Raw genomic sequence first — 55796 nt, 5'->3', positions numbered from 1 at the left:
GAGCAACGTCCCCCAGGCGCTGTGCAGGATCGAAGGCGCGGCGAGTATGCCGGAGGCATGGCTTCCGACATCCTGCTCATCCTCGCCTCCGACCACCGCGACTCGCTCGAGACCGACCTGTACGAGTTGACGGCGCCGCCGACCCCGGCCGAGGCGGCGCGCATCAGCGAAGACAAGCTGACCGTCTATCAGGCGCTGGTCGACGTGGCACCCGAGCTGCCTGAGGGCGTCCAAGCCGGCATCCTGGTCGACGAGCAGTACGGTGCGGCGGTCGCCGAGCTGGCCGGCCGGTCGGATGGCCTGATCAACCTCTCGATGCCGCTCGAGGCCAGCGGCAAGGACTGGTTCGAGTTCGCCTACGCCGACTGGCAGAAGCACGGCACCTTCTTCGACAACGACCACGCCAAGGTGCTGATCCGCGACAACCCCGAGTTCGACGTCGACGATCGCTCGAAGCAGGCCGACCACCTGCGCGACCTCTCGACCTGGTGCCGCGAGAACGGCCGCCCGCTGATCATCGAACTGCTCGTGCCGGCCACCGACGCCGACCTCGCCACGGTGGGCGGCGACAAGCACCGCTACGACGACGAGCTTCGCCCGGGGCTGACCCTCGACGCGATCCGCTACCTGCAGGATCACGGTGCCGACCCGGCCATCTGGAAGGTCGAGGGCATGGACAAGCAGGAGGATGCGCAGGCGGTGGCCGATCTCGCGAAGCGCGACGGTCGCGAGGCGACCTGCATCGTGCTCGGCCGTCACTCCAGCCGTGAGGATCTCGACAAGTGGCTCGACGCCGCAGCCCCCGTCGCCGGGTTCACGGGTTTCGCGATCGGCCGCAGCATCTGGTGGGACGCCCTCGTCGACCTCAAGGCCGACAAGATCGACCGGGCCGAGGCACAGCGCCGGATCGGCGCCACCTACCTCGACTACGCGAAGACGTTCATCGCCGCCCGCCCCTAGGCCGTGTCTCTCAATTCACCGCGGCCTGCGGCCGACTGAGAGACACGACCTGGCGACGAGGCATGGTCACGGGGGGCCGGCCAGCCACAGCGTCACGACGCAGGTGACCTGGAGGGCCATCCCCGAGAACAGGGCGAGGCGCCGGATCATGGGGCGGTGCGTGAAACTGTCGACCGCGACGAGAGGCGCGAGCGGCATGATCAGGCGCGGGATGCTCTCCTGCGGCAGGAACACCGCGAACAGATAGAGCGCGTACGCGATGACGAAGGCGCGGGTCTCGATGCCGAGCCTTCGCAGCGACGGCTTGCGCATTCCCCAGACGAACAGCACGACGATGGCGAGCACCACCAGGATCCCCGCGTAGCCGAGATACCGCACCGCCATCAAGAACCACGGCTCGAGCGGGATGAACTTGGGCGTGTAGCCCAGCACGTCGTGCCACCACACCATCTCGGTCTGGAGGTAGGCGCCCGGGTGGCCGGTGGCCGCCGCGGCGATCAGCGGCCAGGCGAAGCCGGCGGCGGCGACGACGAGGCCGGCGACGACCGCCTGGACCCGCTCGGCCTTGGGGAAGTCGTCGCGGTCCTTCCAGTAGCGCTGCACGACGACGATCCCGAGTGCGAGCGCCAGGGCCAGCGCGCCCGGCTTCGTGAACGACGCGGCGACGCCGCAGACCGTCAGCAGGACGTAGCGGCGCTCCATGATCGCCAGCAGCCCTGCGAAGAGCAGGAAGAGGACCATGCTCTCGGCATAGCCGACCTCCAGCAGGAAGGCCATCGCGCCGAAGCAGAAGAACGTGGTGCCCCACAGGGCGCTGAGCTCGCCGACCCGCAGTCGGAGGAAGCGGTAGAGCATGAGGGCGGCGAGGGCCCCGAAGACCGTGGCCACGCCGACGGCGACGAACCCCGTCTCCCATCCGGTCAGCTGAGCGAGGATCCGGACGGTCCACGGGAAGGCGGGCAGGAAGGCCCACGCGTTCTTCTCGACGACGCCCGACGACGTCATCGCGAGGGTGGTCGGGTAGCCGTGCTCGGCGACCTGCGTGTAGAAGCGGGCGTCCCACACGTTGAGGAACCCGACGAAGCCCTTGGTCGAGCCCTCGTCGATGTAGCCGTTGGCCCACCGGCCCGGGTTCATCGCGGCGATGCGGTACATGCCGAACAGCAGGATCGTCGAGAACACCCGCGACAGGCCGTAGATGACGAGCACCGAACCCCACCACGGCAGCCGCTGTGCAGCCGTCAGGAGGCGGGACGTCGATCGCGCGGGGTCGACGACGGCAGTCGTCACGACCCCCGGGCTGCTGTCCAACACGCCTAGAAGTATTCATCATTTCCTGGGCGTTCCGCTGGGGCGTGCATTCTGCGACGATTGCACGGCACCGTTCCGTGCGCTCAGCTCGCCCCGGCAAGGAGGTTCTGATGGTCGGATTCACCGGTTTCGCCAGCCGTCGCCGCGCCGATCCTGCGCTGCCGCCGGGGCAGTACCTCGAGAAGGGCTTCCCCGTGCTCTCGGCCGGCCCCGACCCGAACATCAAGGTCTGGGAGTTGCAGCTGGCGACCGAGCACGGCCAGCGATCCTGGTCGTGGGGTGACTTCATGGCGCTGCCGCAGAGCGACATCGAGACCGACATCCACTGCGTCACGAGTTGGTCGAAGCTCGGCACGCACTGGCGGGGCGTCTCGGTCGACACGCTCTTCGAAGGGCTGGTCACCGAGCATCGGTACGCCATGGCCCGCAGCTACGGCGGCTACACCACCAACCTGCCGCTCGACGACCTGCTCGGCGGCAAGGCCTGGGTCGTGCACACCTTCGAGGGGGCGCCGCTGGCGAGCGAGCACGGTGGCCCGGCCCGTCTGTTCGTGCCGCACCTCTACTTCTGGAAGAGCGCCAAGTGGCTGCAGGGCATCCAGACGATGGCCACCGACCGGCCCGGCTTCTGGGAGAACTACGGCTATCACAACCACGGCGACCCGTGGAAGGAGGAGCGCTACGCGTGACGAGCGAGTGGCGCTCGGGCGTGTGCGTCGCCGTGCGGCGCGAGACGGCGACGGCGCGCAGCGTGCGGCTGCGGGTCGACGGGCTCGGCGCACCGGCTTCCGGTCTCGGTGCGCCGGCCGCCGCGGGTGAGGCAGTCGTCGCGGGTCAGCACGTCGACGTGCGTCTGACCGCGGACGACGGCTACCAGGCGGTGCGCTCGTACTCGCTGTCGGCCACCCCGCAGGCGGGCCCCTTCGGTCGACCTCTCGGCGCGGGCGAGATCGAGATCACGGTCGAGGAGATGCCCGAGGGCGAGGTCTCGCCCTATCTGGTCGAGGGCATCGAGCCGGGCGACCCCGTCGAGATCCGGGGCCCAGTCGGCGGCTGGTTCGTGTGGCGCGACGGCGACGGCGGGTCGGTGCAGCTCATCGGCGGCGGCTCTGGGGTCGCGCCTCTCGTCGCCATGCTGCGGGCGCGCGTCGCCGGCGGCAGCACCGCCGACTTCAGGCTGCTCTACTCGGTGCGCTCGCCTGAGGCGCTCTACTTCGGCGCCGAGCTGACCGCGCTCGCCGAGCTGCCCGGCATCGCGGTCGACACGGTCTACACGCGCACGACCCCACCGGGCTGGTCCCGTTCGCCAGGCCGCATCGCCGCCGCCGACCTCGAGAGCCTGGTGCAGGATCCGGGGCTGTCGCCCACCGTCTTCGTCTGCGGCCCCAATGCCTTCGTCGCCTCGGTCACCGGGCTGCTGCTCGCGCGGGGTCACGCCCCGGCTGCGATCCGCACCGAGCGCTTCGGCGGCCCCTAGCCGCCCTTCCCGCGGCTGCACCCCGTCTTTCGGCCGACGTCCCAGCGCCGCGGCGCTGGGACCACGGCCGAAACCCTGGGTCTCGCGCTAGCGACGGCGACGGAAGAGGCGGCGCAGCCGCGCCTCGAAGGCGTCGGTCATGCCATTCGAGACGTCGGCGATGCCGGCGACGCCCTGGGCCGTGGTGAGCGTGGCGAGGTTCTGCTGCACGTAGTGCGCGCGGGCCGCCTGCGCGGTCGCGAACGTGAGGTCGAGTTCGACGGCGGCGGCCCGGAGGAGGCGCAGCGCCTCGTCGGGCGTCGGGTCGGGGGCGGCCGCGAGCAGTTCGAGGCTCGGCGATCGCACGCCCCGCTCGAGCCAGCCGGCCGCCTGCGTGCCGAGGTCGTCGGCCGAGCCGAGCCCCAGCATCCTGCGCGCTTCGGCGAGGCGGATCTCGTCGAGTGCGGTCATGCGTCGAGCCTAGGCGCGCGACGGCACCCGGAGCGCGAAGGCTTCGGGTGCCCAGGGCGCAGCAGCCGTCTCGGCGACGAGCGCTGCTGCGCTGCTGCGCTGCTGCGCTGCTGCGCTACGGCGTCACAGCGTCACGGCGTCAGCTCGGCGATCCGCGAGTAGTTGCCGTTCTGCGTCTGCGACGCCGACACGACCACGCGCACCCCCGTCGCCGTCACCGGGGCGTCGAACGGGATCCAGCGGGCGAGCGCCGTGTTGCCGGTCACCGTCGCCTGGGTCGACCACGTGCTGCCGTCGGTCGTGGTCTGCACCACGAAGTCGGTCGGCACTCCGTCGACGATCGAGGCGAAGCCGACGCCCTCGAGCGTCGTGGGGGCCGCCGGCGTCACAGTGAGCGTGTCGGGGAAGTCGCCGGGGGTGGCGTCGTTCCAGAACGTGGCGAGGTCGCCGTCGACCGCGTTGCCGGCGTCGTAGGTGCGCGGCTGGCCTTCGTACTCGTTGGCGCCCGCCGTGCTCGACGCCGTCGCGGTGACACCGGGTGCCCACGCGCCGAAGGTGAGGAGCGACGCCTTCGTCTTCACCGATGCGGCGCCCGACCCGGTGCTCGACGAGACCGTGATCGGGATGCTCAGCGAGCCGCCGGATCCTGTCTTCGGGGCCGTCACCGCGACCTTCACGACCGTCTGGGCCGCGCCGCCACGAGTGTCGATGCTGAAGGGCACGGCAGGAGCCGACCACCCGGCGGGGACCTTCGCGGTCACCGACCCCGTGACGACCTTGGCGCCGGTCGCCCCGACGGTCACCGGGATCGTCACCGTCGAGCCCGGCAGCACCGGGTCGGTGACGGTCGAGGTGAGCCGCGCCGTGAGTGCGGTCGGCACGGCCGACAGAGCCTGCGACGAGAGGTTCGCGTGAGCGGGCACCCCGGTGAGCACGACGTAGCCGCCCTCGACGTGGGCGCCGTACGCGAAGCCGGTGGTGCCGTTCCAGACCCGCTTGCCGTTCACCGTGACCACGGTGGAGGCGCCGTAGGTCGGGACCTTCACCTGGCCGACCGCCGCCACGGGGGCGTCGAGCTGCTCGGTGAAGGTCTTCGCGGCCTGGTCGTGCTTCCATGCCACCTCGATGTCGCCGAGCGGCGTCTTGAGCGACCCGGAGGCGTTCTTGAGGTCGCCGGTCTGGGGCACGATGTCGTACGCGCCCGTGAGCGTGGTCGGGTGGATGCCGAGCACGTCGAAAGTCAGCGCCGAGGTCGGCCCTGTCGCCCAGCCGTGCGAGTTGCTCATGTAGGCGCCGCCGTAGCCGAACTGGCCGTTGGCGAGGTATCCCTCCCAGAAAGTCGAGCCCGTGCCGAGAGGCGAGTCGAGCATGTAGCCCCACTCGGTGCGGATCAGGTCGAGCGCCTGCGTGGTGTCGCCGGCGGCCAGGTGCGCCTGCACCTCCATCGAGCCCGGGAAGGTCGAGATCTGGCCGCCGTTCTCGGGTGTGGTGGCGCCGTACTGGTTCCAGTTCTGTGTCAGAGCCGCACTGACCTGCGAGGCGCGGGCCGCCGAGGCGAGCCCGTACCAGACGGCCAGCGAGTTGCCGTCCTGCGGGTGCAGGTCGCTCGTGGGGTTGTCGCGGTACTGCCCGGCCGACGCGTCCCAGAGCTGCGTGTTGACCGCGCTCTTGATCGAGGCGGCCGAGGCGCGCCACGACTTGGCGAGAGCCGGATCCTTCTCGACCGTGGCCATCTGCGCGCCGGTCATCAGCGTCTCGTACAGCAGTGCGTTCGCCTCGACGTTGTCGCCGCCCTGACCTGCCCGGGCCCAGTCGTTCGTGCCGGTGACGTTCATCAGGCCGGTCGAGTCGACCTTCGCGAGCGAGAACGCGACGGCCTTCTTGTACTTCGACCATTCGCTCTGCAACCACACCCCGTCGTGGCTGTACTGGTAGTAGTTGGCCGTGCCCAGCAGCGTCCACAGGTGATATGTGTCCGAACCGAACGCGTTCACCTCGGGGCCGGCGAACGGCAGCTCGCCCGAGGCCTGCTGGTTGTTGAAGAGCGTCGTCAGGGCATTGCGTGTCGGGGTCAGGTCGCCGAGCGAGGCGTACTCCGTCGGCACCGAGACGCCGAGGTCGCCGGGCCAGACCGTGCGGTCGCGCTTGGCGCCGTCGACGAGCACGCTGGTGCCGACGCCGACCGTGCCGCTGTTGTCCCAGCCGCTCGCGGGTGGCCCCCACACGCGGCCGGTGGTCGGGGCGATGACGTTCGTCTGCACCGTGTAGGCGCCGGCGTACCAGATGCGGTTGAGCAGCTTGTCGTTCGATGTGAAGTAGTTGTCGTAGCTCCGCAGGTCGGTCGCCGTCGGGTCGAAGCTGATCGAGACGCTGACGTTCTGCAGGCCGATCGGGCCGCCGGTCTTCGAGAAGAGCGTCAGGTAGCGGAACCCGCCGCGCAGCGACGCCTGCGGCACGGTCCACGACCCGCCAGGCGCGACGGCCGCGGTCAGCGACCCGTCCGAGCCCGATCCGCCGTTGCTCGAGTCGCTGTTCTCGCCGATGTACTGGTTCGACTCGCTGAACGCGACCCCGAGCTGCTGATCCGCAGCGCTTCCCTTCGCGAAGTGGATCGTCGCGAGGCCGCCCACCTCCTTGCCGAAGTCGAGTGTGATCGATGATCCTGCGCCCTGAAGCGTCGCGGCGCCGCCGTGCAGGATCGCCGTGCCGCCGGCGACCTGGCCCGTCGTCCGGGTGATTGCAGTCGGCCGCACCGTGCGGCTGGCCGGCGAGTAGTTGTACTTCTGCGCGGCCGCGCGATCCGCTGCGAACGGGCTGGTCGCCGCGGTCGCCGCGGCCGACGGCGTGGCGGCATTCGGCGCGGCCTGAGCCGCCCCGGCGCCGCATATCGAGACTCCGAGAGCGACCGAGGCGATGACGGCCGTGCCCACGACTCGCCTCCTGCGCCGGCTCATCGTGCGGCCACCGTGATCGTGTGCGTGCCCGAGACGCGCGGGATGCTGACGTAGCCGCCTGCCGCGGTCGCACCGTGTGCAGGATGCCCGAGCCCGTAGACTACCGCCCCGTCCAGACGCACCACCGGGTGCGCGCCTGTCGCCGGGACGGAGACCGTCCCGCTGGTGCCCTTCGGCGCGGTCATGTCGAGCGAGAAGCCGTTGCCCTTGGCACCGGACTTCTTCCACGACACGGTCAGCGAGCCCTGAGGGGTCGGCAGCGTGCCCTTGGCCCACGTGACGGTGCCCGGGTGGGGTTCGACCGTCCACGAGCTGAAGCCGACTCCGGTCGGGGTCGCGCCCAGCAGGTCGTTGGTCAGTGCGGGCAGCACTCCTGTCGACCAGCCGTGCGCGGCTGAGGTGTATCCCTGTTCGTACATCGATCCTCCTTGACCGATTCCCTCCCAGAACGTCGTCCCAGGATCACTGTTCGCCATGGCCCCGTAGAGCCGCTTGATTTCGTCGATGGCCGAGTCTGCCTGGCCGGTCAAGAACCGGGCCTGGATCTCGGGATACGACGTGAACGCGTAGACACGGCTCGTCCCGTCCGAGACGAGCGTGTCGTTGTCCATGAAGGAGTTGCCGTACGGCGTCTCCGTGTTGTTGGTCAGGTAGCCGAGAGCGCGTGACGCCTGCTCGGGGCTGGCGACCCCGGCGAGCACTGCCCAGCCGTTGCCGTCCTGTGCGTGCCGCACGTCGCCGGTGGCCGAGTCGATGTAGGCGCCCGCGTCGGAATCCCAGAGGTGCGCGTTGATCGCCTTCGACACGAGGCCGGCGCGCTTCGTCCAGGCGGTCGCCTGGGCCGCATGGCCGGTCGCCGTGGCCATCGACCTTCAGCGCCTCGACGTAGAGGGCGTTGTAGTACGTCACTTCGCCAGTGCGGCCGAGGAAGGCGTAGTCGCCATAGCCCGACGTGCCGTTCAGGCCCTTCGAGAGCAGCCCGTTCGAATCGGTCACCGAGGGGTACCAGTCGTTCATCAGCTTGACGAGGTTGGGGTAGTACTTGGTGCCGTAGGCCGAGTCGCCGCTGTAGAGCTCGTAGTCCCAGCTCGCCGTGACCCAGTACATCGGGTAGTCGAACAGTGGCAGCGTGTAGTCGTTGATGGATGCCGGCGGGATCCAGCCGTCCGAGCGCTGGTGATCGGCGAGGTCGGCGAGAACGTTCGAGGCCGCAGCGTCGTCGGCGTGCGTGAGGTAGTCGGTGCGGCCCGAGACGGCGATGTCGCCGACGTACGGGTCCCGGTCGCGCTTGGCGCCGTCGGTCAGCACGACTTTGCCGTCGAGCGTCGGCGAGTCGGCGCCGCGCGGGTCGACATCGTCGCTGCGGAAGGTGTCGGTGATGAGCTCGTTCGTGTACGAGGCGTCGTACCAGTACTGGTTCAGCGTCGCGTCCGACGACTCGAAGTTGCCCTTGTAGCTCGACACGGTGCCGAGGTAGGGCGTGAAGTCGAGCGAGACGCCGCTGATCTTGACCGTGCCGAACGCCTGAGTGTCGGGGGCGTCGGACGCGAGGGCGTCCAGGCTGATCTTGAGGTAGCGGAAGCCGTGCAGGCCGTCCGAGCACACCTTCGTGCCGTCGGTGCAGCCGTGCGTGTCCTTCCAGGTCGACTTGCCGGTCGGCACGGCGATCTGGTCGGTGCCGGGGGTGATCGTGTCGCCGTTGTCCGACCGGGTGAAGTCGGAGATCTCGGTGAGGTACTGCTTCGTCTCGCTCGTCGCGACTCTGATGCCGGGGTGCCCGGCCGAGGCGCCGGCGAACTGGATCTCGGGATAGCCCGCGACGACCTTGCCGAAGTCGAGTGTGATGCTCGGCACCTGGGCGGCCGGCACGATGCCGGGGTAGACCTCGGCGATGCGCGTGTACTCGCCCTTGCCCGTCGACTGGTCTTTCGTCACCGTGATCCTGATCGAGGTGGTCGTGACGGGTGAGGCGAACGTGACCGCGTGCTGCAGGTCGGTGTTGCCCGTGACGGTGGCGACGGTCGACCAGGATCCGGCCACCAGCGCGTCGACCGTGTAGTCCTGGGGCACACCGTCGCTGTTCGACAGCAGGGTGACGCCCGGCAGGTCGACTGCCGTCGGCGACGTCAGCGTCAGCGAGTCGGGGTAGGCGCCGATCGTTGCATCGTTCCAAAAGGTCGTCGTGTCGCCGTCGACGGCGTTCGCCGCGAAGTAGGTGCGGGGCACGCCGTTGTCGGTGTTGCTGCCGGCGGTGGATGATCCGACCGCGGTGGTGCCGCTCGGCCAGGTGGGCGGGGTCGCCGGCTTCGTGCGGGTGAGCGTGGTGACGCCGTGACCGCCGAGGGCGCCCTTCGGATTCGCCACGCCGGGCGTCGAGGTCAGGACCTTGACGGGCTTGACGTCGCGCGAGGTGGGCGCCACGACGTACTTGGCCCAGGAGGGCTGCGCTGACTTGGCTGCGGACGCCGCAGAGCCGGTCGTGGGGGCGCCCGTGGCGCTGTTGGCGATGCCGAGCGAGGCGACGGCCGCCGTGGCGATCGCGATCGCAGCGAGGGATCTTGTTCTGCGGGAGGGTCTCACGGTCTGCCGTTCTCCAGTTCACGGGAAGGCGAGGCCGCAGCAGTGCGACGGAAGGAACGGCAGCGGTCCTCGTCAGTGGATGCCCGTCCCATGCGTATGAATCGTTTCACTGTGAGCGGGCACTGCATACGTTATGGCTTGGCCGTGAATTTCGCAACGAAAGAGGACGCGTCCTCGAAAGGGCGCGTCCTCGTGATCCTGCTGTCGCGGGTGGTCTAGCGGGGTCTGTACTCGCCCGCCATCGGGCAGTCGAACGGCTGGCGCGCGGCTAGCCCGACCTTGTTGAGGTAGCTGATCACGTGGCCGAACGCGCCCCAGAGGCTGGTCTCGGTGTAGGGCACCTTCTGCTCGGCGCAGTGCTCGCGGACGAGCACGCGGGCCTTCCGCAGGTTGGGGCGGGCCATGTTGGGGAAGAGGTGGTGTTCGACCTGGTAGTCGAGGCCGCCCATCGCAAGGGTCATGACCCGGCCGCCGGTGACGTTGCGGCTGGTCAGCACCTGCTTCGACAGGAAGTCGACGCGGCTGTTCTCGGGGATGATCGGCATGCCGATGTGGTTCGGCGCGAACGCCGAGCCCATGTAGAGGCCGAAGATCGCGAACTGCACGCCGATGAAGGCGAACGCCATTCCGAGGGGGAGGAAGTAGAAGATCACGCCGAGGTAGATCGCGAAGCGGATCGAGATCATAGTGATCTCGTAGGCGCGTTTGTCGACCTTCTTCTTGCCGAAGATCGTCTTGTACGACGAGACGTGGAGGTTCACGCCTTCGAACAGAAGGATCGGGAAGAACGCGTAGCCCTGGCGCTGAGTGAACCAGCGCATCAGGCCGCGCTGCTTGACGGCGTCGGTCTCGAGGAAGGACACCGTGTCGAAGGCGATGTCGGTGTCGCGCCCGATGGTGTTGGGGTTGCCGTGGTGCTTGGTGTGCTTCGACATCCACCACGAGTAGCTCATGCCGACGGCGCCGACGGCGAGGAGGCGGCCGATGCGGTCGCTCAGGGCGCCGGAGGCGAACACCTGGCGGTGCGCGGTCTCGTGAGCCAGGAAGGCGTACTGCGTGAAGATCAGGCCGATGCCGGCGGCGATCAGCAGCTGGAACCAGCTGTCGCCGATGAGGAACGAGCCGGTCACGGCCGCGGCCAGGCAGGCGGTGACGATCACGAAGACGGTGATGTAGAAGCCGGTGCGGCGCTTCAGCAGCCCGGCCTCGCGGACGCGGGAGAGCAGCACGTTGTACGTGTTCGTCGGCTTCGACGTCTCGCCCGAGGTGGTGCCGCGGAAGCCCGCGGGCAGCTCGGCACTGTTGCGGACGCGTGGCGTCGAAGTGGAGGTGGTTCGTGAGGACCCGGGGACCAGGGGTGCGATGGAAAGGGGGACAGAGTCAATTGCAGACATGCGACTCTCCCTGGTGGGTTCGACTTCACAGCCGCCGGGATGAGCAGACGCTCTTGTTCAGATGACGTCAACGTAGAGCACGGCGCTGGGAAGCGGAAGAGAAAAACCCACCCCCGTTCGGGACTCTCAGCCTTCCGGCTCGCGCGCGCACGCGCGATCCTGCGAAGAGTCCCCTCGGGTTCGAGCGACCGCGGGCCAGGGCACAGGAAAGCCCGAGGTAAACTCGATCGTCCCTTACACCCCCGAGAGAAGAATCGTGACGGCAATTCAGCACGACGCGGCATCCGACGCGCGGTACTGGCCCGTCCCCGTCCTCCGGGCGATCCCCTTCCTGGTGCTCGGTATGGTCACGACGTTCGTGAACAACCACTCGGCCGCGGTCGGGCTGCCTGTCTTCGGCGCGACCACCGTCGCCGGTGGCATCCTCCTGGGCCTCGGCTCATACCGCTGGCTCGACGACCGGACGAGCCGCACGCTCTTCATCGTGCAGGGCGCAGTCGGTGTCGTCTTCGGCGCGCTCGCCCTGATCTTCCACGGCCTCGGTCTCACCACGCTCGTCGCACTCGTCACCGGCTGGGCCGTCATCGCCGGTGTCATCGAGCTCTTCGCAGGTCTGCGTCGCCGTCGACGCTCCGGGCTCGCGCGAGACTGGATGCTGCTCGGCGGCACCACGCTGGTGCTGGGCATCGTCTACCTCGTCGTGCCGACCGACTACGACAAGCCGTTCGGCGGCATCGAGCACGTTCCCGGCAGTCTCACCTCGTCCACGATCCTCGTGGGCATCGTCGGGGCCTACGGCGCCCTCGTCGGCGTGTTCCTCGTCATCCAGGGCCTCTCGCTCAAATGGCAGACGAACTCGCCTGAGGCCGCACTGGCCGCCTCGCCAGGCGACACCCCCATCGACGGAGCACACAGATCATGACCGACAACCCCACCAGGCACGAGCGGCTGAGGCCGATGGAGCTGCTCGGCATGGCCGGCGTGTTCGGCCTCTTCACGGGCCTGATCGTGCTGCTGTCGACACGTCAGCCGGTCCTGTCTGCGATCTTCCTCGGCATCGCGTTCATCGTCGGCCTCGTCGTTCTCGCCATGCTCTCGCTCGCCTCCAAGCCCAACTCCGTCGAGCGGGCCGAGGTCACCGACGCCAACGGCCGCGTCAAAGGACTGCTCGAAGACCCCGACGAGGGCGACCTACCGCCGCGCGACCTCCCCCGCGGCCACTAGACCCTCGCGTCGCTGAGCGGGGCGACCTGCGGCGTCGTCGTCGCCGGTGAGGGCTCCGCCATGAACCGGCTCCTCCGCCTTGCCTCTCACCGTGCTCAGCGACGCGTCGCCTGCCGGCGCAGCGAGCGCTACAGGTATTGGACGAGCGAGGCGGCAAGCCCCGTGTACGTGCCCGGCGTGAGCGCCACGAGCCGCGCCTTCGCCTCGTCGCCGATGTCGAGCCCCTCGACGAACGCGACAAGCTCGGCCTGGCCGACCCGGTGCCCGCGGGTCAACTCTTTGAGCATCGCGTAGGGGTCGCTGATGGACGAGCGCCCGGCGGTGATCTCGGCGCGGACGACGGTCTGGATCGCCTCGGCCAGCACCTCCCAGTTGCCGTCGAGATCAGCGGCCATGGCCGCGGAGTTGATCGAGATCTCGGCGAGGCCGCGCGCGATGTTGTCGAGAGCGAGCAGCGAGTGGCCGAAGGCGACGCCGATGTTGCGCTGCGCCGACGAGTCGGTGAGGTCGCGCTGCATTCGCGAGGTGACGAGCGTCTCGGCGAGCGACGCGAAGAGCGCCGACGAGATCTCGAGGTTGGCCTCGGCGTTCTCGAACCGGATCGGGTTGATCTTGTGGGGCATCGTCGACGACCCGGTGGCGCCTTTCACGGGGATCTGCGTGATGTAGCCCATCGAGATGTACGTCCAGATGTCGGTGGCGACGTTGTGGAGCACGCGGTTGGCGTGGGCGACGCGCGAGTACAGCTCGGCCTGCCAGTCGTGCGACTCGATCTGAGTGGTCAGCGGGTTCCAGGTGAGGCCGAGACCCTCGACGAAGGATCGCGAGACGGTGGGCCAGTCGAGATCGGGCGCCGCCGCGAGGTGGGCCGAGTACGTGCCGGTGGCCCCCGAGAACTTGCCGAGGAACTCCGATGTCGCGATCTGCGATCGGATGCGGCCGAGCCGATACGCGTAGACCGCGAACTCCTTGCCGACCGTGGTCGGCGTCGCCGGTTGCCCGTGCGTGTGCGACAGCATCGGCGTCGCCGCCTCGGAGGAGGCCAGGGAGGAGAAGAGCGCGACGACGCCGTCGAACCGCGGCAGCCACACCTCGAAGAGCGCCTGCTTGACGGTGAGCGCGTACGAGAGGTTGTTGATGTCTTCGCTCGTCGCCGCGAAGTGGGTCAGCTCGGCGACGCCGTCGAGGCCGAGCTCGGCGAGGCGGGCTCGCACGTAGTACTCGACGGCCTTCACGTCGTGGCGGGTGGTGGCCTCGAACACGGCGAGCTCGTCGATGTCCTTCTGTCCGAAGTCGGCGACCACGGCACGGAGCGCGGCCTTCTGCGCCTCGGTGAGCGGTGCGGATCCTGCGAAAGAGCGGTCGGTCTGATCGATGAGCCACTCGACCTCGACGTGTACGCGGGCCCGGTTGAGCCCGGCCTCGCTGAGGAAGGCAGTCAGCCCTTCGACCGCGGGGCGGTAGCGGCCGTCGAGGGGTGAGAGAGGCTGAGGGGGGAGAGGCGCAGAGGGGAGAGGCGCAGAGGGGAGAGGCGCAGTGGGGAGAGGTGCGTTGGGGAGAGGCGCAGCGGGGAGGCTCATTGGTGGGACCCTTGTCGTAGTGCTGGTTCGATCTGCCGGAAGAGCGCCGTCGAGGCGTGCTCGACCATGTCGAGGACGGCCTCGAACATGGCGGCATCGGAGTAATAGGGGTCGGGCACGTCGGTGCCGTCGCCGGCCCGTTTCGCCTGACCGTCGCGATCGAAGCTCAGCAGCAGCTGCACTTTCGACCGGTCGGTCTCGGTGGGCGCCACGCCTTGAGGATGCGCTCCTGGCCGCGATCGAAGGCCACCACGAGGTCGTGGTCACCGAAGTCCGCGGCCTCGAACTGCTTCGCCCGGTGCCTCGAACCATCGTACCCGCGGCGCGAGAGCGCCTCGATCGTGCGCGAGTCGGCATGCTCGCCCACGTGCCAGTCGCCGGTGCCGCGCGACCCCACGACGACCCGCCCCGCGAAGCCCGTCTCGGCGACCCGTGCGCGGAAGACCACTTCGGCCATCGGCGACCGGCAGATGTTGCCGGTGCAGACGAACACGATGCGGAAGAGCGGCGGAGCGGGTTGAGGCCCCAGCGCCGCGGTGTCGTCGAAGTCGTCGTCGGGGAACGCCATCTGCGGTCAGGCCCGAGCGCGCACGTTGCCGAAGAGCGGGCGCAGCACGATGCCGATGAGCCAGCCCAGGATCGCCAGTACCAGCGCCCCGACGATGCCCCAGCCGAGATTGTCGACGGTGAGCCCGAATCCGATCAGCCCCGAGATCCAGGCCACGACGATCAGCAGGATCCCGTTGATCACGAACGAGATCAGCCCGAGGGTCAGGATGTAAAGGGGGAAGGCGACGACTTTGATGACGGTGCCGACGATGCCGTTGACGATGCCGAAGATGAAGGCGACGAGAAGATAGGTCAGCACGGTCGGCACGATCGACCCGTCGCCGAACGATTTCACGTGGATACCGTGCACGATGTAGGTGGTGAACCAGAGGGCCACGGCGTTGATGACCAGCCTCACGAAGAAACGCATGCGCACCACTATGCCCACCGCGGGCGTCGCCCGGTAGCCCGTAGGCTTGAGATGTGTCCGCTCCTGTCCGCCTCCGCCCTGAGATCGCCGCACTTCCGCCCTACCGTCAGGGTCGTCAGGCCGATCCTTCCGCCTTCAAGCTGTCGTCGAACGAGAACCCCTTCGACCCGCTGCCCGCGGTGCTCGACGTGCTGCGGGACTCGCTGCAGGTCAACCGCTACCCCGACGCGGCGGCGGTCGAGCTGAGGCGCGTGCTGGCCGAGCGTTTCGGCGTGACCGCCGACGAGGTGCACGTGGGGGCCGGCTCCGTCGCGATCCTGTCGCAGCTGTTCCTGGCAGCCGCGAAGCCGGGCGACGAGGTCGTGTACTCGTGGCGGTCCTTCGAGGCGTACCCGGGTCTCGTCACCGTGACCGGTGCCGACAGCATCCAGGTGCCGAACCGGCCCGACGGCGGCCACGACCTCGACGCCATGGCTGCGTCGATCACCGAGCGCACGCGCATCGTGGTGGTCTGCTCGCCCAACAACCCGACCGGTGAGATCGTCACCACCCACGAGTTCGAGACCTTCATGGCGAAGGTCCCCGAGACCGTGCTCGTGCTGCTCGACGAGGCCTACGTCGAGTTCGTCACCGACCCCGACGCCGTCAACGGCGAGTCGCTGCTCGAGCGTCACCCCAACCTCGTCGTGCTGCGCACGTTCTCGAAGGCGTACGGCCTCGCGGGCCTCCGGGTCGGCTACGCGATCGGCCCGGCCTACGTGCTGGACGCCGCACGCTCGACGGCGATCCCGCTGTCGGTGACCGGCATCGGCCAGCAGGCCGCCATCGCGTCGCTCGAGCACGAAGACGAACTGCTCGAACGCGTCGGGCGCATCACCCGACTGCGCGACCGCGTCTGGCAGGCCCTGGCCGACCAGGGCTGGCAGCTGCCGCGCTCGCAGGCCAACTTCATCTGGCTGCCGACAGGCGACCAGACGGCTCACGCGGCCGAGGTCTTCGAGAAGGCGGGCATCATCGTGCGCGCATTCGCCCCGGAGGGTCTGCGCATCTCGATCGGCGAGACGGCTTCTGTCGACAAACTCCTAGGTGCCGCCCAGGAGGTTGTCCGCACCCTCTAGGGCACCGCGCGTACCCCGCCTATAGGCTCTTCCGCATGTCTTCGCATGAAAAGGTGCCCGACCAGCCGTTCAGCCCGGCCGCGCCGACCACCTGGTCCGCCCCGGGCCACGCTCCCCCTGCGGTCCGCATTCTCGACCCCGACGGTGTCGTCCAGCCGAGCGACGCCGCCGACGAGCTGATGCCCCTCATCGACGCCCTCGACGACGACGCCCTTCGTCGTCTCCACCGTGACATGGTCGTCACGAGACGTTTCGACGACGAGGCCGGCAACCTCCAGCGCCAGGGCCAGCTCGCCCTCTGGGTTCCGAGCCACGGGCAGGAGGCCGCTCAGGTCGGCTCCGCCCACGCCCTCCGCCCGAACGACCACATCTTCCCCTCCTACCGCGAGCACGCGGTCGGCATCGCCCGGGGCATCGACCCCGTCGACGTGATCCGCCTCCTGCGCGGCACGACGCACGGCGGCTGGGACCCGGCAGAGCACCAGAACTTCCACCTCTACACCCTGGTGATCGGCTCGCAGACCCTGCACGCGACCGGCTACGCCATGGGCATGGTGCTCGACGGCGAACAGGCCACGGGCGACTCCGAGCAGGATCGCGCGGTCATCACCTACTTCGGCGACGGCGCCACCAGCCAAGGCGACGTCAGTGAGGCGCTCGTCTTCGCAGCGAGCTTCCAGACCCCGCAGGTGTTCTTCCTCCAGAACAACCACTGGGCGATCTCTGTGCCCGTCACGACGCAGTCGCGTACCCCGCTCTATCTGCGCGGCGAGGGCTTCGGCATCCCGTCGACGCAGATCGACGGCAACGACGTGCTCGCGAGCTACGCGGTCTCGAAGCGCGACCTCGACGCGGCGCGATCCGGCGGCGGCCCGCGCTTCATCGAGGCTCTGACCTACCGGATCGGCGCGCACACGACGTCCGACGATCCCACCAAGTACCGCACCGACGACGAGCTGCAGTCGTGGATCGCACGCGACCCGATCGTCCGGTTCGAGAAGTATCTCCGCTCGCGCGGCGAGAGCGACGCCTTCTTCGCCGAGCTCGACGACGAGGCCTGCGACCTGGCCGAAGACGTCCGCAAGCGCACCCTGGCTCTCGAGAAGCCGTCGGCCGACCTCATGTTCGACCATGTCTACTCCGAGCCCCACCCGCGCATCGACGAGCAGAAGCAGTGGTTCGCCGACTACGAGGCCTCGTTCGGAGGGCACGCATGACCGACATCATCGAGACACCCCTGGTCGAGGCGGAAGCGCCCGGCACTGAGATCCTGCCGCTCGGTCGCGCGATCAACGCGGGCCTGCGCCAGGCGATGCTCGACGACCCGCGAGTGCTGCTCATGGGCGAGGACATCGGCACGCTCGGGGGCGTCTTCCGCGTCACCGAGGGGCTGCAGACCGAGTTCGGTCGCCGCCGCGTGATCGACACGCCCCTGGCCGAGTCGGGCATCGTCGGCACCGCGATCGGCCTGGCCATGCACGGCTTCCGGCCCGTCTGCGAGATCCAGTTCGACGGCTTCATCTTCCCCGGCTTCGACCAGATCACGTCGCAGCTGGCCAAGCTGCAGAACCGGCACGAGGGCCGGCAGGCGATGCCCGTCGTGATCCGGGTGCCCTACGGCGGTCACATCGGCGCCGTCGAGCACCACCAGGAGAGCCCCGAGGCCTACTTCGCGCACACCGCCGGTCTCCGGTCGGTGAGCCCGTCGACCCCGCACGACGCCTATTGGATGATCCAGGAGGCGATCCGGTCGGACGACCCGGTGATGTTCTTCGAGCCGAAGAGCCGGTACTGGCCGAAGGGCCCCGTCGACTTCCGCGCTGCCGGCGTGCCGCTGCACGCGAGCCGCGTGGTGCGTCTCGGCACCGAGGTCACCGTGCTCGGCCACGGGGCGATGGTCGGCGTGCTGCTGCAGGCTGCCGAGATCGCCGCCGACGAGGGCATCTCGATCGAGGTCGTCGACCTCCGCTCGCTCTCGCCGGTCGACTACGGCCCGATCCTCGAATCCGTCCGCAAGACCGGCCGTCTCGTGGTGGCGCAAGAGGCACCAGGATCCGTGTCGGTCGGCTCCGAGATCGCCGCCACCGTCGCCGAGAAGGCCTTCTACTCGCTCGAAGCCCCCGTGCTGCGAGTCTCGGCCTTCGACACCCCCTTCCCCCAGCCAAGCTGGAGTCCGACTACCTGCCCGACGCGGACCGCGTGCTCGAGGCCGTCGACCGCGCGCTCGCCTACTAGCCCCGGCCCGAGGAGCACCCATGACCACCGTCACACCCGTCGCCGACAGCGTCTTCCACCTCCCCGATGTCGGAGAGGGCCTCACCGAGGCCGAGATCGTCGAGTGGAAGGTCGCGCCCGGCGACACCATCGTGCTGAACCAGGTGATCGTCGAGATCGAGACCGCCAAGTCGCTCGTCGAGCTGCCGTCGCCGTTCGCCGGCGTGGTCGGCGAGATCCTGGTCGAGGTCGGCCAGACCGTCGACGTCGGCGCGGCCATCATCACCGTCTCGTGCGGCGAGGTGCCGCGCACCCCAGCCGACGACGTCCTCGAGGCCGAAGACCCGGCTTCGTCCACGGCCCTCCTCGAAGACGAAGAGTCCGGCGCCGTGCTCGTCGGCTACGGGATCACGGGCGCCCACCTCGCCACGCGTCGCCGTCGCGTCTCGAAGGGCGAAGCCGACGCCCGAGTGCAGCGCGTCGCCGAAGAGAAACGCCGCCGCCCGGCCAGCGTGCCGGCCGCCTCCGCGCAGCCCGTCGTCGTGAAGCCGCCGATCCGCAAGCTCGCCAAAGACCTCGGCGTCGACCTCGCCGTCGTCGAGCCGACCGGCCTCGCCGGCGAGACCACCCGGGACGACGTGATCCGGCACGCTCGCCAGGCGAGCGTCTTCCACAACATCGAGACACCCGAGTGGGGCGATGAGCGGATCGAGCGCATCCCGGTCAAGGGCGTGCGAAAGGCGATCGCCACGGCAATGGTGTCGAGCGCCTTCACGGCCCCGCACGTCAGCCTCTTCGTCGACGTCGACGCCACCCGCACGATGGAGTTCGTCGCGCGGCTGAAGAGCTCTGCGCAGTTCGCCGGGGTCAAGGTGTCGCCGCTCCTCATCATGGCGAAGGCCGTGATCTGGGCCGTGCGTCGCAACCCCACCGTCAATTCGGAGTGGACCGACGAGGAGATCCTGGTCAGGCACTTCGTCAACCTCGGCATCGCCGCTGCAACGCCCCGCGGGCTCATCGTGCCGAACCTCAAGGAGGCCCAGTCGATGAGCCTCCTCGAGCTGGCTCAGGCGCTCGAGCAGCTGACGCTCACCGCCCGCGACGGCAAGACCCAGCCCGCCGACACCGCCTCGGGCACGATCACGATCACCAACATCGGCGTCTTCGGCATGGACACCGGCACGCCGATCCTCAACGACGGCGAGGTCGCCATCGTGGCGCTCGGCACCATCAAGCAGAAGGCCTGGGTCGTCGACGGCGAGGTGCGCCCGCGCATGGTCACCACCATCGGTGCCTCGTTCGACCACCGGGTCGTCGACGGCGACGTCGCCTCGCGCTTCGTCGCCGACATCGCGAGTGTCATGGAAGAGCCGGCGCTGCTGCTCGACTAAGCCGTCTCTCTCACTTCACCACGGCCCGTGGCGACCTAAGAGGCACGGCCTGGCCCCCGCCGCCTGTCACGCGTCGCTGCGCGTGATCCGGAGCGTGGCGGCGATCGCACCGACGGCGAGCCAGACGACCAGGACGGCTGCGCCGCCCAGCCACATGGTCCCGTCGGTCGCCAAGGCGAGCCCACCGCCGGCCTCGGACATGGTGAAGTCGGTCGCCCACAGATCGGAGCCGATCTTCACGCCGCCGACGAGGCCGGGCAGCAGCACCGTGAGGCCGAGGATCCCCGCCACGCTGCCGGCCGCACTGCGCACGACCAGCGAGAAGAAAACAGCGAACGCCCCGCTGGCTGCACCGAAGACGGCGCAGCCGAGCAGCGCGACCGCCGCGGCGGCGGACACGCCAACGCCCGTGACGACGAGACCCAGCACGGCGCACACCACCGATAGGATCGCGCCCACAGCGGCCATCACGCCTGCCTTCGCGGCCACGAACACGAGCCGGTTGGGCACCGCCATCAGGCTCGGCTGGACGGTCCTGGTCGCGTATTCCGACGACCCGGCGATCGCCCCGATCACGGCGATGACCGCCGAGCTGAAGACGCCCGAGCCGAGCGCCGCGGAGGACAGGCCGGGGTGATCGCCTGCCTGCACGACGGCGCCCACGACACCGGTCACCACGGCGACGAGGAAGGCGAGGCGGACGCTGCGAAGACTCGTCAGCTTGAGCAGCTCGGACCGTACGATGCCCCTGTGGCTCGGTCGGGGCGCTGGCTGAAGCGGGGTGAGGCTGATGGTTCTCATTGGGAGGTCCATTCGGTCGGGGTGCGATATTCGACGGAGTCGTGGGTGAGGTCGAAGAAGGCCTCTTCGAGGGTTGTCTCGACGGCAGCGATCTCGAAGATCGCTGCCCGCGTCTCGAGGGCGATGGCCGCGATCTGCTGGGGCGTGGGGCCCCCGACGAGAGCCGTCTCGGGCTCGGGTCGAGTCACCGAGGCGCCAAGCGCCTGAAGCGCCGGCACCAGCCGGTCGAGGTCGGTGCTGCGTACGCGAGTGGTGGCCGCCTTCGAGCCGTGAACGATCTCGTCGAGGCTCGCGTCTTTTACGATCCTGCCCTTGCCGAGCACGATCACGCGGTCGGCCGTCTGCGCCATCTCTGCCATCAGGTGGCTCGACAGCAGCACCGTCCGGCCTTCGCCGGCGAGGTGCCGAAGGAGGTCGCGGATCCAGGTCACGCCCTCCGGATCGAGGCCGTTCACCGGCTCGTCGAGCACGAGCACCTTCGGGTCGGCGAGGAGTGCGGCTGCGATGCCCACGCGCTGGCCCATGCCGAGAGAGAAGCCGCCGACACGCTTCCTCGCGACGCGGGTCAGCCCGGCGAAGTCGAGCACCTCGTCGACCCGGCGGTCAGTGATGCCATGGGTGCGAGCCAGGATGCGGAGGTGATCGCGCGCCGACCGCTGCGGGTGCACGGCCTTTGCATCGAGAAGAGCCGAGACCTCGTGCAGTGGCGCCGCATGCTCGCGGTACTCACGGCCGTCCACCGTTATCCGGCCCGACGTCGGCTTGTCGAGCCCGACGAGCATCCGCATCGTCGTCGACTTGCCGGCGCCGTTCGGGCCGAGGAACCCGGTGACGATACCCGGCTCCGCGCGGAACGAGATCGAGTCGACGGCCACGGTCGACGCGTAGGACTTGGTCAGATTGGTGGCTTCGATCATGAATCGAACGTATGTCGCCACGATATGTCACACAGCATGCCATGGTTCTGACCGATTGGTACCTCAGTACGCCTATCCATCCAGACGGCTGCGCCGGACGCCACGACGAACCGCGGGTAGGTCGTAGGTCGTTGCCCACGACGCCGGCGGCCGTGGGCGTGAGGACGTGCACGAGCGGCTAGGCCGTGTCTCTCACTTCACCACGGCCCGTGGCCAATTGAGAGACACAGCTAGACGAGCCCCTCCTGGTACGCGTGGATGACGGCCTGAACCCGGTCGCGAAGCTCGAGCTTGGCCAGCACGCGGCCGACGTGCGTCTTGACCGTCGACTCGGACAGGAACAGCTCAGCGGCGATCTCGGTGTTGGAGAGGCCCCGCCCGATGGCGACGAGCACCTCGTGCTCGCGCTCGGACAGTGGTGACGCGGCGGGCTCGACGGCCACCCGATCGGGCATCTTGCCGCGATACATCTCGAGCATCCGCTGCGTGATGCGCGGCGACACGATCGCCTCTCCGCCGGCGACGGTGCGAATGGCCTGGATCAGGTCGGCGGCGGGCGCGTCCTTCAGCAGGAAGCCGCTGGCGCCCGCGTTGAGCCCGCCGAAGGCGTACTCGTCGAGGTCGAAGGTGGTCAGAATGATGACGCGCGTTTCGGGCCGAGCCGCCACGATGCGCCGGGTCGCCTCGATGCCGTCGAGCCCGGGCATCCGGACGTCCATGAGCACGACGTCGGGTCGGAGCTCTGCTGCTCGTGTCACGGCGGCCTCGCCGTTGGTCGCCTCGCCGACCACGCGGATCCCATCCGCTGAGCCCAGCACCATGGCCATCCCGGCCCGGAGCAGGTCTTGATCGTCGACCAGCAGCAGGGTGATGTCGGTCATCGGTGGTCCTCTCGCGCAGGGGGCAGGATGACGCGGACTCGCCACCCGCCACCATCCTGCCCGGTCGTCGGATCGATGCGCGGGCCGGCCTCGACCGTGCCGCCGAAGACGGCGGCACGTTCGCGCAGCCCGACGAGACCTCGCCCCGTGCCGACGGACGCCATTGGCCCGAGGTTGAGGCCGTCGTCGGTCACTTCGATCGCGACACCCCGGGTGTAGTCCAGCTGCACCAGCACGCGATTCGGTTCGCGCGAATAGCGCAGGGCGTTCGTCAGCGACTCCTGCACGGCTCGGTAGACAGCGACCTGGACACCCGCATCGGTCGGCGGTGTGCCGCTCTGCTGGACGGCGACGGGCAGACCCGTGGCGCGATACGTCTCGACGAGGTGGTCGAGCTCCGCCAAAGTGGGCTGCGGCCCGAGCTCGGGGCTGTCGTCGCCCTCGCCGTCACGAAGGACGCCGAGGAGGCGGCGCATGTCGCGGAGGGACTCGCGGCCGACCTCGCCGATCTGCCGGACTGCTTCGCGGGAGCGCGCAGGATCCGACTCGGCCACCGCTTCGGCCCCGTCCGAGAGCCGAACCACGACCGAGAGGCTGTGGGCGACGACGTCGTGCATCTCGCGAGCGATCCGGGCGCGTTCTGCCGCCGTGGCGAGCAGCCCCTGCTGGTCGCGTTCGCGAGCGAGCTGCGCTGCTCTGCCGATCAGGGCCTGGAGGTAGCGGCGACGGTTGCCGATGTTCGAGCCGAAGAGCAGCACGATGACGAGGCCGACCAGGAAGACGGAGTTCGCGTCGGGGAAGTGCCCGCTGATCCCGGCACCGAGCCACATGCCGCCGTAGGCGAGAGCAGAGCCGATCCAGGCGTAGAGAGGCCTGCTGTAGACCGCGACGGCGTAGACCCCCAGCAACGTCGTGGCGACGAGCGAGGTGCCGGCCACAGCCGCCAGCACGGCCCCGAGGACGATCTGGACACCGAGAGTGGCGAGTGGCCGCGTCCGCCGGAAGACGAGGACGGCGGCCGACAGCACGGCCAGGATCAGCCAGCCGTGATCGAGCCAGTCGGCCCCTTGCAGCCCGAGCCCCGTGTCGATGCTCTCGGGGTAGACGAGGATCAGACCGGCGATGGCGATCAGGACGTCGGCGAATCGTGCGTGCCGCATCCAGTAGCGGCGCACCACACCCGGAGGGCGGGGCAGCAGGAGGTCGTCTTCGCTCGGAGCGCGATTGGACGCCGTCGACGAGGACATGACCTCACTGTACGTGAGCCTCCACCGCGATCGCCCGAGGCCCCCGACCACGCGCAGCGCGGCGGTCGAGGGCCTCGGGTGAAGGGACACGGGTCAGGCGTCGCGCTTCGTGAGCAGCACGACTGAGGCGAGCGCAGGAATGACGATCCAGACGGCGGCGACGATCCAGCACGTCGCCAGGTCTTGGACGCCGTCCTGCCAGAAGCTGCCGGTGATGTTCTGCGCCGCCCCGCCGAGGATGAAGGTGCCGAGGGTGACGTCGCCGAATTTGACGAGCTGCGCAATGATCGGCAGGACGAAGAAGACCCCCGCCACAACTGCGATACCGGCCGCCGAGCTTCGGACGACACTCGCGATCGTCGTCGAGAACAGCGCGACGATCAGCACGTAGAGAGCCGAGCCGGCCATGGCGCCGATGACCTTCGGGTCGCTGAGAGGTGCGTGCAGCTCCTGGCTGTCGAACATGGCCGCAGCGACGACGTAGCTCAGCAGGGACGAGAGGGCTGACAGCACGAGACTCACGACACCGGCCGTGATCATCTTCGCTGCGAGCACGGGCAGACGTCTGGGCGTCGCGAGCAGTGTCGACTGGATCATGTTCGTGGCGTACTCGTTCGAGACGATCAGCACAGCGAAGACGCCGATGACGAGCTGAGCGAAGCTGACCGACGAGGCGATCACCGACGCGTAGACGACTCCGGCTGATGCCGTGGCCCCGATGTCGCCCCAGGTGCCGGCGATCAGAGCGGCGAACCCGACCGAGATCAGGACCATGATCGCTGCGATGACGAAGGTCGAGCGGAGCGTGAACAGCTTCGTGAATTCGGCGGCGACGACGTTGCCGAACGACCAGCGGGGCGTCTCGGCCGGGCCGGCCGAGCGGCGGCCCGAGGTGAGGGTGGCGGTGGTCATCGGTTCGTCTCCCGGGAGGCTTCGTGGTTCGAGGTGCGGTACTCGACCGCGTCGTGGGTGAGGGCGAAGAAGGCGTCTTCGAGCGAGGTCTGCACGGCCGCGATCTCGAAGAGGACCACGCCGTGGGCAGCGGCCGTCTGCGCGACCTGCTCGGTCGTCGATCCTGCGATCTCGGCGGTGTCGGCGGCGGTGCGGGTGAGGGAAGCGCCCAGCGGGGTGAGCACCTGGCCGAGCCGGTCGAGGTCGGTGCTTCGCACGCGGATGGTCTCGGTGCCGGAGCCCGCGATGATGTCGTCCATCGTGGCGTCGGCGATCACCCGGCCCCTGCCGAGCACGATGACGCGGTCGGCCGTCTTGGCCATCTCGTCCATGAGGTGGCTGGAGAGCAGCACGGCGCGGCCCTCGGCGGCGAGCGAGCGGCAGAGCGAACGCACCCACTGCACGCCCTCGGGGTCGAGGCCGTTGACGGGCTCGTCGAGGATGACGGTCTGCGGGTCGCCGAGAAGCACGCTGGCGATGCCGACGCGCTGGCCCATGCCGAGCGAGAATTTGCCGACGCGTTTGCCGGCGACGGCCTCGAGCCCGGTCATGCCGATGACCTCGTCGACGCGACGGTTCGAGATGCCGTGCGTGCGGGCGATGCAGCGGAGGTGGTTGCGGGCTGTGCGGGCCGGGTGAGCCGCTTTCGCGTCGAGCAGGATGCCGACCTCGTGCAGCGGCGCCGCGTGGTCGGCGTAGGCGCTGCCGTTGACGGTCACGCGACCCGCGGTGGGGCGGTCGAGGCCGACGATCATGCGCATGGTCGTGGACTTGCCGGAGCCGTTCGGCCCCAGGAAGCCGGTGACGTAGCCGGGTTCGACGGTGAAGGAGATGCCGTCGACCGCGGTCTTGTCACCGTAGGTCTTGGTGAGGGAGGTTGCTTGGATCATGAGGTCAAGCGTACGTCGATATGAAATATCATACAATGATACCGAGGTACCGTCACGAGGCCTTCGGGTACGTCTTCGCGTCGGCGGCCTGCCAGCCGTAGACGGTGTCGCCCTTCTGCACGACGTACGACTGGTCGCTCGTGCAGTACGAGGCGCCCGTCGACAGGTCGGAGGGGAGCCAGTCGACCTCGAGGACAGGCTTCGGAGTCTTCGCCACGGGCGAGCACTTGCCGGCGGCGAGGATTGTCGGAGTCAGGCCCGACTTCGTGATGAACCGGATGTCCCAGCCCGGCTTCTCCGTCGTGACGAACTTCATTTCGATGCTCGTGGCGTCGTCGGGCATCCACTCCCGCTGGCGCGTCGTGAAAGGCGGCGTGGTGCTCTGCGCCCGGAACGACTCGAGGGCCGGGATGTCGTCGAACGTATAGGTCTTCTCGTGCGTGAGGACCTCGTCGATGAGGTCGCGCTGCGAGAAGGCGCCGACTCCGGCGCCGGCGACGGCGACGGCGGCGAGAGCGGCCAGGGTGATGGCGAGGGGCTTCTTCATGATGGTGATGCCTTTCGAGGTGAAGGGTGGGTCAGTCGACGCGGAGAGCTGCGACCGGGGTGACGCGCGTGGCTCGGCGACTGGGAGCGAGTGAGGCGCCGGCCGCCAGGACGAGCGCGGCCAGCACGAGAACGACGACGAGCGGAATCGGGATCGAAGGCAGCACCAGCGTCTTGCTGACGGAGCCCAGCATCGACTGCGCCCCGCACCAGCCGTAGACGGTGCCGAGCACGAGGCCGGTCACGAGCGAGGTGATCGCCATCTGCGCGGACTCGGCCAGGATCATGCGGCGCACCTGGCTCCTTGTGAAGCCGAGCGCTCGCAGCATGCCGATCTCGCGGCTCCGCTGGTGCACGCTGAGCGACAGGTTGTTGACCATGCCGACGGCGGCGATGATGGCCGCGAAACCGGTCAGGCAGGTGAAGACGGTGATGATGACACCGAAGCCTCCGTCGCCCTCTCCCTGGTGCATGGCCTGAAGGGTCTGTTGAAGAGTCGTCAAGGCGACGGCGAACGTGATGACGAGCGTCACCCCGACCACCATGCCAATGGTGGATCGAGCGCTGCGATCGGGATGCCGCGAGGCGTTCGCAGCGGCCAGGCGCGCCGGAGCGCTCGTGCCGAAGGCCCGGCCGACGAGTCGGAGGCACAGGGGCATCACGACATCGGCGCCGGCGACGACACCCGAGAACGACAACATCCCGCCGAGCAGCCCCAGCAGCACGCCGCTGGCGCTGACGAGCCCCACCAGGAGCCCGAGCCCGAGCAGGAGGCCGCCGGCGATGACGAGAACGAGTGCGACGATGTGCCGCCCGCGGCGCGAGGCCGCTTCGGCCGAGGATGCCTCCTGGGCCGACGAGCTCGCGGCCATCGGGCTCACTACCAGCACGCTGCGCGAGCCGACTCGGCCGGCCAGGACGGTGGCCGCGACGACGGCGACGACGGGAAAGAGCATGGACGCCGAGAGATACCGGTAAGAGAACTCCGGTGCCTCGTCAAGGGCGACGAGCACCCGGGCGAAGCCGATCTCGAGACCGAGTCCGACGACCGCGCCGAGAAGGCTGCCGACGACGCCGACGCGGAGGCTCTCAGCGACGACGGCGCGACGCTGCGACCGGGCCGTGGAACCCAGCAGGCGCATCAGCGCGATCGTCTTCGTGCGCCCGGCGATCACGGTCGAGAACGTGTTCGCGGTCACGATCGCTCCGACGTAGATCGAGAGCGCGAGGAAGACGATGGCCACCATCTGCAGGATGAGGCTGCCCTGATCGGATTGCGCCAGCCCGGGATCCTGGGCTCTCGTGACCTGGTCGACCAGGGAGACCACACCGAGCAGGGCGACGCCGAAGGCCGAGCCGAGAGCGGTGACGACGATCGTGGTGCGATGGTCGCGCGAGACGACGGCGGTCACGAGGCCACCTCCATGGCGAGCATGATGCGCGAGATGTCTTCGGGCGTCGAGCGACCGAGCTCGTTCACCACGCGGCCGTCGGCCAGGATGACGACGCGGTCGGCGAAGCTCGCTGCCACGGGGTCGTGCGTCACCATCGCGATGCTCTGGCCGTACTCGCGCGAGGCGGTCGACAGGAGCGTCAGGACTTCTCGCCCCGTGCGGGAGTCGAGGTTGCCGGTGGGCTCGTCTGCGAAGATCAGTTCAGGGCGCGAGGCGAGCGCACGCGCGATGGCCACGCGCTGCTGTTGCCCGCCGCTGAGCTCGTGCGGGCGGTGCTTCACGCGATCCTGCAGCCCCAGCGCCTGGACGAGGTGGTCGATCCACGCCTGTTCGTCGCGAGTCGGCTTGCGGCCGTCGAGATCGAAGGGAAGCAGGATGTTGGAGCGCACGTCGAGCGTCGGCACGAGGTTGAACGCTTGGAAGACGAAGCCGACCCGGCGGCGGCGGAGCAGGGTGAGCTCGTCGTCGCCGAGGCCGGTGATGTCGGTTTGGCCGAGGTGGACGGTGCCGGAGGTCGGCGAGTCGAGGCCGGCGAGGATGTGCATCAGGGTGGACTTGCCCGAGCCCGACGGGCCCATGACGGCCGTGAACTCAGCGGTGCGGAAGCCGACTGTGACGTCGGAGAGGGCGTGGACGGCGCTGTCGCCTGATCCGTAGGACTTGCCGAGACTGTCGGCGCGGGCGATGAAGGCGGGAGAGGTCATGCCGACAAGGCTAGGCAAGTCCATATATCACACCGTCATTCTCTTGATGTCTTCTCGTGGTACCTCGGTGCCGCGCGCTTTTGACAATGATTATCATTTAGCGATAGCGTCGCCGTCATGAAGTTCAGAGTCACCCTCGCCGCCGCCGCCCTCGCAGCGAGTTCCCTCCTGCTCGCCGGCTGCTCGAGCAGCTCCGACCCCGGCACCTCGACGACGGCGCCCGGCGGCCAGGTGCGGGTCGTGGCCTCCACCGACGTGTACGGCGACATCGCTTCGCAGATCGGCGGCAACGCGGTGTCGGTGACCAGCATCCTGACCAACCCCAACCAGGATCCGCATTCGTTCGAGGCCGACGCCCAGACCCAGCTCGCCATCTCGAAGGCCCAGGTGATCATCGAGAACGGCGGCGGCTACGACGACTACGTCGACACCATGCGCTCGTCGGTCAGCAGCAAGGCGGCGCTCATCAACGCGGTGAAGCTCTCCGGCAAGAAGGCCGTCGACGGCGACCTCAACGAGCACGTGTTCTTCGACTACCCGACGATGGGCAAGGTCGCTGACGCGATGGCGGCCGACTTCGCGAAGGCCGACCCGTCGAAGTCGAAGACGTTCTTCACGAACGCCGCCACCTTTCTCGGCAAGATGACGACGCTCGAGGGCGAGACGGCGGCCCTCAAAAAGCAGTTCGACGGTGACAAGGTCTCGTACACCGAGCCCGTGCCCGGCTACCTGTTCGACGCCATGGGCCTCGTCAACGTGACGCCCGAGGCGTTCTCGCACGCCGTCGAAGAGGGCAACGACGTGCCCCCGGCGGCACTGAACGACACGCTGAAGCTGATGCAGAACAAGAGCGTGAAGCTGCTCGCCTACAACGAGCAGGCGTCGAGCCCCGAGACGTCGCAGGTGCAGGCGGCGGCCAAGGCGGCCGGAGTGCCGGTCGTGCCCGTCACCGAGACGCTTCCGAAGGGCACGACCTACGAGACCTGGCAGCAGGGCAACATCGACAAGATCAAGGTGGCGCTTGCCCAGTGAGTGACGCGGCGGTTCTGAGCCTGCGCGATGCGGGCATGCGCTTCGGCGACCGGCAGCTCTGGTCGGGCCTCGATCTCGATGTGCGCGGGGGCGAGTTCGTCGCCGTGCTGGGGCCGAACGGCGCCGGCAAGACCACGCTGCTCAAGGCGATCCTGGGTCAGCAAGAGCTGTCGAACGGCAGCATCGACTTCCTCGGGCAGCCCGTCAAGCGCGGCCACCGCAAGATCGGCTACATCCCGCAGCAGCGGCTGATGGAGCAGGGCACGCCGCTCCGCACCCGCGACATGATCTCGCTCGGGGTGCTCGGGCACCGATTCGGCCTGCGCCGCGAGACCCGCGACGAGCGCGCCCGGATCGACGCTCTCGTCGACGAGGTCGGCGCGGCCTCGTTCGCGAAGGCCCCGGTCGCATCGCTCTCGGGCGGCGAGCAGCAGCGCGCCCGCGTCGGCCAGGCCCTCGCGGCCCAGCCCGCCCTTCTGCTCTGCGACGAGCCGCTGATCTCGCTCGACCTCCGCCACCAGCGCGGCGTCACCGAGCTCATCGACGGGCAGCGCCGCTCGATGGGCGCGGCCGTCGTCTTCGTCACGCACGACGTCAACCCGATCCTCGACGTCGTCGACCGCGTGGTCTACATCGCCGGGGGGCGGTTCACCATCGGCACGCCCGACGAGGTCCTGCAGTCGTCAGTGCTCTCCGACCTCTATGGCACCCCGGTCGACGTGATCCGAACCATGGGCAGGATCGTCATCGTGGGCAGCACCGAGGCGGCCGGCGGCGACGTTCACGACCATACCCACCATCATGCCGATGCCGGTCACGACGCCGAAGGGCTGGTGCGATGACTCCCGACGTGCTGAATCACATCCTGTCGTTCCAGAACTTCGGCGAGCTCGTCGCCCTGGTGCGCAACTCGATCATCGCCGGCGCGCTGCTCGGCATCGTGGGCGGCCTCATCGGCCCGTTCGTGATCACGCGCAACCTGCCGTTCGCGGTGCACGGCATCAGCGAGCTGTCGTTCGCCGGCGCCTCGATCGCGCTGCTGATCGGCGTGAACGTGGTGACCGGCTCGCTCGTGGGCAGTGTGCTGGCCGCCCTGATCATCGGGTTGCTGGGCAGTCGCGCGCGAGAGCGCAACTCGATCATCGCCGTGTTGATGCCGTTCGGCCTGGGTCTCGGCATCCTGTGCCTCGCCCTCTATCAGGGGCGGTCGGCCAACAAGTTCGGTCTGCTGACCGGCCAGATCGTCTCGGTCGACAATCCGCAGCTCGGCTGGTTGCTCGCCATCTCGGTGGTCGTGATCGTCACGCTGCTCGTGGTCTGGCGCCCGCTGACCTTCGCCAGCGTCGACCCCGACGTCGCGGCTGCCGCCGGCGTGCCGGTTCGAAGCCTCTCGATCGTCTTCATGCTGGCGCTCGGCCTCTCGGTCGCCGTCTCGGTGCAGATCGTCGGCGCGCTTCTCGTGCTGTCGCTCCTCGTCACGCCGGCGGCGGCCGCCTTGCGTCTCACGGTCTCGCCGCTCTGGGTGCCGGTGCTCAGCGTCGTCTTCGCCGTGACCAGCGTGGTCGGCGGGATCCTGCTCGCTCTCGGCGGCGGCCTGCCGATCTCGCCTTATGTCACGACCATCTCGTTCTTCATCTGGCTGGTGTGCCGCATCGTCGGCGGGTACCGCGAGCGACGCAGCCGCGGGCGTCGGGCGCAGGAGCCCACGGCTCGCCTGGCATCCTCGACCCCGGTCTCGACGGAAGAGAAGGTGGGCGCATGAAGCGGCAGACCTGGCAGCGCGAAGCGGTGCGGGCGGCTCTCGGCAGCACCGAGGGGTTCGTGAGCGCTCAAGAGCTGCACTCCAGCCTGCGCGACGGGGGGTCGACGATCGGCCTCGCCACCGTCTATCGCGCTCTCGCCTCGCTCGAGCAGGAGGGCGAAGTCGACGCGCTGCAGCAGGACGGCGAAAGCCTCTACCGCGTCTGTACGACGGGTGCGCACCACCATCACCTCATCTGCCGCAACTGCGGCACCACCGTCGAGATCTCGGCCGACCCCGTCGAGCAGTGGGCCGCCTCGGTCGCCGCCGCCAACGGCTTCACGCAGCCGAACCACGTGGTCGACGTCTTCGGGCTCTGCCCCGCCTGCACCGCTGCCGCCGCCTCGGCCTCCCCCGCCGCGGGCTGACCCCCGGTAACACCCCGGGTCTCGGCCGAGGTCCCAGCGCCGCGGCGCTGGGACCTCGGCCGAAACTCAGTCCCTCGCTCGTCGAACCGGATCGAACTCGGGTGTGGCGAGGGGCCGCGGGTTGCAGGGGCCGGGCGTGTCACGTAGGATTTCCCTTTGGTTGAGTGCTATCTGCGCTCATGTGGGCCGATTCCAACGCTTCACTGCCTCGGCAGAGTGGATGACGCACGCCGACAAGTGACCTTGGGTAGAGCGCCCAGCGACTTCTCGAAGACGCTGCGTTCTACGGTATTAGGAGGAAAACCATGGCAGCAACCTGCCAGGTGACCGGCGCCGTTCCCGGCTTCGGTCACAACATCTCGCACTCGCACCGACGCACCAAGCGTCGTTTCGACCCGAACATCCAGAAGAAGACCTACTACGTGCCGAGCCTGCGCCGTAACGTCACCCTGACGCTCAGCGCCAAGGGCATCAAGGTCATCGACTCGCGCGGCATCGAGAAGGTCGTCAAAGACCTGCTCGCACGTGGGGAGAAAATCTAATGGCACGCCAGCAGGACGTCCGTCCGATCATCAAGCTCCGCTCGACGGCGGGCACCGGTTTCACGTACGTGACCAAGAAGAACCGTCGCAACAACCCCGACCGTCTCGTGCTCAAGAAGTACGACCCGGTGATCCGCAAGCACGTCGAATTCCGCGAGGAGCGCTAAACATGGCCAAGAAGAGCATGGTTGCCAAGAACGAGCAGCGCAAGGTGATCGTGGCCCGCTACGCCACGAAGCGCCTCGAGCTGAAGAAGGCCCTGATCGACCCAAACGGCACCGACGAGAGCCGCGAGGCCGCTCGCGTGGGCCTGCAGAAGCTGCCCCGCAACGCCTCGCCGGTCCGCGTTCGCGGTCGCGACGCCATCGACGGTCGCCCGCGCGGTTACCTCAACGAGTTCGGTGTCAGCCGTGTCCGCTTCCGCGACATGGCTCACCGAGGCGAATTGCCGGGCATCACGAAGTCTTCCTGGTAGGTTCTGAGGCGGTTCTCCCCTGCAGATGCTGGGAAGGGCCGCCTCACGGCCATCATCGATGGTCGTTCACACCGAAGGTGCTTCTACAACAGAAACGTGTCCGAGGAGGACAACATATGGCTGACAAGTCACTGAACCGTACCGAGCTCGTCGCAGCTGTCGCTTCCGAGTCGGGCCAGAGCCAGGCTGCCGTCAACGGCGTCGTCGACGCACTGTTCTCGGTCGTCGCCAAGAGCGTCGCCGACGGCACCAAGGTCTCGATCCCGGGCTGGCTCGCGTTCGAGAAGACGCACCGCGCCGCTCGCACCGGCCGCAACCCGCAGACGGGTGCCGCTCTCGAGATCGCCGCCAGCGACAGCGTCAAGGTCAGCGCCGGCTCGAAGCTCAAGGCAGCCGTCAAGTAGTCGTTCGACTCCTTCGCAAGGAAGGGACGTCGCCCTCGGGCGACGTCCCTTCCTTCAGTTAACGGCGCCACCGGCTCGTTAGGCTTACCGGGTGCCACGACTGACTCGACTCGCCGGGCCGGCCCTTCTCGTGCTGGCGGCGTTCGTGGCCCTCGTCGTGGCCCTCTTCGCCGGCGGCGCCGCGGCACCGCTCCCCCTCGCGGATCCCGGCGCGATCGTGCGGTTCGGGCTGCCGGCGGCGACGGTGGTCACGGATCTCGGCGCCAGCCTCGCGATCGGGGCGCTCACGCTCGCCTGCTTCGCCCTGACGCCCGATCGCCCCGAGTGGAACCGGGCCCTCGACATCGCCTCGGCCGGGGCCCTGTTATGGACCGTGGCATCCTGCGTCACGGGCTTCTTCACCTTCCTCAGCGTCTCGAACGTGTCGCTGACCGCCGACGAGAAGTTCGGGCAGTCGCTCGCCTTCTTCCTGACCAACACGGCCCTCGGTGTGGCGTGGCTGGTGTCGACGCTGACCGCCGCCGCGGTGACGGTGCTGTGCTTCGCGATCCGCAGCGTCAGCGGTGTGCTGATCGTCGCGCTCGTCGCCGGCGCGGGGCTCATCCCGATCGCCGAACAGGGGCACGCCGCGGGCGCCGCGAGCCACGAGGCTGCGGTGTCGGCCTTGGCGCTGCACGTGGAGGGGGCCGCCGTCTGGCTCGGCGGGCTGCTCGCACTGGTGCTGCTGCGGCCGGTGCTCGAGCGGCGGCTGGCCAGCGTGCTGTCGCGTTACTCGACGCTCGCGCTGCTGTGCTTCGTGGTCGTGACCGTGTCGGGCGTAGCATCCGCGGCCATCAGGATCGGGTCGTGGCGCGAGATCGGGTCGCCCTACGGCCTGCTCGTGCTCGCCAAGGTCATCGCCCTGGTGCTGCTAGGGCTGTTCGGCGTGGTGCATCGCCGGGTTGTGATCACGCGGCTCGACGTCAGGCGCGCACGGACGCAGCGGCTGCGCGAGAACACGCCGGCGTTCTGGTGGTTCGTCGCCGCCGAGCTGGGCTTCCTCGGGGTCGCCTCGGGCATCGCCGCGGCGCTCGCCCGCACTGCGACGCCCGTCTCGCAGGCAGCGCTCGGCGACACGTCGGGGGTGAGCCCGGCGGAGTTCCTCACCGGGCAGGTGCTGCCCACAGCCCTCACGCCGGTGCGCTGGGTGATCGCCACGGGCGTCGACCTGCCGTGGCTGCTCGCGTGCGCGCTGCTGATCGCCTTCGCCATCGCGGGGGTCGTGCGCCTGCGTGGCCGCGGCGACTCGTGGCCGACCCGGCGCCTCGTGCTGTGGATCGTCGGCCTCGTGGTGCTGGCCTACGCCACGTCGGGTGCGCCTCACGCCTACGACCGGACTCTGATGAGCGCGCACGTCGTGACGATGGCGGTGGTGGCGTTCGTCGTGCCGGCTCTTCTCGTGTCGGCCTCACCGTGGACTCTGGCGCTGCTCGCGATCCAGAAGCGCACCGATGGCAGCCGCGGCCCCCGCGAGTGGCTGATCGGCACCGTCCAATCGCGCCTCGCCGCGTGGCTGACGTACCCGCTGGTCGGCCCGGTCCTGCTCGGCGTCTCGCTTTGGGCCTGGATCCACACGCCGCTGCTGCGCTGGTCGGTCACGACGTACTCGGGGCACCTGGTGATGGTGCTTCAGCTCGTGCTGGTCGGCTGGCTGTTCGCGCAGGCGGTGGCCGGGGTCGACCCGGTGCCGGTTCGGGCCGGGCGAGGCATCAGGATCCTGGTCGTCGCGATCGTCGCGGCCGTCGCCGTGGTCGTCGGCGTGCTGCTCGCCACCGGCAGCGGCCTGCTGTTGTCGGACTGGTACGGCGCCATGGGCCGGCTCTGGGGTCTGCCGCCGCTCGCCGACCAGCAGGCCGGCGGGGTGGTGCTCGCCGTCGTCGGCTTCGTCGTCTGCGCCGTGCTCGGAGTGGTCGTGCTGCGGCGCCGGGAGTCGACCTGACCCTTACCTTTTCGGCACGATCTCACCTCCTGGAGGGGAAGATCGTGCCGAAAAGGTAAGGGCGAAGGGGATCAGGCGACGGGAGCAGGCGCCTCCGCCATCAGCTCGCGCACCATCGGGGCGACCTCGGTGCCGTAGAGCTCGATGCTGCGCATCATCGCGTCGTGCGGCAGGGGGCCCATCGAGTACTTCATGTCGAAGCGGCTGGCGCCGAGCAGCGTGAGGTTGCGCGCGATCTTGCGCGCCACCGTCTCGGGTGAGCCCACGTAGAGCGCGCCGTCCTCGGCGGCCGACGCGAGGTACTGCTCGCGGCTGAAGGGCGGCCAGCCGCGCTCGCGACCGAGCTTCGTCACCTGGGCCGACTGGTACGGGTACAGCGTCTCGAGAGCCTCTTCGTCGGTCGCGGCGACGAAGCCGGGCGAGTGCATCGCGATCGGCTGCTGCGGCTGCCCGAGCTGGTCGAGAGCGCGGCGGTAGAGGTCGGCGTACGGGGCGAACTGCGCGGGCTGACCACCGATGATGGCAAGGAAGAGGCCGAGGCCGTAGTGAGCGGCGCGGATCACCGACTGCGGTGAGCCGCCGACGCCGACCCAGGTCTTGAGTGTGCCCGATTCGGGTCGGGGGAAGACGAGCTGATCCTGCAGCGGGCCGCGCGTCGTGCCGTTCCAGGTGACGGGGCCGTCTTTCAGCAGTTCGGCGAAGAGATCGATCTTCTCTTCGAAGAGCACCTCGTAATCCTGCAGGTCGAGACCGAACAGCGGAAAGGACTCGGTGAACGAGCCGCGACCGAGCACGACCTCGGCACGCCCGTTCGAGAGCGCATCGACGGTGGCGAAGCGCTCGTAGACGCGCACGGGGTCGTCGGAGGACAGCACGGTGACGGCTGAGCCCATGTGGATGTTCTTCGTACGAGCCGCGATGGCGCCGAGCACGACCTCGGGGGCGGAGACGGCGAAGTCGTCGCGGTGGTGCTCGCCGACGCCGATGAAGTCGAGGCCGACCTGGTCGGCCAGCACCGCCTGGTCGAGCACCTGGCGGATCGTCTGCGCGTAGCTGGTGACGGCGCCCTCCAGGGGCGTCGACCCGGCCTCCTCGGTGACGTCGCCGAAGGTGTCGAGGCCGAGTTGAACGGTCGCAGGATCGACGACGGGGACGACCCTGTCGGGGTTGGTTGCGGTGGCCATCGGATCACCTTTCTATGCGTGTGTATAGAACTCAACCAGAAGTGCAGGTGATTGATTCCACGGCGACGCGCGGTGTTTGTTGGCGCACCGCCGACCGCGGAAACGACTCCGTCGACAACTTCTCGAGCGGGGAGTACTACGACCCCCCTTCAACTGGGGCAGCCCGGTGCCGCGAAGTGGGGGCGGGCCTGACTCCATGAGGGTTCGTCGGCAAAATACACTGGGGGCATGACCACGAGCCCCCTGGGCGGCGCCTCCGATTCGCGCAGCGCCGCGATCGATGCCGCCGCACGCCGCATCGCGGTGACCTACGGTCTCGCGGGGATCACCCTCCGGCGGCTCACGTCGACCCTGAGCGTAGCGCCGGGGCTGATCGCCGAGGTCGAGCCCTCCATGGGCGCGCTGATCGCCCGGACGTTCGAAGAACTCGCGGCCGACGAGCTCGCCGAGACCACCCGCGAGCTGGCGACGGCGCCCTCGCCGCTCGACGGCATGCGGGCCATCATCGAGGGCCTGCTCGACGAGAGCCACGACAACTTCAACTCGATCTGGGCCGATGCCTGGAGCCTCGGCCGTCACAACGCCCCGCTTGCGCGGGCGGCACGCGACGGCATGGTCGGCTGGAACGCCCTCTTCACCGGTCTCGTCGCCGACGGTGTCACCTCCGGGCAGTTCGCCGAGGTCGACCCGGAGCTCGTCGCGATGCAGTTTCTGGCCCTCATCGACTCGACCACGGCCTACCGACTCGTCGGCTACCGCTCGGTCGCCGAGCACTTGCACCTGCTGCGGCGCACCCTCGAGCATTCCCTCGGGTTGGTGGCCGGCTCGCTCTGAGCGCGGTGCTCGTAAACGCTGCTGCCAGAACGGCCCGGCTTGATGCTGCGCCGAGCCGGAACGGCATTGACGGCCTTCGGGCCAGTCCGCTTGGGTAGGGCAACCGCGTCACCGCCTGCAACGGTCGGCGCGCACAACCCACTCGCTGTTCCCCGCACCGATGGAGGCCGCAATGACCGCAACCACCACGACCACGTCGACCCAGTCCGTCGACACGAAGGGCCTGAAGGGCGGCTCGCTCGGCCTCATCTCGAGCGTGGTCGTCGGTGTCGCTTCGACGGCCCCGGCGTACAGCCTCGCAGCCAGCCTCGGCTTCATCGTGGTCGGCGGCGCGACGATCGCCGGTGTGCGCGCCCCGGGCATCATCCTGCTGGCCTTCATCCCGATGTACCTGATCGCGGTCGCCTACCAAGAGCTCAACAAGGCCGAGGCCGACTGCGGCACCACGTTCACCTGGGCGTCGCGGGCCTTCGGCCCCATGACCGGGTGGATGGGCGGCTGGGGCATCATCGCCGCCGACGTCATCGTCATGGCGAACCTGGCCTCGATCGCAGGATCGTATTCGTTCACCTTCGTGGGCAGCTTCGGCCTGCCCGGGGTCGCCGCGCTGGCGAGCAGCACTCTCTGGTCGACGGTCGCCGGTCTCGCCTGGATCGTGCTGATGACGTGGATCTGCTATCGCGGCATCGAGATCTCCGCGCGGCTGCAGTACGTCCTGCTCGCGTTCGAAGTCGTGATCCTGATCTTCTTCGCCGTCTTCGCGCTCGTTCGCGTCTACGGCGGCCACGCCGAGTCGTACTCGCTGATGCCGTCGCTGTCGTGGCTGAACCCCTTCCCGCTCGGCTTCCAGACCATCGCCCCTGCGATGCTGACCGCGATCTTCATCTACTGGGGCTGGGACACCGCGGTCTCGGTCAACGAGGAGACGAAGGACCCGGAGAAGACCCCCGGTCGCGCCGCCGTCATCTCGACCGTGCTGCTGCTCGTCACCTACGCGCTCGTGGCCGTCGCGACGATCGCGTTCGCCGGGGTCGGCGACAAGGGCATCGGCCTCTCGAACCTCAACAACGCGAACGACGTGTTCTCGTCGATCGGGCCGACACTGTTCGGCGGCGGTGTGGTGGGCAGCATCCTGATGGCCGCGCTCGGCTTCTCCATCCTGACGTCCGCCTCGGCGTCGACGCAGACGACGATCCTGCCGACCGCGCGCACCTCGCTCTCGATGGCTGTCTACAAGGCCATCCCCGAGCGCTTCGCCCGGATCCACCCGAAGTACCTCACCCCGACCTGGTCGACCGTCGGCATGGGTGCGATCTCGTGCGTGTTCTACCTCGTCTTCACGGCGATCAGCGTCAACCTGCTCAACGCCCTGATCGGCTCGATCGGTCTGATGATCGCGTTCTATTACGGCATGACCGGCTTCGCGTGCGTCTGGTACTACCGCCGGACGGCCTTTGTGAGCGGTGCGCGGAACCTCGTGATGCGCTTCTTCTTCCCGCTCATCGGCGGCATCATGCTGCTCGCCGTCTTCGTCTACGGCGTCTACGCCTTCGCCGCCCCCGACTGGCTCACCGACGACAAGGGCAAGAACGTCACCATCTTCGGTGTCGGGGCCGAGGCGGTCGTGGGCATCGGGGGCCTCCTGATCGGCGTCGTGCTGATGATCGTCTGGCGCATCGTCAAGCCGGACTTCTTCCGCGGCCAGACCCTCGTCAAGCGGCAGGACGACTTCGTGCTCGCGCCCGGCGAAGGTGTGAACGCGCAGTTCGGCCTGCCCGATTCGGGCTACTTCCCCACCGTCGTTTCGCCCGACCTCTCGAACCTGCCGACCGGCGCCATCGCGATCAACGCCGAGACCGGCAAGAGGATCCGCGGTGACCGGCACACCGGGCCGGCAGCGGACACGACCGAGACACCCACCACTCCCAGCAACTCCCCCGACAGTAAGTAGCTCCTCGCATGAAGATCCTCATCATCGGCGCCGGCGGCGTCGGCTCCGCCGCCGTGCGCATCGCCGCGCGCCGAACGTTCTTCGACTCGCTCGTCGTCGCCGACTACGACCCCGCGCGGCCTGCCGCTCTCGTGGAGGCCGTCGGCGACCCTCGACTCGTCGCGGCCCAGGTCGACGCCTCGTCGGCCGACTCGGTCGCCGCGCTGATCCGCGAGCACGAGATCACGCACGTGCTGAACGCCGTCGACCCGCGTTTCGTCATGCCGATCTTCGAGGGCGCCTTCGCCGGGGGAGCAACCTACCTCGACATGGCCATGAGTCTCTCGCACCCGCACCCGACCTCGCCGCACGAGCTCACCGGCGTGAAGCTCGGCGACGAGCAGTTCGCGGCCGCGTCGAAGTGGGAGGACGCCGGGCGGCTGGCTCTCGTCGGCATCGGCGTCGAGCCCGGTCTCTCCGACGTCTTCGCGCGGTACGCCGAAGACGAGCTCTTCAGCGAGATCGACGAGCTCGGCGTGCGCGACGGCGCGAACCTCGTCGTCGCGGGCTACGACTTCGCCCCCTCGTTCTCGATCTGGACCACCATCGAGGAGTGTCTCAACCCGCCCGTCGTCTTCGAAGAGGGCAAGGGCTGGTACACCACAGCACCGTTCTCCGAGCCCGAAGTATTCGACTTCCCCGAAGGCATCGGCCCGGTCGAGTGCGTCAACGTCGAGCACGAGGAGGTGCTGCTGATGCCGCGCTGGACCAAGGCGAAACGGGTCACCTTCAAGTACGGCCTCGGCAACGAGTTCATCGAAGTGCTGAAGACGCTGCACATGCTGGGGCTGGACTCGACCGCACCCCTGAACGTCAAAGGGCAGCTCGTGTCGCCTCGGGACGTGGTGGCGGCCGCGCTGCCGGATCCTGCGACCCTCGGCGACCGGATGAGCGGCAAGACCTGCGCCGGCCTCTGGGTGACGGGGACGGGCAAAGACGGGCAGCCGCGCTCGACGTACCTCTATCACGTGGTTGACAACGAGCAGACGATGGCCGAGTACTCGTCGCAGGCCGTCGTCTGGCAGACCGCGATCAACCCCGTGATCGCGCTCGAGCTGCTGGCCACCGGCGTGTGGACGGGTGCCGGTGTGCTCGGGCCGGAGGCCTTCCCGGCCGGTCCCTTCCTGTCGCTTCTGGGCGGCGCGGCGCCGGAGGGCTACGGGTCGCCGTGGGGGATCGAGGAGAAGGCGCCGGTCGCGCTTTAACCCCCTCTTTCGCCCGTCGGGTGTGCGGTCGCGCGCGTAGCGTCCATGGCACCGGTTGGCAGCGCGACGGACAGGAACCCCGTGAACGGCTTCAGCAAGTGGCGTGACAACCTGCCCCTGCCCATCCTCTACGTGATCGTCTTCGTCTTCTGGACGGGATTGCAGCTCCTCTTCCGCAGCTCCGATCAGGGCGGTATGACTGCTGCCGACCTCGTCGTCTACGTGGTCGGCGGCCTCGTCGTCGCCGGGGCCATCACCGCGATCTTCGCGTGGCGCCGTCGTCGCGCAGGTGGTGCCGCCCAGTTCGCCGAGATGAACACGGCCATGCGGACCGGCAACCTGCCGGCCGGCGCCGACGCGAACGTGTGGGCCCCTGAGCTCGAGCGCCGGGAGCGGTCGCTCGCCCGGGCCCGGATCTCCAATCCGATCGTCTTCGGGGGTTCGTGGTGCTCGCTCTCGTCGGGCTTGCCGTCGGGCTCTCCCTGCCGCTCGTGCTCCTGTTCATCGCCCTCTGCGTCGCTCTCGGAGTGTTCGGCTTCGTCTCGTCCCGTCGCTACCTCGGTCGGGTGCGCTCGCTGCGCGAGCAGCTCGACGCACCGAGCGGCACGGATCCGGGGCACTTCACGTCGGCCGGGTTCCCGCGCCCGCCCCGGTGACGCCGCCGCTCGCGGTCGGCGACGCTGCCCGGCGCCGCAGGGCCCGCGGCGTTCTCGCCGAGGGTCTTCTGCTCTACGGCGTCTTCGTCCCGACGGTGCTCGTCGTGGCCGCGTTGTTGGACGGCGGCCGACTGCGAAGTCACGATGCTGTCGCATACGTCATCAGCGGCGTGTTCTACGTGACCTTCGTGATCGTAATCACGAGGCGCCGACGCCGTGACGAAGTGCGCGCCGTGAGGCGCGACCTGCTCGGCGCCGTCCGTGCCGGCCGGTTGACGGACGCGTTGCCGGCCGAGGAGTGGCGGCCGCAGCTCGTTCGGCTGCGGCGATCCCTGCGCACGAGCATCGGCTTCACGGCGGGGTGGTTCGTGGTGCTCGTCGGGCTCAGCATCACGCTCGCGGCGATCGGCGATCAGACTCTGCTCTGGAACGCATTCGCTGTCTATTTCGCCCTTCTCGGGGCCGGGATGCTGGTCACGGCCCAGCGGCGCGCTGCGGCGACCAGTAGCCTCCTCGCGACTCTTGACGGCTAGGAGTCGTGAACCTCGAACCGGACAGAAAACGGGCGGGAATGTGTCCGGTTGGAGATTCAGGCCGGGGCGCTGGGGCACAGGAGGGGGCGGCGGAGGAGAGAGCTCGCTAGGGGGACGCCGCGCGGGCGCGGATGCAACTCCGCCACGAAGACGAAGCCGAAGTGCTCGAAGAAGGGGCGTGCGGTGACGCTCGCGTGGGTCGTCTGCTCGGTCGCCCCGGCGCGGGCTGCCGCGTCGGTCACGGCCTCGAGCAGAGCGCGCCCCACGCCCTGCCCGCCGGCCGACGGGTCGACGAACATCATGTCGATGTAGCCGCCGGCATCGGTGTCGCTGAAGCCCACGACTCGGCCCTCGTCGACGGCGACCACCGTGCTCGCTGCAGCGCGGCGCCGCGCCCATTCGCGCGGGTCGTGGTCGGCGACCGTGGCCCAGGCCTCGACCTGCTCGGGGGTGTAATCGGCCGCCGCCGTGCCGCGGATCGCGCGCCGGAACACATCGTGCGTCGGCGATGCGTCGGCGGGGGTGTACGGCCGGAGGTGCATGCGGGCGAGGTTACAGGCGCCGGTAGGCGGTGTCGATCGTGTAGTCCTTCTCGGGCCCGACGGACGTCCAGCGCATCGTCCAGCTCGTCTGGACGCCCGCGTCCGTGCCGTCGATCCGGCCTCGGTAGTCGTCGGGAGGGCAATCGTGCGAGACCTCCTCGCCCGGCAGCCAGGGGTGGAAGGGGCGCCCGTCGGCGAAGTCGACGGCCCAGGAGCCGGACGGCTCGCGCCTCAGCACACGGTGCACCGCGATCCTGACCGGGCCGGCCTCGAGGAGGAGGGTGCCCTCCTCGTGCCAGTCGATTCGGCCGGCATCGGTCGCGACGAAGTCCGCGGTGCCGCGGGCCTCGACCGTGCGGCCCTCGCGGCGGTCGTCGACGGTGCGATCGAACGTCCACTGCCCGACGAGCGCCGTCGGGTCGAGTGATTCTGCTTTCGACAATTCAGGCCCCTCTCGTCGACGCTCGCGCGCGGGTGCCGCGGGGGCTCGGTGAGCGAGCGGCCCCACCGCGAGCGCCCTGAATTATCGAAGCGGCAGGCCGGCGGCCGCTTGGGAGCGCGGCCTGAATCACCGTGACGCAGCCCCTGAGGTCGGGGTGGCGGCGTCGTGGGCGCGCGTGGGCAGCACTGTGCGCAGCGAGACCTTCTTGGAGTATTCGATCGAGCCGTAGCGGAAGAGCCTCACCGCCAGCTGCAGCACGATGGCGCCGAGCACGAACTGCTCGACGATCACGACCACGGCCGAGACCGGGTCGAGGGTGTGCAGGCCGTTCCGCAGCATGGCGGTGACCGGGGCCGAATACGGGAAGAACGTGAACACCTGCACAATCGGCGCCGACGGGTCGGAGACGATGAGCGAGACGCCGTAGAACGGCACGAAGATCAGCGCCATCATCACGCCGAAGATCTGCCCGGCCTCCTTCGCCGTCGGCATGATCGCGCCGACGGCGACCAGGGTGCCGGTGAAGAGCGTGAACCCGCCGATCAAGAGCAGCGCCCCGACGATCATCTGCCACGGGTCGAGCTGCAGGTGCGCGAGATCGAGAGACGGCAGGTTGAGCGACGACCGGAAGAACAGGTAGCCGATCACGACCGGCAGCGCGAACACCAGCATCTGCACGATGCCGACGATGAAGAGCGAGATCACCTTGCCGACGATGAGGGTCGTCGGGTTGAGGGTGGTCAGGATCATCTCGGTGACGCGGTTCTCCTTCTCTTCGAGTGTGGAGGTCAGCATCTGGTTGCCGAGCAGCAGGATCACGACGTAGAAGATCGCGAGGAAGAGCAGCGGTGGGATCACACTCCCGATGCCGCCGGCCACGTGCCCGCTCGAGTTGTAGGTGGTCGCATCCACCGGGGCCCCGCCCTGCACGAGCGTCGTCAGCTTGGCGTCGCCGACCTTCGCCTGGGCGCTCGCCTTGAGGATCTCACTGGCGACCGACGAGTACTTGCCGTTGTCGAAGATCCCCTTGTCGATGCCGTACACCTTCGTGGCCTGCTTCGCGGGGTCCACGGGGTAGTCGAAGTAGGCGTCGAGTCTGCCGGCCTTCACGTCGGCGATCGCGCTTTCAGGCGAGGGCGCGGGGCGCCGCCGACCGTCTTGACGATCGCCGGGTCGATCAGCCCGGAGGCGTCGGTGTAGGTGAACGAGAACTTCGCGTCCTTCTGGGCGCTGACGCTCGAGTCGGTCGACGAGTTCGACGCGACGATCAGGGCGACGACGATGCCGATGATGACCGGCACGATGAGCGTGGCGATCCAGAACCGGCGCTTGGTCAGCGTGCGGGTGATCTCGAACGAGACGACGGTGCGGAGGTTGTAGCGGGCCATCAGCGGGCACCCGCCTTCGCCGTCTCGGTGACCGGCCGCGCGACCGTGCCGTCTGCGCCTGGTGCGTTCTCGTCGCCGTAGACGCGGAGGAAGATGTCGTCGAGGCTCAGCTTCGAGGTCTCGAAGCCGCGAACGGCGACCCCCTTCTCGACGAGATCGCGCAGGATCACGGCTTCGTCGGCCCCGTCGGTGACGGTCAGCTCGGCGTAGTTGCGCTCGCGAGTCGTGACCTCGTAGTGCGGCGACGAGGGCACCTCGCCCGAGTAGCGCAGGCGGATCATCGTGCCCCCGAACTGATCCTGCACCTCGGGGATCGTGCCGTACGCCTCGGCCCCGCCGTTCTTGAGCAGGATCACGCGATCGCAGAGCCGCTCGACCTCCTCCATCTGGTGCGTCACCATCAGCACGGTGGCTCCCTGGCGCTTCTGATCTTCGATGATGTCCATCAGCAGGCGGCGGTTGACGGGGTCGAAGCCCTTGGTGGGCTCATCGAGAATCAGCAGCTCCGGTTCGTTCATGATCGTGACGCCGAGCTGCACCTTCTGCTGCTGGCCGCCGCTGAGCTTGTCGAGGCGGGTCGTCGCCTTGTCGGCCAGCGACACCCGCTCGAGGTAGGCCAGCGACCACTGCCGCGAGAAGGCTTTCGTCAGGCCCTTGAGACGGCCGAAGTAGGTCATCACATCGATGACCGACTCCTTCTTGTACAGCCCGCGCTCCTCCGGCAGGTAACCGAGACGAGAGCCGTGCTCGGGGCTGAAGGGGCGTCCGTCGATGTGCAGTGTGCCCGCCGTCGGCTGATAGATCCCGAGCAGCGCGCGGATCGTGGTGGTCTTGCCCGACCCGTTCGAGCCGAGGAAGCCGAACGTCTCGCCCCGCCGGATGTCGAACGAGAGGTCGCGGATCACGGTGGTTCGGCCGAAGTCCATGCGGAAGTTCTCGATGTGCACGATGGGCTCGGCGTCGCGGGCCGCGTTGTCCTGATCCATGGTTGTCGACCCTAGCGCCGACGACTCGCCGAGCACGAGAGGCGCACCACCCGATATGTCAGATCCGGTGCTGCCGGCTACCGCCAGTCGACGCCCGGTGCCGACTCGCCCGAGCCGCGTTCGATCAGCGTGACCGGCAGCACGAGCGAGTCTCCCCGCGGGGCCCGGGAGGCGAGGGCCTCCAACGCGAGGGCGGCCGCGCGCGCGCCCATGTCGACGGGGTCGTGCGACACGACGGTCACACCGAGCACGTCGGCGAGGTCGAAGTCGTCGAAGCCGACCAGGGCGGGGCAGGATGCGATCGCTCGCGGAAGGCGGTCAGAGCCCCGATGGTCACCCGGTTGTTGCTGGTGAACAGCGCGGTCGGCGCATCGGCGATGCCCAGCAGGTCGAGCGTGGCGCCACGGGCGCCGGCGGCGTCGTGCAGGTCTTCGCGAACCCACTGGCGGGCTTCGAGCTCGGTGACTCCGGCGGCGGCCATGGCCTCGAGATAGCCGTCCAGCCGAAGCTGGTGCGTCGGCAGCCGCGAGAAGTCGCCGACGAAACCCACGCGCCGGTGACCGTGCGCGACGAGGTGCTCGACGGCCTGGCGGGCGCCGGCGCGGTTGTCGAGCACGACGCTGTCGGCCTCGATGTCGGCGGCCGGACGGTCGACGAAGACGACCGGGATGCCGCGCTCCTGAGCCGAGACGAGCGCGTCGGAGGCCTCGAGGGTCGAGACGACGATGAGGGCCCGCACCTGCCGGGCGACCATCTCGTCGACCAGGGCGCGCTCCCGCTCGGCACTCTCGTCGGTCGACGAGACCACCAGCTGCAGGCCCTTCGAGCGCAGCTCGTGCTCGACGCCTTTCGCCAGCGACGAATAGAAGGGGTTCGCGAGGTCGCCGGTGACGAGACCGATGAAGTTCGAGCGGATGCCGCGCTTGAGGAGCGACGCCATGCTGTTGAGCTGGAAGCCCAGCTCGTCGGCCGCGCGCGCCACTTTCCGGCGGGTGGCCTCGGCGACGTGCGGCTCGTTGTTGACGGCGCGCGAGGCGGTCTTCAGGCTGACGCCGGCACGCTCGGCCACGTCGACGAGCGTGGCGGGCTGGCGGATGCGGTCGGTCACGGGCGGCCCCTCCTCGATGCTCGGTGGCTCATTATGACAGCGGTGTCTCGGGTCGTCCCCGCCGGTGACTCTGCGGCGCTCGCTGCGCCCTCAGCGTGCCCGCCGGGGGCTCGCCGCCTGCTCACTGCGGCGTGATGGTCAGGCCGTTGTTCGACCCGATCAGCACCTGGTAGCCGACGGTGAACGGCACGTCCTCGTTGATCGTGTAGTCGTGGCCGTCGTAGAGCGACTCGGCGCCGACGCGCAGGTGGGCCTCGCCCGTCGCCGTCACGACCTTCCAGACCCCCGCGGTGTCGGTCGGGTCGAGACTCACGGGCGGGTACGTCGTCATCGACCAGGTGGGCGTCGACGTCAGGCGATCGTCGACCTCCTGGCCGAAGGGGCAGCCCGACGGCAGCAGCACGCGCTGCGGCAGGCAGTCGGTGCGCAGATACTTGTCGACGTCGGCGCGCACCTTCGCCACGAAGCTCGCACGGGGCTGCACGTCGACCGTGGCCGGCACGACGCCGCCGACCGTGTCGGCGACCGTCGTCTCCGGCGTCGCTGTCAAATACATCGTGTCGTGCGCCAGCGAGTAGACCGCCGGGGCGAGAACCGTGAAGCGGGACGCGACATCGGCGCCCAGCGTGGTCACATCGCTGCCGTTCGCCGTGAAGCGGGGGTCGTGCAGCGGTGTCACGTCGATCGAGGCCGTGGGCGCGGTCTGGAACTGCCACTGCGAGAACAGGCCGCCGATCTTCCCCGCCGGCCGCACGGCGAAGGTCGTGGTGTGGGGCGTGCTGGTGTCTCCGAGGTCGGACGAGGTGTCGAACGACACCGTGACCCGGTGCACGCCGCCGGCGCTCTCGCGTTCGGCAGTGATCTGGATCCTGCGCAGTTCGCCCTTCTCGGGCACCGTGAGCAGCTCGTCGCCGGAGGCGCCGGTGGCCTGGACGCCGGCGAGAGCGAGGGCGCTCGACGTGTCGCCGCGGTTCAGGGCGTCGACGTAACTGTGGACGAATCCCTTCGCGCTGTACACGGTGGCATTCAGGATCACGACGGCCACGATGAAGAGCACGATCACGAGCGCTGCCAACCCGCCCCAGATCAGGGCTGCGCGGGTGGTCGGCGAGAGTGCCGTCCTCTCCCCCACAGACCCCGCCATGTCGCCATCCTACGAGCGCCCCCGGGGTGGCCGCGGCGTGCGCGCGGGGCGGCCGGTAGATTGGAGGGACGTGACCTGACGAGCCGGAAGGGGGCGCGAATGGCCGAGAGCAGCCGCCCCGAACTCTCCGACGAGCAGGCCGCCGTCTACGCCGCGATCGAGAACACTCGCGAGCACATCTTCGTCACCGGTCGCGCCGGCACGGGCAAGTCGACGCTGCTCAACCATCTCTCGTGGAACACCTCGAAGCAGATCGTCATCTGCGCGCCGACCGGCGTCGCCGCGCTCAACGTCGGCGGGCAGACGATCCACTCGCTCTTCCGGTTGCCGATCGGCCTGATCGCCGACCACGACATCGAGCAGAACGCTGAGCTGCGGAAGCTCCTCAACACCATCGACACCCTGGTGATCGACGAGGTCTCGATGGTCAACGCCGACCTGCTCGACGCGATCGACCGGTCGCTGCGCCAGGCGCGGCAGCGGCGCAACGAGGCGTTCGGCGGAGTGCAGGTGGTGCTGTTCGGCGACCCGTACCAGCTGGCGCCGGTGCCCGGCGATCCTGAAGAGCGGGCCTACTTCACAGACCACTACCGCTCGATGTGGTTCTTCGACGCGCACGTGTGGGACGAGGTGTCGCTGCGCATCGTCGAGCTCGCGTTCATCCACCGGCAGAGCGACGCGGGGTTCAAAGAGATGCTGAACGCCGTGCGGCACGGTCGGGTGACAGCCGAGATCGCCGGGGCGCTCAACACCGCAGGGGCACGACCGGTGCCGACCGACGGCGGCGCGATCACGCTGGCGACGCGCAACGACACCGTCTCGCGCATCAACAAGCTCGAGCTGGAGCGCCTGCCCGGGTCGCCCAAGACGGCGAAGGCGTCGGTCACCGGCGACTTCGGCGGCCGCACCTTCCCCGCCGACGAGGCGCTCGAGCTGAAGGTCGGGGCGCAGGTGATGTTCCTCCGCAACGACTCGGAGCAGCGCTGGGTCAACGGCTCGGTCGGCGTGGTGACGAAGATCCGCGACACGGTGTTCGTCGAGCTCGACGGCGAGGAGGTCGAGGTGCAGCCGGCCGTGTGGGAGAAATACCGCTACAGCTACTCGCAGACCACGAAAGAGCTGAAGAAGGACATCGTCGCCGAGTTCCAGCAGTTCCCGCTGCGGCTCGCTTGGGCGGTCACGATCCACAAGTCGCAGGGCAAGACGTACGACCGCGCCATCGTCGACCTCGGCACTCGGGTGTTCAGCGCCGGTCAGACGTACGTGGCGCTGTCGCGCATCACGTCGCTCGAGGGGCTCTACCTGTCGCGCCCCCTGCGCCCGTCCGACATCATCGTCGACCGCGACGTGCGCCGCTTCATGTCGCAGGCGACGCGCACGCCCGCGATCCAGGCCGCGACGCTCGCCGACTGAGCCCCCGCTCCCACCGCCGGGTCGAGGCGCACTACGCGGCGCGGGTGCCGCGGCTCGACGCGAGCTCGTCGAAGAGCTCTTCGGTGAGGCGGTAGGCGACGCCGACCTCGGCGATGACACGCTCGCGCTCGTCGTCGCTCCAGCCGACGGCGTCGAGCTGGGCGCGGTAGGTCGACTTGAACTCCTTCGGCTTGGCGATGCCGGCGAAGAGGTAGAAGCCGACGCCGTTCGTCTCGAAGCCGAACTGCCGCTGCATGAGCGTGCGGATGATCGTGCAGCCCGACAGATCGCCGAGGTAGCGCGTGTAGTGGTGGGCGACGAAGCCGCCGGTCGTGGTCGCCGCCACCGTCTCGATCCTGTCGACGTAGCGGCGCGTGGTCTCGAGCGGCGAGACCTGCGACTCCCAGTCGTCGCCGATGAGGTAGTGGAGGTCTTCGCGGATCGCGGGCAGGCGCGTCAGAGCCGGCGTCATGAAGGCGGCGGCGACAGGATCAGCGGCGCGCGAGGCCGCCGCACGCTCGAGGGCGCCGTAGACGAAGTAGTTCTGCGCGACCATCGCCACGTAGTCGTCGCGCGAGCCGTGGCCGGTCATCAGCGCCGTCATGAATCGCTCGGAGGCGCTCGGCCCGGACGACCGGACAGAGCCGGTGCGCTCGCGAAGCGCCTGGGAGAACGGGATCGCTGCGCTCATTGCGCCCTCGCTTCGGCGGCCGACCGGCGGTCAGGTGACGGGTTAGGTGACCCTTACTTTAGCGGGCGAGCCGCTCAGGCGGTAGTGCGCACGACGTAGATACGGCCGATCGCCAGACCCAGCACGGCCAACAGCAACCCGGAGAGGAAGTGCAGCACGATCGTGCCCGAGTTGAGCGCGAAGATGTTCGCCTCGGTGTGACCGAGGAAGAGGCCGTACACGCCGAAGAGGAAGAGGCCGATACCGATCAGCATGTTGGCGACCTTCGCCAGAGTCGCCGAGGCGAGACCGGCGAGGAGGAGGGCGGCGCCGACCAGCGTGTGAATCAGCGCGAGGAGCGCGTTGCTCTCGAACAGGCCGATGAGCACACCGCCCTGCGGGGTGGCGAACGGATACGGAGTCGCGATGACGAAACCCAGGAGCCCCACGAGCATGAAGACGATGCCGGCGACGACGCCGAGCAGCCGGTTCGGGGATGTGAGCATGGGTCGAAGACCTCCAGAGCTGGTGGGTGATGCCCGACAAGCCTATTCGGTCGGCAGGGCCCGAGGCGACGGGTCAGGTGACCCCGCCAGGCGGCGGCGATTCCACACGTACGCGACGGCCGTCGAGCCGCCGATCGCGAGCAGCGTGGGCACCAGGATCGCGGTGCCCTGGCCGGTGAACTCCAGCACGAGGACCAGCGCCGTCAGGGGGGCCTTCATCGAGGAGGCGAGGAACGCCGCCGCCGCGACGAACGCGAATGCCGCGATGCCCGAGCCCGGCCACAGCAACAGCCACAGCCCGCCGAGCACCGCGCCCATGCCGGCACCCAGGGCGAGCGACGGCGTCAGCGTGCCGCCCGCAGCGCCCGCGCCGATCGTGCCGGTCGTGGACGCGTACTTCGCCACGACCACCAGCGCTATGTAGCCGAGGCCAGCGGTGCCGGTGAGCCCGAGCTGGCCCAGCGCGCGCCCGTTGCCCAGGATCTCGGGCAGCCAGATCGACACCACCCCGACGAGCGTGAACACCACGGGCATGACGATGAGGATGCGCCAGCCCGACGGCCGATGATCCTGCGCCCATTTCGCCAGAGCGGTGAAGCCCAACGCCCCGAAGCCGAGCACCGGGCCGGCGATGATCGACCAGACGAGCAGCGACGGGCTGAGCGACAGGCTCGGCACGACGTAGAGGGGGTGGCTGGAGGTCACGAGGCTCGCCACCAGCGCGGCGATCGCCGAGGTCGCGAGCGCCGGGAGGATCGTCGCGATGCTCAGCTCGGCGAGCAGGATCTCGACGGCGAACACCGCCCCGCCGAGCGGAACGTCGTACACGGCCGCGAGACCGGCGCCGGCGCCGCACGCCACCAGGATCCTGCGCTCTCTCGCCGTGATGCCCGACCGGTCGGTCACCCACTGCGACACCAGCGCCGCCAGCTCGCGCGGGGCCACCTCACGGCCGATCGAGGCGCCGAGGCCGACGATGACGATCTGGAGGGCCACGTTCCAGAGGCTCTCGAACCAGGGCATGTGCGCGCCCTCGACGGCCTTCTCGACGCTCACGACCTTGTTCTTGCGGCGGCGGAGACCCCACCACCCGAAACCGCCGAGCACACCCGCGAGAGCCAGGGCGCCGACCCGCAGACCATCGCTCGGCGTGGGCAGATCGTCGAGGAAGTGGCCTTCGCCGAAGCCGTAGGTGAGGTGTTCGAGCCCGTGCAGGAGGAAGCTCACGACCAGACCGGCGAGACCGGCGCCGATGCCGACGAGGGTCGTGACGACGACGAGGCGGAGCAGCCAGCGGGCCGACAGGGCGTAAGTCACCTACCGATCGTAGCGATGCCGTACGAGCGGTCGCTCCCGCCGTGCCTTCGGGGGCTGCCCGGGCGCCCCCTTCGGCAATTCAGGCCGCGCCCGGCGCCTCGGGGCAGGCAGCCGCCAGGCTCGGCGGTCGCCCGGGCCCAGGTGCCGGGGTGGGCCTGAATTGCCGGAGGGAGACGACGGCCCCAGCCGATGCATCGCGACCGCGAACCCCATGGCCTCCTCGATCGACTCCCACTCGTCACGAACCATGGAGTAGCTGAGGCGCATCGGGATGCGCCCGTCGACGACGATGCTGAGGTCCTTCCGCCGATCGGACTCGAATGTTTCCAGGTGGTGCTCCTGCCCGTCCGTCTCGACCCCGACCACCTCTTCGACGACGAGGTCGATCCGCTTGCGCTTCGGCAGCTGCCCCTGACTGCGCACGTGGTAGCCCGCCTTCCGCAGTCGCGTGCGCGCGACACTCTCGAGGAAGCTGTCGCACAGCGGGTCGACCCAGTCGACGATCTGCTGCACGTCGTCGGGCAACGTCCGGACGATCTCGGCGACGTCGTCCATCGTCACCCTCTGCTCGTGCAATGCCCAGTCGAGAGCCGCTACCCCCTCTTCGAAGCCGACCTCGACGATGGCCTCCCGCAGTGCGTCCGTCAGCGAAACCGCCCACGCCGAGCCTCGTTCCTGCACTTCGAAGCGATCCCACACGACCCGCACGCGCCGTTTCCGGCGCAGCCGCGAAGCGTTCGCGGGCACGGAGACCGAAATCTGCGGCGAGTGTCTCCACGCCCATGCTCCGAGCTGGGCCAGGGCGGATGCCCCCGTCAACCGGCCACCGACACGAACCGCCACGAACCGGGGGTCGTCCTGCCGCCAGGTCGTGTACCAGCCGCGGCGAGCCCGGCGGACCTCGCCGTTGCGCACCGCGAGCGTGAGGTGGTGGTCTTTCGCCCCGTGACGGACGAGTTGGCGCTTGTGCAGGAGGCCGTGACCGTAGTGGTCGACGAGGCCGGCGATGGATGTCATGCCCACACGATGGAGGCCGGGGCATCGCGGCGCTGGCCGTCGACCGCGGACTGTGGAGAGACGAGCGCTTCGGCCGATTGTGGAGGACAGATGCGCCGGCGCCCCTTCGGCAATTCAGGCCCCGCTCGGCTACCCGAGCCCCAGCACGCCGCACGGATGGCAGGCAGCCTGGGAGCGGCCTGAATTGCCGAAGGGGGAGCCGCTGCGGGAGCGAAGGGGGAGCCGCTGCGGGATCGAAGGGGGCGCCGCCGTGGGGTGAGGGGGCGGCCGCGGCGCCGCCGTGAGATGAGAGGGCGGCCGAGGCGCCGGCGCTAGCGTGGAGGCATGAGAACTCTCGTGGTCGGCGCCGGCGCGGTCGGCGGCTTTTTCGGTGCACACCTGGTCGAGGCCGGGCGCGACGTCACCTTCCTCGTGCGCGAGCGCCGCGCTGCGGCCCTTCGCGCAGACGGGCTGACGGTCGAGAAACTCGACGGCACCCTCCATGTCGAGCCCACGGCCGTCACGAAAGACGAGATCGACGGGCCTTTCGACCTCGTCCTGCTCAGCGTGAAGTCGTTCGCCCTGGGCCAGGCGCTCGACGACGTCGCCCCTGCGGTCGGCCCGGACACGACGATCGTGCCTCTGCTCAACGGCCTCCAGCACATCGAGACCCTGCAGCGGCGCTTCGGGGCCGACCAGGTCGTCGGCGGCCTGTGCTTCGTGGCGACGATTCTCGTCGGCGACACGATCCGCCAGCTCAGCCCGCTGAACACGATCATGCTCGGCGAGCTGGACGGGCCCGAGAGCCCCAGGATCCAAGCTGCTCACCGAGAGATCGAGGGCGCAGGATTCGAGGCGGTCCTCTCCCGAAACATCCTCCAGGGCCTTTGGGAGAAGTGGTTCATCCTGGCCGCCGGCGGGGCGACGACCACGCTGCTCGGCGGCGACGTCGGCACGATCGAGCGGGTGCCGTTCGGGCGGGAGACTGCGCTTGCGATCGTGGCGGAGTGCGCCGCAGTGGCCGCGGCTGCGGGCCACGAGCCGCGGCCCGCGATGCGGGCGCGCGCCGAGGCCACGCTGACCGAGGCGGGGTCGGACTTCACCACGTCGATGTTCCGTGATCAGCAGCAGGGTCTCGAGGTGGAGTCGGATCAGATTCTCGGCGACCTCGTGCGCCGGGGGCAGACGGCCGGCGTCAGCGTGCCGCTGCTGGCGGCGGCGTCTGCGGCGCTCGAGGTGTATCGGGCCGGGCGAGGCGCCTGAGTCGGCGCAGGTAGTACTGCTGCGGCCACACACGCACGACCCGCGGCAGTCGCGGGTACACCGCCGCGAGCACGGCCCAGAGCCGGTCGAAACGGCACTGCTGCCGGGGCGACCACGCGAGGCCGTATTGTTCGCGCACCGGCGCCGGCAGCAGCCCGGCCGTGACCCAGCGGTTGAGCGGCATGAGCAGCCGCACCCAGCGCGGGGCCTCGCTCGCCGCCCAGAGCTCATCGGCCTGGGCGCGGATCGTGTCGTCGACCGATAGCTGCGCGAGCGCGCCGCGCCAGTACTCACGGAAGGCGGCTGGGGAGGCGGGCCAGAGATCGGGAGGCACATCGAGAGCCGTGCCGAGGGCGGCGTACCGCGCGTACACCTCGTCGGCGCGAGCGGGCGGCAGGTGGCCCAGCACCCGCTCGTACACGGTCATCGCCGTGTCGTAGAGGGTGGCGGCCACCCAGAGCTGCAGCTCGGGGTCGCGCGCGTCGTAGGCCGGTGAGTGCGCGTCGCCCGGGCCGTGCACCGGGGCGTGCATACGGTTCACGAACGAGCTGGCGAGATCGCGATCGGCAGGTGTGCCCGACATCACGGCGTAGACGTACATCAGCGTGCCGTGCAACCGGCCCATCGGGTTACGCGCGAAGTCGCTATGCCGCGCGACCCCGTAGCCGACCGCCGGTCGCGCCAGCTGCAGCAGGATGGCGCGCCCGGCCCCGGCGAGGATGACCGCCTCGGAGGCAGGATCGATTCGGGGCACGGCCCGACCGTACCGCCTACTTCTTGAGTCGAACCAGGGCGGTCGCGTACGACGGGTACCAGGTGCCTGCAGCGGGGCCGCCGTTGCAGGTGCCGTCGCTGGATCCTGGTGTCTTCACCCACAGGAGCGCGTCGAGGTTGCCCGTGCCGGCCGTGACGTGCGGATCCTGCCCCAGGCCCGCGCCGGGCGCGTTGCACCAGGTGCCCTTATACCCCTGGCCGTCGCGCGACACGTCGATGACGAAGTGCGAGCCGCCTGTCAGCGCGGAGACCTGGCCGGCGTAGGTGCGCTCGGCGTCGACTGAGATGTAGTTCGAGACGTTGGTGTAGAAGCCGCGCGCGGAGCCGATGCCCGCCTGGTTGAGCAGTGAGGCCATCTGGGCGGGCTTCAGCCAGCGTGAGTTGCCGCCGTCCAGGTAGGCGGTGACACCGTTGGCCGCGAGGGTCTGCACGGCGCTGCGGATGAGGGCGATCCGCGACGCGGCGATGCTGCTGCAGCCCGTGGTCGTCTGCCCGAGCGAGTCGGGCTCGACGAGGACGACAGCGTGATGGCCGCGGAGGGTGGTTGCGATGGTCTGGTTCCACGTGAGGTACGTCGAGTCGGTCAGGCCGCCGGAGGAGTAGCCGCCGCAGTCGCGGTCGGGGATGGCGTACGTCACGAAGACGGGCGTCGTGCCGGCGGCCGCCGCCGCGTCGAGGTTCTGCTGGAGGTAGCTCACGAGCTTCGAGCCCTGGAGCCAGTCGCCGAGCCAGATGGCGACCGGGCGCTGGGCAATGAAGGCCGCGCTCGCCGCATCGGTCGAGTCGCCCGCCGCTTGCAGCGTGGCGGCCTCCTGTGCGGCGACGCTGTCAGCCTCGTTGTAGAGACCGCCGGGGAAGAGGGACGTGTTGGTCGCGCTCTGGATCTGAGCAGCGCTGAGGACGGTGCTCGTGTCGGCGGTGCTCGCCCTCACGGCGGTCGCCTGGGCCGGCCCGGAGACGATGGCGATGGCCGCAAGCGCGAGCACGACAGCAGCGAGGAGTGCGGAGGGCACTCGTGACATGGGGCGTCCTTCGGTCAGGCGGAGGGGGGTGCGGAGGTCGACGCGGGGGCAATCCCACCACGAACGAATGGTGCGAGGTATCGGCACTTTGGAGGACAAAGCTGCGCCGTAGAGTCGGGAGGTGCCCTTCGAAGAGACCACCCCCGTCCGTCACCGCTCGTACTCGTGGCCCGATCCGCAGGCCATCGCTGCCGCGGCTCCGCTGACCACTGGTCTCGACTTCCTCGAGCGGATCGTCTCGGGCGATGTGCCGCAGCCGCCAATCGCCGTCACTCTCGACTTCGCGCTCGTCGGCGTGACCCCGGGCACGGCGACGCTGGAGGCGCGCCCCGCCGATTTCGGGTACAACGCGATCGGGACGGTGCACGGCGGAGTCATCGCGACGTGGGCCGACACCGCCATCGGCTACTCGATCCAGACCCGCCTGCCCGAGGGTGTCAGTATCACGACGCTCGACCTGCAGGTGCGATATCTCCGGGCGATCACGGCCGACACCGGCCTCGTCACGATCGTCGCGACGGCCGAGCACGTCGGGCGTCGCACCGGGACGTCGCGCGCCGAGATCCGCGACGCGGGCGGGAAGCTGTTGGCCACGGCGACGTCGACGTGCCTGGTCGTCGAGCCGCGGGCGTAAGACGAGCCGCGGGCGCAAGACGAGCCGCGGGCGTAGCCCAGACGAGCCTCGCGCGTAGCGCCCGGGTCTCGAGAGACTAGACCGCGGCGTCCAGCGCGGCCTCGAGCTCTTCGGCCGACATCGACCCGGCACCCGCACCCGACGCGGCCGCCTGCCGAGCCAGCCGCTGCACGGTCGCGTTCAGCGGCGCCGAGCGCCCGAGCAGTCGCGCCATCAACGCGATCTCGCCGTTCAAGAAGTCTGTCTCGATCGACCCGCCGCGCTTCAGCGACTGCCACGATGATCCGCCGAGCTCGCCCTCGACGCCAGGCACAGGCCGGATGTCGAACGCGTCGTCGCGCCACGCCTCCTCCTGCTCGTCGCTCGGCCAAGTGAGGCCGGCCGCCTCGAAGATCGCCGTCGCCTCGTCGGTGAGCCGGCTGCTGATCCCCTCCGACTGACCCGGCCCGAGCAGCGCCGCGAGGGCGTTGCCGAGGTTGGCCAGCAGCTTGCGGTGCTTCCAGGCCATCACGTCGTCGACGACGAAGATGCGGAAGGTCGAGGCGGTCCAGTCGTGTTCGAGGGTC

At 69.2% G+C, this 55796-nt stretch carries 58 protein-coding genes and 2 pseudogenes (1 of these 60 only partly in view); 26 read left to right on the top strand and 34 right to left on the bottom strand.

Going from position 1 to position 55796, the window contains the following annotated elements; all coding sequences use genetic code 11:
* Positions 1-57 precede the first annotated feature (57 nt).
* A complete protein-coding gene (locus AX769_RS03000) occupies positions 58-960 on the top strand; it encodes a 2-deoxy-5-keto-D-gluconate 6-phosphate aldolase domain-containing protein (RefSeq protein ID WP_066275798.1) in 903 nt (300 codons plus the stop codon).
* Positions 961-1026: 66 nt separating this feature from the next.
* Here the strand turns inward: AX769_RS03000 and AX769_RS02995 are convergent, their stop codons facing one another.
* Positions 1027-2274, bottom strand: coding sequence for a mannosyltransferase family protein (locus tag AX769_RS02995; RefSeq protein WP_157887414.1), 1248 nt, complete (start codon positions 2272-2274; stop codon positions 1027-1029).
* Between the two features lie 107 nt (positions 2275-2381).
* On the opposite strand from AX769_RS02995, the gene AX769_RS02990 reads away from it, so the two are divergent.
* Both AX769_RS02990 and AX769_RS02985 read left to right on the top strand, forming a co-directional pair.
* Positions 2382-2960 (top strand): molybdopterin-dependent oxidoreductase, encoded by a 579-nt coding sequence (locus AX769_RS02990; RefSeq protein ID WP_066283115.1) that lies wholly within the window; start codon positions 2382-2384, stop codon positions 2958-2960.
* Complete coding sequence (locus AX769_RS02985) at positions 2957-3748, top strand: FAD-binding oxidoreductase (protein WP_157887413.1); 792 nt, start codon at positions 2957-2959, stop codon at positions 3746-3748. Before AX769_RS02990 ends, AX769_RS02985 begins: the two co-directional genes overlap by 4 nt.
* Before the next feature lie 87 nt (positions 3749-3835).
* Here the strand turns inward: AX769_RS02985 and AX769_RS02980 are convergent, their stop codons facing one another.
* From AX769_RS02980 to AX769_RS02965, 5 genes are all read right to left on the bottom strand, one after another.
* Positions 3836-4198 (bottom strand): hypothetical protein, encoded by a 363-nt coding sequence (locus AX769_RS02980; RefSeq protein WP_066275791.1) that lies wholly within the window; start codon positions 4196-4198, stop codon positions 3836-3838.
* A 131-nt stretch (positions 4199-4329) separates the two neighbouring features.
* Entirely contained in the window at positions 4330-7128 is a 2799-nt protein-coding gene (locus tag AX769_RS02975; RefSeq protein ID WP_066275790.1) for a discoidin domain-containing protein, read from the bottom strand.
* A 20-nt stretch (positions 7129-7148) separates the two neighbouring features.
* Positions 7149-7571 (bottom strand): alpha-L-rhamnosidase C-terminal domain-containing protein, encoded by a 423-nt coding sequence (locus AX769_RS24600; protein WP_204249305.1) that lies wholly within the window; start codon positions 7569-7571, stop codon positions 7149-7151.
* A 43-nt stretch (positions 7572-7614) separates the two neighbouring features.
* Positions 7615-9732: a discoidin domain-containing protein gene (locus tag AX769_RS02970; protein WP_204249304.1), complete on the bottom strand. Its 2118-nt coding sequence runs from the start codon at positions 9730-9732 to the stop codon at positions 7615-7617.
* Positions 9733-9947: 215 nt separating this feature from the next.
* The gene (locus AX769_RS02965) at positions 9948-11126 is read right to left on the bottom strand and encodes an acyl-CoA desaturase (protein WP_082763443.1); all 1179 of its coding nucleotides are present in this window, start codon (positions 11124-11126) and stop codon (positions 9948-9950) included.
* Positions 11127-11382: 256 nt separating this feature from the next.
* On the opposite strand from AX769_RS02965, the gene AX769_RS02960 reads away from it, so the two are divergent.
* Together AX769_RS02960 and AX769_RS24995 are read left to right on the top strand one after the other, a co-directional pair.
* Complete coding sequence (locus tag AX769_RS02960) at positions 11383-12048, top strand: DUF308 domain-containing protein (RefSeq protein ID WP_066275789.1); 666 nt, start codon at positions 11383-11385, stop codon at positions 12046-12048.
* Complete coding sequence (locus AX769_RS24995; RefSeq protein WP_082763442.1) at positions 12045-12350, top strand: hypothetical protein; 306 nt, start codon at positions 12045-12047, stop codon at positions 12348-12350. The genes AX769_RS02960 and AX769_RS24995 overlap by 4 nt, the downstream gene beginning before the upstream one ends.
* A gap of 128 nt (positions 12351-12478) precedes the next feature.
* On the opposite strand, the gene purB is transcribed toward AX769_RS24995, so the two are convergent.
* The 3 genes and pseudogenes from purB to AX769_RS02940 all read right to left on the bottom strand — a co-directional run bounded on the left by purB (position 12479) and on the right by AX769_RS02940 (position 14909).
* Positions 12479-13930, bottom strand: a complete 1452-nt coding sequence (gene purB, locus AX769_RS02950) for an adenylosuccinate lyase (RefSeq protein WP_082763441.1) — start codon at positions 13928-13930, stop codon at positions 12479-12481.
* Positions 13927-14387: pseudogene (locus tag AX769_RS02945) on the bottom strand (low molecular weight protein-tyrosine-phosphatase). Before AX769_RS02945 ends, purB begins: the two are co-directional and overlap by 4 nt.
* A 117-nt stretch (positions 14388-14504) precedes the next feature.
* Positions 14505-14909, bottom strand: coding sequence for a phage holin family protein (locus AX769_RS02940; protein ID WP_066275786.1), 405 nt, complete (start codon positions 14907-14909; stop codon positions 14505-14507).
* A 53-nt stretch (positions 14910-14962) separates the two neighbouring features.
* Here AX769_RS02940 and hisC point away from each other — a divergent pair, with 53 nt between their 5' ends.
* The 4 genes and pseudogenes from hisC (at position 14963) to AX769_RS02915 (ending at position 19632) form a co-directional block, all read left to right on the top strand.
* Positions 14963-16027, top strand: a complete 1065-nt coding sequence (gene hisC / locus AX769_RS02935; RefSeq protein WP_066275784.1) for a histidinol-phosphate transaminase — start codon at positions 14963-14965, stop codon at positions 16025-16027.
* 35 nt (positions 16028-16062) lie between these two features.
* On the top strand, positions 16063-17244 hold the full coding sequence (gene pdhA, locus AX769_RS02930; RefSeq protein ID WP_082763440.1) for a pyruvate dehydrogenase (acetyl-transferring) E1 component subunit alpha: 1182 nt from the start codon (positions 16063-16065) through the stop codon (positions 17242-17244).
* A gap of 95 nt (positions 17245-17339) precedes the next feature.
* A pseudogene (locus AX769_RS22820) lies at positions 17340-18262 on the top strand (alpha-ketoacid dehydrogenase subunit beta).
* Between the two features lie 20 nt (positions 18263-18282).
* Entirely contained in the window at positions 18283-19632 is a 1350-nt protein-coding gene (locus AX769_RS02915; RefSeq protein ID WP_066275779.1) for a dihydrolipoamide acetyltransferase family protein, read from the top strand.
* Between the two features lie 66 nt (positions 19633-19698).
* Here AX769_RS02915 and AX769_RS02910 read toward each other — a convergent pair whose 3' ends face one another.
* The 9 genes from AX769_RS02910 to AX769_RS02870 form a co-directional block, all read right to left on the bottom strand.
* On the bottom strand, positions 19699-20433 hold the full coding sequence (locus AX769_RS02910) for an ABC transporter permease (RefSeq protein ID WP_066275777.1): 735 nt from the start codon (positions 20431-20433) through the stop codon (positions 19699-19701).
* Complete coding sequence (locus AX769_RS02905) at positions 20430-21350, bottom strand: ABC transporter ATP-binding protein (protein WP_066275774.1); 921 nt, start codon at positions 21348-21350, stop codon at positions 20430-20432. The genes AX769_RS02910 and AX769_RS02905 overlap by 4 nt, the downstream gene beginning before the upstream one ends.
* 230 nt (positions 21351-21580) lie before the next feature.
* Positions 21581-22231, bottom strand: coding sequence for a response regulator transcription factor (locus AX769_RS02900; protein ID WP_066275771.1), 651 nt, complete (start codon positions 22229-22231; stop codon positions 21581-21583).
* The gene (locus AX769_RS02895; protein WP_157887412.1) at positions 22228-23478 is read right to left on the bottom strand and encodes a sensor histidine kinase; all 1251 of its coding nucleotides are present in this window, start codon (positions 23476-23478) and stop codon (positions 22228-22230) included. The genes AX769_RS02900 and AX769_RS02895 overlap by 4 nt, the downstream gene beginning before the upstream one ends.
* Positions 23479-23571: 93 nt before the next feature.
* Positions 23572-24390, bottom strand: coding sequence for an ABC transporter permease (locus AX769_RS02890; protein ID WP_066275762.1), 819 nt, complete (start codon positions 24388-24390; stop codon positions 23572-23574).
* Positions 24387-25319, bottom strand: coding sequence for an ABC transporter ATP-binding protein (locus tag AX769_RS02885; protein WP_066275759.1), 933 nt, complete (start codon positions 25317-25319; stop codon positions 24387-24389). The genes AX769_RS02890 and AX769_RS02885 overlap by 4 nt, the downstream gene beginning before the upstream one ends.
* A 52-nt stretch (positions 25320-25371) precedes the next feature.
* Positions 25372-25866, bottom strand: a complete 495-nt coding sequence (locus AX769_RS02880; protein WP_066275757.1) for a hypothetical protein — start codon at positions 25864-25866, stop codon at positions 25372-25374.
* Between the two features lie 31 nt (positions 25867-25897).
* The gene (locus tag AX769_RS02875; protein WP_066275754.1) at positions 25898-27277 is read right to left on the bottom strand and encodes an ABC transporter permease; all 1380 of its coding nucleotides are present in this window, start codon (positions 27275-27277) and stop codon (positions 25898-25900) included.
* A complete protein-coding gene (locus AX769_RS02870) occupies positions 27274-28023 on the bottom strand; it encodes an ABC transporter ATP-binding protein (RefSeq protein ID WP_066275747.1) in 750 nt (249 codons plus the stop codon). The genes AX769_RS02875 and AX769_RS02870 overlap by 4 nt, the downstream gene beginning before the upstream one ends.
* Positions 28024-28140: 117 nt before the next feature.
* Here AX769_RS02870 and AX769_RS02865 point away from each other — a divergent pair, with 117 nt between their 5' ends.
* The 9 genes from AX769_RS02865 (at position 28141) to AX769_RS02825 (ending at position 34623) form a co-directional block, all read left to right on the top strand.
* Complete coding sequence (locus AX769_RS02865; RefSeq protein ID WP_066275745.1) at positions 28141-29055, top strand: metal ABC transporter solute-binding protein, Zn/Mn family; 915 nt, start codon at positions 28141-28143, stop codon at positions 29053-29055.
* Positions 29052-29897 (top strand): metal ABC transporter ATP-binding protein, encoded by an 846-nt coding sequence (locus AX769_RS02860; RefSeq protein ID WP_066275743.1) that lies wholly within the window; start codon positions 29052-29054, stop codon positions 29895-29897. The genes AX769_RS02865 and AX769_RS02860 overlap by 4 nt, the downstream gene beginning before the upstream one ends.
* The gene (locus tag AX769_RS02855) at positions 29894-30817 is read left to right on the top strand and encodes a metal ABC transporter permease (protein WP_066275741.1); all 924 of its coding nucleotides are present in this window, start codon (positions 29894-29896) and stop codon (positions 30815-30817) included. Before AX769_RS02860 ends, AX769_RS02855 begins: the two co-directional genes overlap by 4 nt.
* On the top strand, positions 30814-31224 hold the full coding sequence (locus tag AX769_RS02850) for a Fur family transcriptional regulator (protein ID WP_066275738.1): 411 nt from the start codon (positions 30814-30816) through the stop codon (positions 31222-31224). The genes AX769_RS02855 and AX769_RS02850 overlap by 4 nt, the downstream gene beginning before the upstream one ends.
* Before the next feature lie 305 nt (positions 31225-31529).
* Positions 31530-31766, top strand: a complete 237-nt coding sequence (gene rpmB, locus AX769_RS02845) for a 50S ribosomal protein L28 (protein WP_066275737.1) — start codon at positions 31530-31532, stop codon at positions 31764-31766.
* Complete coding sequence (gene rpmG / locus AX769_RS02840; RefSeq protein WP_043595944.1) at positions 31766-31933, top strand: 50S ribosomal protein L33; 168 nt, start codon at positions 31766-31768, stop codon at positions 31931-31933. The genes rpmB and rpmG overlap by 1 nt, the downstream gene beginning before the upstream one ends.
* Positions 31934-31935: 2 nt before the next feature.
* On the top strand, positions 31936-32241 hold the full coding sequence (gene rpsN / locus AX769_RS02835; protein ID WP_066275736.1) for a 30S ribosomal protein S14: 306 nt from the start codon (positions 31936-31938) through the stop codon (positions 32239-32241).
* Positions 32242-32357: 116 nt separating this feature from the next.
* The gene (locus tag AX769_RS02830) at positions 32358-32645 is read left to right on the top strand and encodes an HU family DNA-binding protein (RefSeq protein WP_066275733.1); all 288 of its coding nucleotides are present in this window, start codon (positions 32358-32360) and stop codon (positions 32643-32645) included.
* Positions 32646-32736: 91 nt separating this feature from the next.
* A complete protein-coding gene (locus AX769_RS02825) occupies positions 32737-34623 on the top strand; it encodes a cytochrome c oxidase assembly protein (protein WP_082763439.1) in 1887 nt (628 codons plus the stop codon).
* A gap of 71 nt (positions 34624-34694) precedes the next feature.
* Here the strand turns inward: AX769_RS02825 and AX769_RS02820 are convergent, their stop codons facing one another.
* Positions 34695-35807 carry an LLM class flavin-dependent oxidoreductase gene (locus tag AX769_RS02820; protein WP_066275728.1) on the bottom strand — a complete coding sequence of 371 codons (1113 nt, stop codon included), beginning with the start codon at positions 35805-35807 and terminating at the stop codon, positions 34695-34697.
* Positions 35808-36035: 228 nt separating this feature from the next.
* On the opposite strand from AX769_RS02820, the gene AX769_RS02815 reads away from it, so the two are divergent.
* The 5 genes from AX769_RS02815 (at position 36036) to AX769_RS02790 (ending at position 41025) form a co-directional block, all read left to right on the top strand.
* Positions 36036-36641, top strand: coding sequence for a TetR family transcriptional regulator C-terminal domain-containing protein (locus tag AX769_RS02815; protein WP_066275725.1), 606 nt, complete (start codon positions 36036-36038; stop codon positions 36639-36641).
* Positions 36642-36813: 172 nt separating this feature from the next.
* Positions 36814-38592 (top strand): APC family permease, encoded by a 1779-nt coding sequence (locus AX769_RS02810; protein WP_082763438.1) that lies wholly within the window; start codon positions 36814-36816, stop codon positions 38590-38592.
* Between the two features lie 8 nt (positions 38593-38600).
* Positions 38601-39836: a saccharopine dehydrogenase family protein gene (locus AX769_RS02805; RefSeq protein ID WP_066275724.1), complete on the top strand. Its 1236-nt coding sequence runs from the start codon at positions 38601-38603 to the stop codon at positions 39834-39836.
* A 443-nt stretch (positions 39837-40279) separates the two neighbouring features.
* Positions 40280-40492: a hypothetical protein gene (locus tag AX769_RS02795; RefSeq protein WP_066275719.1), complete on the top strand. Its 213-nt coding sequence runs from the start codon at positions 40280-40282 to the stop codon at positions 40490-40492.
* Positions 40489-41025: a hypothetical protein gene (locus tag AX769_RS02790; RefSeq protein ID WP_066275717.1), complete on the top strand. Its 537-nt coding sequence runs from the start codon at positions 40489-40491 to the stop codon at positions 41023-41025. The genes AX769_RS02795 and AX769_RS02790 overlap by 4 nt, the downstream gene beginning before the upstream one ends.
* Positions 41026-41081: 56 nt before the next feature.
* Here the strand turns inward: AX769_RS02790 and AX769_RS02785 are convergent, their stop codons facing one another.
* The 8 genes from AX769_RS02785 to AX769_RS02760 form a co-directional block, all read right to left on the bottom strand.
* Positions 41082-41567 (bottom strand): GNAT family N-acetyltransferase, encoded by a 486-nt coding sequence (locus AX769_RS02785; RefSeq protein ID WP_066275714.1) that lies wholly within the window; start codon positions 41565-41567, stop codon positions 41082-41084.
* A gap of 10 nt (positions 41568-41577) precedes the next feature.
* A complete protein-coding gene (locus tag AX769_RS02780; RefSeq protein ID WP_066275712.1) occupies positions 41578-42009 on the bottom strand; it encodes a DUF6314 family protein in 432 nt (143 codons plus the stop codon).
* 126 nt (positions 42010-42135) lie between these two features.
* On the bottom strand, positions 42136-43119 hold the full coding sequence (locus AX769_RS02775) for an ABC transporter permease (protein WP_369824059.1): 984 nt from the start codon (positions 43117-43119) through the stop codon (positions 42136-42138).
* Positions 43116-43397: a hypothetical protein gene (locus tag AX769_RS25900; RefSeq protein WP_369824058.1), complete on the bottom strand. Its 282-nt coding sequence runs from the start codon at positions 43395-43397 to the stop codon at positions 43116-43118. The genes AX769_RS02775 and AX769_RS25900 overlap by 4 nt, the downstream gene beginning before the upstream one ends.
* Entirely contained in the window at positions 43397-44383 is a 987-nt protein-coding gene (locus tag AX769_RS02770; protein WP_239451919.1) for an ABC transporter ATP-binding protein, read from the bottom strand. The genes AX769_RS25900 and AX769_RS02770 overlap by 1 nt, the downstream gene beginning before the upstream one ends.
* 77 nt (positions 44384-44460) lie before the next feature.
* Positions 44461-44625, bottom strand: a complete 165-nt coding sequence (locus tag AX769_RS24595; protein ID WP_204249303.1) for a hypothetical protein — start codon at positions 44623-44625, stop codon at positions 44461-44463.
* On the bottom strand, positions 44622-45491 hold the full coding sequence (locus tag AX769_RS02765; protein WP_204249302.1) for a LacI family DNA-binding transcriptional regulator: 870 nt from the start codon (positions 45489-45491) through the stop codon (positions 44622-44624). The genes AX769_RS24595 and AX769_RS02765 overlap by 4 nt, the downstream gene beginning before the upstream one ends.
* A 121-nt stretch (positions 45492-45612) precedes the next feature.
* A complete protein-coding gene (locus AX769_RS02760) occupies positions 45613-46635 on the bottom strand; it encodes a hypothetical protein (protein WP_157887411.1) in 1023 nt (340 codons plus the stop codon).
* 99 nt (positions 46636-46734) lie between these two features.
* On the opposite strand from AX769_RS02760, the gene AX769_RS02755 reads away from it, so the two are divergent.
* Positions 46735-48048: an ATP-dependent RecD-like DNA helicase gene (locus tag AX769_RS02755; RefSeq protein ID WP_066275708.1), complete on the top strand. Its 1314-nt coding sequence runs from the start codon at positions 46735-46737 to the stop codon at positions 48046-48048.
* Between the two features lie 31 nt (positions 48049-48079).
* On the opposite strand, the gene AX769_RS02750 is transcribed toward AX769_RS02755, so the two are convergent.
* The 4 genes from AX769_RS02750 to AX769_RS02735 form a co-directional block, all read right to left on the bottom strand.
* Positions 48080-48739: a heme oxygenase (biliverdin-producing) gene (locus AX769_RS02750; protein ID WP_066275706.1), complete on the bottom strand. Its 660-nt coding sequence runs from the start codon at positions 48737-48739 to the stop codon at positions 48080-48082.
* Between the two features lie 74 nt (positions 48740-48813).
* On the bottom strand, positions 48814-49224 hold the full coding sequence (locus tag AX769_RS02745; protein WP_066275704.1) for a DUF4383 domain-containing protein: 411 nt from the start codon (positions 49222-49224) through the stop codon (positions 48814-48816).
* A gap of 42 nt (positions 49225-49266) precedes the next feature.
* Entirely contained in the window at positions 49267-50541 is a 1275-nt protein-coding gene (locus AX769_RS02740) for a chloride channel protein (protein WP_066275699.1), read from the bottom strand.
* The gene (locus AX769_RS02735) at positions 50542-51558 is read right to left on the bottom strand and encodes a glycyl-tRNA synthetase (protein ID WP_157887410.1); all 1017 of its coding nucleotides are present in this window, start codon (positions 51556-51558) and stop codon (positions 50542-50544) included.
* 324 nt (positions 51559-51882) lie between these two features.
* Between AX769_RS02735 and AX769_RS02730 the strand changes: the two genes are divergently transcribed.
* Entirely contained in the window at positions 51883-52800 is a 918-nt protein-coding gene (locus AX769_RS02730; protein WP_066275695.1) for a 2-dehydropantoate 2-reductase, read from the top strand.
* On the opposite strand, the gene AX769_RS02725 is transcribed toward AX769_RS02730, so the two are convergent.
* Both AX769_RS02725 and AX769_RS02720 read right to left on the bottom strand, forming a co-directional pair.
* Positions 52733-53554, bottom strand: a complete 822-nt coding sequence (locus tag AX769_RS02725; RefSeq protein ID WP_082763436.1) for an oxygenase MpaB family protein — start codon at positions 53552-53554, stop codon at positions 52733-52735. The two genes, AX769_RS02730 and AX769_RS02725, sit on opposite strands and share 68 nt — an antisense overlap.
* Before the next feature lie 16 nt (positions 53555-53570).
* A complete protein-coding gene (locus AX769_RS02720; protein ID WP_066275693.1) occupies positions 53571-54596 on the bottom strand; it encodes a glycoside hydrolase family 6 protein in 1026 nt (341 codons plus the stop codon).
* Positions 54597-54717: 121 nt separating this feature from the next.
* Here AX769_RS02720 and AX769_RS02715 point away from each other — a divergent pair, with 121 nt between their 5' ends.
* Positions 54718-55230, top strand: a complete 513-nt coding sequence (locus AX769_RS02715; RefSeq protein ID WP_066275691.1) for a PaaI family thioesterase — start codon at positions 54718-54720, stop codon at positions 55228-55230.
* A gap of 76 nt (positions 55231-55306) precedes the next feature.
* Here the strand turns inward: AX769_RS02715 and AX769_RS02710 are convergent, their stop codons facing one another.
* On the bottom strand, positions 55307-55796 hold the 3' portion of the coding sequence (locus tag AX769_RS02710; protein ID WP_066275685.1) for a ketopantoate reductase family protein. 536 nt of this gene lie beyond the right edge of the window; only the last 490 of its 1026 coding nucleotides appear in the window; its start codon lies off the right edge, out of view; it ends in the stop codon at positions 55307-55309.

Source organism: Frondihabitans sp. PAMC 28766 (genome assembly GCF_001577365.1).
In the GTDB taxonomy this organism is placed as follows: Bacteria; Actinomycetota; Actinomycetes; order Actinomycetales; family Microbacteriaceae; genus Frondihabitans.
This window is presented reverse-complemented; position numbering and strand designations above follow the sequence as displayed.

Bases quoted from the DNA above. Each gene is read 5' to 3' on its own strand.
- AX769_RS03000 (WP_066275798.1), top strand. From the start codon at position 58: ATGGCTTCCGACATCCTGCTCATCCTCGCCTCCGACCACCGCGACTCG.
- AX769_RS02990 (WP_066283115.1), top strand. From the start codon at position 2,382: ATGGTCGGATTCACCGGTTTCGCCAGCCGTCGCCGCGCCGATCCTGCG.
- AX769_RS02980 (WP_066275791.1), bottom strand. From the start codon at position 4,198: ATGACCGCACTCGACGAGATCCGCCTCGCCGAAGCGCGCAGGATGCTG.
- AX769_RS24600 (WP_204249305.1), bottom strand. From the start codon at position 7,571: ATGTACGAACAGGGATACACCTCAGCCGCGCACGGCTGGTCGACAGGA.
- AX769_RS02965 (WP_082763443.1), bottom strand. From the start codon at position 11,126: ATGTCTGCAATTGACTCTGTCCCCCTTTCCATCGCACCCCTGGTCCCC.
- AX769_RS24995 (WP_082763442.1), top strand. From the start codon at position 12,045: ATGACCGACAACCCCACCAGGCACGAGCGGCTGAGGCCGATGGAGCTG.
- purB (WP_082763441.1), bottom strand. From the start codon at position 13,930: ATGAGCCTCCCCGCTGCGCCTCTCCCCAACGCACCTCTCCCCACTGCG.
- AX769_RS02940 (WP_066275786.1), bottom strand. From the start codon at position 14,909: ATGCGTTTCTTCGTGAGGCTGGTCATCAACGCCGTGGCCCTCTGGTTC.
- pdhA (WP_082763440.1), top strand. From the start codon at position 16,063: ATGTCTTCGCATGAAAAGGTGCCCGACCAGCCGTTCAGCCCGGCCGCG.
- AX769_RS02915 (WP_066275779.1), top strand. From the start codon at position 18,283: ATGACCACCGTCACACCCGTCGCCGACAGCGTCTTCCACCTCCCCGAT.
- AX769_RS02910 (WP_066275777.1), bottom strand. From the start codon at position 20,433: ATGAGAACCATCAGCCTCACCCCGCTTCAGCCAGCGCCCCGACCGAGC.
- AX769_RS02905 (WP_066275774.1), bottom strand. From the start codon at position 21,350: ATGATCGAAGCCACCAATCTGACCAAGTCCTACGCGTCGACCGTGGCC.
- AX769_RS02900 (WP_066275771.1), bottom strand. From the start codon at position 22,231: ATGACCGACATCACCCTGCTGCTGGTCGACGATCAAGACCTGCTCCGG.
- AX769_RS02895 (WP_157887412.1), bottom strand. From the start codon at position 23,478: ATGTCCTCGTCGACGGCGTCCAATCGCGCTCCGAGCGAAGACGACCTC.
- AX769_RS02890 (WP_066275762.1), bottom strand. From the start codon at position 24,390: ATGACCACCGCCACCCTCACCTCGGGCCGCCGCTCGGCCGGCCCGGCC.
- AX769_RS02885 (WP_066275759.1), bottom strand. From the start codon at position 25,319: ATGATCCAAGCAACCTCCCTCACCAAGACCTACGGTGACAAGACCGCG.
- AX769_RS02880 (WP_066275757.1), bottom strand. From the start codon at position 25,866: ATGAAGAAGCCCCTCGCCATCACCCTGGCCGCTCTCGCCGCCGTCGCC.
- AX769_RS02870 (WP_066275747.1), bottom strand. From the start codon at position 28,023: ATGACCTCTCCCGCCTTCATCGCCCGCGCCGACAGTCTCGGCAAGTCC.
- AX769_RS02865 (WP_066275745.1), top strand. From the start codon at position 28,141: ATGAAGTTCAGAGTCACCCTCGCCGCCGCCGCCCTCGCAGCGAGTTCC.
- AX769_RS02855 (WP_066275741.1), top strand. From the start codon at position 29,894: ATGACTCCCGACGTGCTGAATCACATCCTGTCGTTCCAGAACTTCGGC.
- AX769_RS02850 (WP_066275738.1), top strand. From the start codon at position 30,814: ATGAAGCGGCAGACCTGGCAGCGCGAAGCGGTGCGGGCGGCTCTCGGC.
- rpmB (WP_066275737.1), top strand. From the start codon at position 31,530: ATGGCAGCAACCTGCCAGGTGACCGGCGCCGTTCCCGGCTTCGGTCAC.
- rpmG (WP_043595944.1), top strand. From the start codon at position 31,766: ATGGCACGCCAGCAGGACGTCCGTCCGATCATCAAGCTCCGCTCGACG.
- rpsN (WP_066275736.1), top strand. From the start codon at position 31,936: ATGGCCAAGAAGAGCATGGTTGCCAAGAACGAGCAGCGCAAGGTGATC.
- AX769_RS02830 (WP_066275733.1), top strand. From the start codon at position 32,358: ATGGCTGACAAGTCACTGAACCGTACCGAGCTCGTCGCAGCTGTCGCT.
- AX769_RS02820 (WP_066275728.1), bottom strand. From the start codon at position 35,807: ATGGCCACCGCAACCAACCCCGACAGGGTCGTCCCCGTCGTCGATCCT.
- AX769_RS02815 (WP_066275725.1), top strand. From the start codon at position 36,036: ATGACCACGAGCCCCCTGGGCGGCGCCTCCGATTCGCGCAGCGCCGCG.
- AX769_RS02810 (WP_082763438.1), top strand. From the start codon at position 36,814: ATGACCGCAACCACCACGACCACGTCGACCCAGTCCGTCGACACGAAG.
- AX769_RS02805 (WP_066275724.1), top strand. From the start codon at position 38,601: ATGAAGATCCTCATCATCGGCGCCGGCGGCGTCGGCTCCGCCGCCGTG.
- AX769_RS02785 (WP_066275714.1), bottom strand. From the start codon at position 41,567: ATGCACCTCCGGCCGTACACCCCCGCCGACGCATCGCCGACGCACGAT.
- AX769_RS25900 (WP_369824058.1), bottom strand. From the start codon at position 43,397: ATGGCCCGCTACAACCTCCGCACCGTCGTCTCGTTCGAGATCACCCGC.
- AX769_RS02770 (WP_239451919.1), bottom strand. From the start codon at position 44,383: ATGGATCAGGACAACGCGGCCCGCGACGCCGAGCCCATCGTGCACATC.
- AX769_RS02760 (WP_157887411.1), bottom strand. From the start codon at position 46,635: ATGGCGGGGTCTGTGGGGGAGAGGACGGCACTCTCGCCGACCACCCGC.
- AX769_RS02755 (WP_066275708.1), top strand. From the start codon at position 46,735: ATGGCCGAGAGCAGCCGCCCCGAACTCTCCGACGAGCAGGCCGCCGTC.
- AX769_RS02750 (WP_066275706.1), bottom strand. From the start codon at position 48,739: ATGAGCGCAGCGATCCCGTTCTCCCAGGCGCTTCGCGAGCGCACCGGC.
- AX769_RS02745 (WP_066275704.1), bottom strand. From the start codon at position 49,224: ATGCTCACATCCCCGAACCGGCTGCTCGGCGTCGTCGCCGGCATCGTC.
- AX769_RS02735 (WP_157887410.1), bottom strand. From the start codon at position 51,558: ATGACATCCATCGCCGGCCTCGTCGACCACTACGGTCACGGCCTCCTG.
- AX769_RS02730 (WP_066275695.1), top strand. From the start codon at position 51,883: ATGAGAACTCTCGTGGTCGGCGCCGGCGCGGTCGGCGGCTTTTTCGGT.
- AX769_RS02720 (WP_066275693.1), bottom strand. From the start codon at position 54,596: ATGTCACGAGTGCCCTCCGCACTCCTCGCTGCTGTCGTGCTCGCGCTT.